At 68.4% G+C, this 56526-nt stretch carries 55 protein-coding genes (2 of these 55 cut by a window edge); 25 read left to right on the top strand and 30 right to left on the bottom strand.

What is annotated here, in order from left to right:
• Nucleotides 1–587, bottom strand: partial view of an NsdA family TPR-like regulatory protein gene (locus E0H92_RS01400; RefSeq protein WP_131495124.1) — the 5' end (the start) only. Its footprint begins 709 nt before the window's first position; 587 of the gene's 1296 nt are visible here — the first part of the coding sequence; the start codon lies at nucleotides 585–587; the stop codon falls past the left edge of the window.
• A gap of 228 nt (nucleotides 588–815) precedes the next feature.
• Here E0H92_RS01400 and E0H92_RS43990 point away from each other — a divergent pair, with 228 nt between their 5' ends.
• Complete coding sequence (locus E0H92_RS43990; protein WP_165549662.1) at nucleotides 816–989, top strand: hypothetical protein; 174 nt, start codon at nucleotides 816–818, stop codon at nucleotides 987–989.
• A 396-nt stretch (nucleotides 990–1385) separates the two neighbouring features.
• Here the strand turns inward: E0H92_RS43990 and E0H92_RS01395 are convergent, their stop codons facing one another.
• Nucleotides 1386–1775, bottom strand: coding sequence for a MarR family transcriptional regulator (locus E0H92_RS01395; protein ID WP_202873488.1), 390 nt, complete (start codon nucleotides 1773–1775; stop codon nucleotides 1386–1388).
• Between the two features lie 28 nt (nucleotides 1776–1803).
• On the opposite strand from E0H92_RS01395, the gene E0H92_RS01390 reads away from it, so the two are divergent.
• Nucleotides 1804–2235, top strand: coding sequence for a MarR family winged helix-turn-helix transcriptional regulator (locus tag E0H92_RS01390; protein ID WP_131495123.1), 432 nt, complete (start codon nucleotides 1804–1806; stop codon nucleotides 2233–2235).
• A gap of 55 nt (nucleotides 2236–2290) precedes the next feature.
• On the opposite strand, the gene E0H92_RS01385 is transcribed toward E0H92_RS01390, so the two are convergent.
• Together E0H92_RS01385 and E0H92_RS01380 are read right to left on the bottom strand one after the other, a co-directional pair.
• Nucleotides 2291–3721, bottom strand: coding sequence for a GNAT family N-acetyltransferase (locus tag E0H92_RS01385; protein WP_131495122.1), 1431 nt, complete (start codon nucleotides 3719–3721; stop codon nucleotides 2291–2293).
• Nucleotides 3722–3738: 17 nt separating this feature from the next.
• A complete protein-coding gene (locus E0H92_RS01380; RefSeq protein WP_131466935.1) occupies nucleotides 3739–5187 on the bottom strand; it encodes an MDR family MFS transporter in 1449 nt (482 codons plus the stop codon).
• A gap of 68 nt (nucleotides 5188–5255) precedes the next feature.
• Here E0H92_RS01380 and E0H92_RS01375 point away from each other — a divergent pair, with 68 nt between their 5' ends.
• Both E0H92_RS01375 and E0H92_RS01370 read left to right on the top strand, forming a co-directional pair.
• Nucleotides 5256–5621 carry a 5-carboxymethyl-2-hydroxymuconate Delta-isomerase gene (locus E0H92_RS01375; protein ID WP_131495121.1) on the top strand — a complete coding sequence of 122 codons (366 nt, stop codon included), beginning with the start codon at nucleotides 5256–5258 and terminating at the stop codon, nucleotides 5619–5621.
• 60 nt (nucleotides 5622–5681) lie between these two features.
• Nucleotides 5682–7910, top strand: coding sequence for an NACHT domain-containing protein (locus E0H92_RS01370; RefSeq protein WP_238173400.1), 2229 nt, complete (start codon nucleotides 5682–5684; stop codon nucleotides 7908–7910).
• A gap of 6 nt (nucleotides 7911–7916) precedes the next feature.
• Here E0H92_RS01370 and E0H92_RS01365 read toward each other — a convergent pair whose 3' ends face one another.
• A complete protein-coding gene (locus E0H92_RS01365; RefSeq protein WP_238173263.1) occupies nucleotides 7917–9041 on the bottom strand; it encodes an MFS transporter in 1125 nt (374 codons plus the stop codon).
• A gap of 54 nt (nucleotides 9042–9095) precedes the next feature.
• Between E0H92_RS01365 and E0H92_RS01360 the strand changes: the two genes are divergently transcribed.
• Entirely contained in the window at nucleotides 9096–9827 is a 732-nt protein-coding gene (locus tag E0H92_RS01360) for an AraC family transcriptional regulator (RefSeq protein WP_131495120.1), read from the top strand.
• On the opposite strand, the gene E0H92_RS01355 is transcribed toward E0H92_RS01360, so the two are convergent.
• The 8 genes from E0H92_RS01355 to E0H92_RS01320 are packed head-to-tail and all read right to left on the bottom strand — an operon-like array spanning nucleotide 9800 to nucleotide 20246.
• Entirely contained in the window at nucleotides 9800–10411 is a 612-nt protein-coding gene (locus E0H92_RS01355; protein WP_131495119.1) for a TetR/AcrR family transcriptional regulator, read from the bottom strand. The two genes, E0H92_RS01360 and E0H92_RS01355, sit on opposite strands and share 28 nt — an antisense overlap.
• Nucleotides 10404–11960, bottom strand: a complete 1557-nt coding sequence (locus E0H92_RS01350; RefSeq protein WP_131466931.1) for an AMP-binding protein — start codon at nucleotides 11958–11960, stop codon at nucleotides 10404–10406. Before E0H92_RS01350 ends, E0H92_RS01355 begins: the two co-directional genes overlap by 8 nt.
• Nucleotides 11961–11972: 12 nt before the next feature.
• Entirely contained in the window at nucleotides 11973–13130 is a 1158-nt protein-coding gene (locus tag E0H92_RS01345) for an acyl-CoA dehydrogenase family protein (RefSeq protein ID WP_131495118.1), read from the bottom strand.
• Nucleotides 13127–15028, bottom strand: coding sequence for an acetyl/propionyl/methylcrotonyl-CoA carboxylase subunit alpha (locus tag E0H92_RS01340; protein WP_131495117.1), 1902 nt, complete (start codon nucleotides 15026–15028; stop codon nucleotides 13127–13129). The genes E0H92_RS01345 and E0H92_RS01340 overlap by 4 nt, the downstream gene beginning before the upstream one ends.
• Nucleotides 15029–15033: 5 nt before the next feature.
• Nucleotides 15034–16608: an acyl-CoA carboxylase subunit beta gene (locus E0H92_RS01335; RefSeq protein ID WP_131495116.1), complete on the bottom strand. Its 1575-nt coding sequence runs from the start codon at nucleotides 16606–16608 to the stop codon at nucleotides 15034–15036.
• 32 nt (nucleotides 16609–16640) lie between these two features.
• Nucleotides 16641–17759 carry an acyl-CoA dehydrogenase family protein gene (locus E0H92_RS01330; RefSeq protein ID WP_131495115.1) on the bottom strand — a complete coding sequence of 373 codons (1119 nt, stop codon included), beginning with the start codon at nucleotides 17757–17759 and terminating at the stop codon, nucleotides 16641–16643.
• Nucleotides 17756–19465, bottom strand: a complete 1710-nt coding sequence (locus E0H92_RS01325) for an acyclic terpene utilization AtuA family protein (RefSeq protein ID WP_131495114.1) — start codon at nucleotides 19463–19465, stop codon at nucleotides 17756–17758. The genes E0H92_RS01330 and E0H92_RS01325 overlap by 4 nt, the downstream gene beginning before the upstream one ends.
• Nucleotides 19458–20246, bottom strand: coding sequence for a TIGR03084 family metal-binding protein (locus E0H92_RS01320; protein WP_131495113.1), 789 nt, complete (start codon nucleotides 20244–20246; stop codon nucleotides 19458–19460). The genes E0H92_RS01325 and E0H92_RS01320 overlap by 8 nt, the downstream gene beginning before the upstream one ends.
• A 289-nt stretch (nucleotides 20247–20535) precedes the next feature.
• Here E0H92_RS01320 and E0H92_RS01315 point away from each other — a divergent pair, with 289 nt between their 5' ends.
• The 4 genes from E0H92_RS01315 (at nucleotide 20536) to E0H92_RS01300 (ending at nucleotide 24865) form a co-directional block, all read left to right on the top strand.
• Entirely contained in the window at nucleotides 20536–21174 is a 639-nt protein-coding gene (locus E0H92_RS01315) for a hypothetical protein (RefSeq protein WP_131495112.1), read from the top strand.
• Between the two features lie 61 nt (nucleotides 21175–21235).
• Nucleotides 21236–22135, top strand: a complete 900-nt coding sequence (locus E0H92_RS01310) for an N-acetylglucosamine kinase (protein ID WP_131495111.1) — start codon at nucleotides 21236–21238, stop codon at nucleotides 22133–22135.
• A 70-nt stretch (nucleotides 22136–22205) separates the two neighbouring features.
• Entirely contained in the window at nucleotides 22206–23465 is a 1260-nt protein-coding gene (locus E0H92_RS01305; RefSeq protein ID WP_131495110.1) for a hypothetical protein, read from the top strand.
• 197 nt (nucleotides 23466–23662) lie between these two features.
• Nucleotides 23663–24865, top strand: coding sequence for an MFS transporter (locus tag E0H92_RS01300; RefSeq protein ID WP_131495109.1), 1203 nt, complete (start codon nucleotides 23663–23665; stop codon nucleotides 24863–24865).
• Nucleotides 24866–24872: 7 nt separating this feature from the next.
• Here the strand turns inward: E0H92_RS01300 and E0H92_RS01295 are convergent, their stop codons facing one another.
• Together E0H92_RS01295 and E0H92_RS01290 are read right to left on the bottom strand one after the other, a co-directional pair.
• A complete protein-coding gene (locus E0H92_RS01295; RefSeq protein WP_131495108.1) occupies nucleotides 24873–26936 on the bottom strand; it encodes a YhgE/Pip domain-containing protein in 2064 nt (687 codons plus the stop codon).
• The gene (locus E0H92_RS01290; RefSeq protein WP_131495107.1) at nucleotides 26933–27631 is read right to left on the bottom strand and encodes a P-loop NTPase family protein; all 699 of its coding nucleotides are present in this window, start codon (nucleotides 27629–27631) and stop codon (nucleotides 26933–26935) included. Before E0H92_RS01290 ends, E0H92_RS01295 begins: the two co-directional genes overlap by 4 nt.
• 56 nt (nucleotides 27632–27687) lie before the next feature.
• Here E0H92_RS01290 and E0H92_RS01285 point away from each other — a divergent pair, with 56 nt between their 5' ends.
• Complete coding sequence (locus E0H92_RS01285) at nucleotides 27688–28299, top strand: TetR/AcrR family transcriptional regulator (RefSeq protein WP_131495106.1); 612 nt, start codon at nucleotides 27688–27690, stop codon at nucleotides 28297–28299.
• Here the strand turns inward: E0H92_RS01285 and E0H92_RS01280 are convergent.
• Together E0H92_RS01280 and E0H92_RS01275 are read right to left on the bottom strand one after the other, a co-directional pair.
• Nucleotides 28280–29713, bottom strand: a complete 1434-nt coding sequence (locus E0H92_RS01280) for a molybdopterin-dependent oxidoreductase (protein WP_238173262.1) — start codon at nucleotides 29711–29713, stop codon at nucleotides 28280–28282. The two genes, E0H92_RS01285 and E0H92_RS01280, sit on opposite strands and share 20 nt — an antisense overlap.
• A gap of 394 nt (nucleotides 29714–30107) precedes the next feature.
• Entirely contained in the window at nucleotides 30108–30659 is a 552-nt protein-coding gene (locus E0H92_RS01275) for a MarR family winged helix-turn-helix transcriptional regulator (protein ID WP_131284734.1), read from the bottom strand.
• Between the two features lie 197 nt (nucleotides 30660–30856).
• Here E0H92_RS01275 and E0H92_RS01270 point away from each other — a divergent pair, with 197 nt between their 5' ends.
• The 6 genes from E0H92_RS01270 to E0H92_RS01245 all read left to right on the top strand — a co-directional run bounded on the left by E0H92_RS01270 (nucleotide 30857) and on the right by E0H92_RS01245 (nucleotide 36539).
• On the top strand, nucleotides 30857–31873 hold the full coding sequence (locus E0H92_RS01270) for an ABC transporter ATP-binding protein (RefSeq protein ID WP_131466919.1): 1017 nt from the start codon (nucleotides 30857–30859) through the stop codon (nucleotides 31871–31873).
• Nucleotides 31870–32676, top strand: a complete 807-nt coding sequence (locus E0H92_RS01265) for an ABC transporter permease (protein ID WP_131495105.1) — start codon at nucleotides 31870–31872, stop codon at nucleotides 32674–32676. Before E0H92_RS01270 ends, E0H92_RS01265 begins: the two co-directional genes overlap by 4 nt.
• Entirely contained in the window at nucleotides 32669–33478 is an 810-nt protein-coding gene (locus tag E0H92_RS01260) for an ABC transporter permease (RefSeq protein ID WP_131495104.1), read from the top strand. The genes E0H92_RS01265 and E0H92_RS01260 overlap by 8 nt, the downstream gene beginning before the upstream one ends.
• A 92-nt stretch (nucleotides 33479–33570) precedes the next feature.
• Complete coding sequence (locus E0H92_RS01255) at nucleotides 33571–34347, top strand: DUF8175 domain-containg protein (RefSeq protein ID WP_131466916.1); 777 nt, start codon at nucleotides 33571–33573, stop codon at nucleotides 34345–34347.
• Between the two features lie 11 nt (nucleotides 34348–34358).
• Nucleotides 34359–35696, top strand: a complete 1338-nt coding sequence (locus E0H92_RS45435; RefSeq protein WP_165549661.1) for a TrbL/VirB6 family protein — start codon at nucleotides 34359–34361, stop codon at nucleotides 35694–35696.
• Between the two features lie 57 nt (nucleotides 35697–35753).
• Nucleotides 35754–36539 carry a metallophosphoesterase family protein gene (locus E0H92_RS01245; RefSeq protein WP_131495102.1) on the top strand — a complete coding sequence of 262 codons (786 nt, stop codon included), beginning with the start codon at nucleotides 35754–35756 and terminating at the stop codon, nucleotides 36537–36539.
• Nucleotides 36540–37158: 619 nt separating this feature from the next.
• Here the strand turns inward: E0H92_RS01245 and E0H92_RS01240 are convergent.
• Nucleotides 37159–37803 carry a GNAT family N-acetyltransferase gene (locus E0H92_RS01240; protein WP_131466914.1) on the bottom strand — a complete coding sequence of 215 codons (645 nt, stop codon included), beginning with the start codon at nucleotides 37801–37803 and terminating at the stop codon, nucleotides 37159–37161.
• Between the two features lie 52 nt (nucleotides 37804–37855).
• Between E0H92_RS01240 and E0H92_RS01235 the strand changes: the two genes are divergently transcribed.
• Nucleotides 37856–38782, top strand: coding sequence for a hydroxymethylglutaryl-CoA lyase (locus E0H92_RS01235; RefSeq protein ID WP_131495101.1), 927 nt, complete (start codon nucleotides 37856–37858; stop codon nucleotides 38780–38782).
• Between the two features lie 42 nt (nucleotides 38783–38824).
• Nucleotides 38825–39658 carry a helix-turn-helix transcriptional regulator gene (locus E0H92_RS01230; RefSeq protein ID WP_131466912.1) on the top strand — a complete coding sequence of 278 codons (834 nt, stop codon included), beginning with the start codon at nucleotides 38825–38827 and terminating at the stop codon, nucleotides 39656–39658.
• Here E0H92_RS01230 and E0H92_RS01225 read toward each other — a convergent pair.
• Nucleotides 39645–40340, bottom strand: a complete 696-nt coding sequence (locus E0H92_RS01225) for an EcsC family protein (RefSeq protein WP_131495100.1) — start codon at nucleotides 40338–40340, stop codon at nucleotides 39645–39647. The two genes, E0H92_RS01230 and E0H92_RS01225, sit on opposite strands and share 14 nt — an antisense overlap.
• Nucleotides 40341–40460: 120 nt before the next feature.
• On the opposite strand from E0H92_RS01225, the gene aat reads away from it, so the two are divergent.
• Complete coding sequence (gene aat, locus E0H92_RS01220; protein ID WP_131495099.1) at nucleotides 40461–41126, top strand: leucyl/phenylalanyl-tRNA--protein transferase; 666 nt, start codon at nucleotides 40461–40463, stop codon at nucleotides 41124–41126.
• Here the strand turns inward: aat and E0H92_RS01215 are convergent.
• On the bottom strand, nucleotides 41119–41805 hold the full coding sequence (locus tag E0H92_RS01215; protein ID WP_131466909.1) for a TetR/AcrR family transcriptional regulator: 687 nt from the start codon (nucleotides 41803–41805) through the stop codon (nucleotides 41119–41121). The two genes, aat and E0H92_RS01215, sit on opposite strands and share 8 nt — an antisense overlap.
• A 111-nt stretch (nucleotides 41806–41916) precedes the next feature.
• Here E0H92_RS01215 and E0H92_RS01210 point away from each other — a divergent pair, with 111 nt between their 5' ends.
• Entirely contained in the window at nucleotides 41917–42384 is a 468-nt protein-coding gene (locus E0H92_RS01210) for a nitroreductase/quinone reductase family protein (protein ID WP_238173260.1), read from the top strand.
• Here the strand turns inward: E0H92_RS01210 and E0H92_RS01205 are convergent.
• Both E0H92_RS01205 and E0H92_RS01200 read right to left on the bottom strand, forming a co-directional pair.
• Complete coding sequence (locus E0H92_RS01205) at nucleotides 42381–44168, bottom strand: ABC transporter ATP-binding protein (RefSeq protein ID WP_131466908.1); 1788 nt, start codon at nucleotides 44166–44168, stop codon at nucleotides 42381–42383. The two genes, E0H92_RS01210 and E0H92_RS01205, sit on opposite strands and share 4 nt — an antisense overlap.
• Nucleotides 44155–45951, bottom strand: coding sequence for an ABC transporter ATP-binding protein (locus tag E0H92_RS01200; RefSeq protein ID WP_131495098.1), 1797 nt, complete (start codon nucleotides 45949–45951; stop codon nucleotides 44155–44157). The genes E0H92_RS01205 and E0H92_RS01200 overlap by 14 nt, the downstream gene beginning before the upstream one ends.
• A gap of 742 nt (nucleotides 45952–46693) precedes the next feature.
• Here E0H92_RS01200 and E0H92_RS01195 point away from each other — a divergent pair.
• On the top strand, nucleotides 46694–47758 hold the full coding sequence (locus E0H92_RS01195) for an adenosine deaminase (protein WP_131466906.1): 1065 nt from the start codon (nucleotides 46694–46696) through the stop codon (nucleotides 47756–47758).
• On the opposite strand, the gene E0H92_RS01190 is transcribed toward E0H92_RS01195, so the two are convergent.
• The 6 genes from E0H92_RS01190 to E0H92_RS01165 form a co-directional block, all read right to left on the bottom strand.
• A complete protein-coding gene (locus tag E0H92_RS01190; RefSeq protein ID WP_131466905.1) occupies nucleotides 47750–48517 on the bottom strand; it encodes an ABC transporter permease in 768 nt (255 codons plus the stop codon). The genes E0H92_RS01195 and E0H92_RS01190 overlap by 9 nt on opposite strands.
• Nucleotides 48514–49494 (bottom strand): ATP-binding cassette domain-containing protein, encoded by a 981-nt coding sequence (locus tag E0H92_RS01185; protein ID WP_131495097.1) that lies wholly within the window; start codon nucleotides 49492–49494, stop codon nucleotides 48514–48516. The genes E0H92_RS01190 and E0H92_RS01185 overlap by 4 nt, the downstream gene beginning before the upstream one ends.
• A 141-nt stretch (nucleotides 49495–49635) precedes the next feature.
• Nucleotides 49636–50331, bottom strand: a complete 696-nt coding sequence (locus tag E0H92_RS01180; protein WP_131466903.1) for a PadR family transcriptional regulator — start codon at nucleotides 50329–50331, stop codon at nucleotides 49636–49638.
• 57 nt (nucleotides 50332–50388) lie between these two features.
• On the bottom strand, nucleotides 50389–51438 hold the full coding sequence (locus tag E0H92_RS01175; RefSeq protein WP_165549660.1) for an acyltransferase family protein: 1050 nt from the start codon (nucleotides 51436–51438) through the stop codon (nucleotides 50389–50391).
• Between the two features lie 92 nt (nucleotides 51439–51530).
• Nucleotides 51531–51947, bottom strand: a complete 417-nt coding sequence (locus E0H92_RS01170) for a GNAT family N-acetyltransferase (RefSeq protein ID WP_131495095.1) — start codon at nucleotides 51945–51947, stop codon at nucleotides 51531–51533.
• A complete protein-coding gene (locus E0H92_RS01165) occupies nucleotides 51947–52900 on the bottom strand; it encodes a GlxA family transcriptional regulator (protein ID WP_131284776.1) in 954 nt (317 codons plus the stop codon). The genes E0H92_RS01170 and E0H92_RS01165 overlap by 1 nt, the downstream gene beginning before the upstream one ends.
• A gap of 82 nt (nucleotides 52901–52982) precedes the next feature.
• Here E0H92_RS01165 and E0H92_RS01160 point away from each other — a divergent pair, with 82 nt between their 5' ends.
• On the top strand, nucleotides 52983–53246 hold the full coding sequence (locus E0H92_RS01160; RefSeq protein ID WP_131495094.1) for a hypothetical protein: 264 nt from the start codon (nucleotides 52983–52985) through the stop codon (nucleotides 53244–53246).
• On the opposite strand, the gene E0H92_RS01155 is transcribed toward E0H92_RS01160, so the two are convergent.
• A complete protein-coding gene (locus E0H92_RS01155; RefSeq protein ID WP_131495093.1) occupies nucleotides 53234–54409 on the bottom strand; it encodes a DUF418 domain-containing protein in 1176 nt (391 codons plus the stop codon). The two genes, E0H92_RS01160 and E0H92_RS01155, sit on opposite strands and share 13 nt — an antisense overlap.
• A gap of 84 nt (nucleotides 54410–54493) precedes the next feature.
• Here E0H92_RS01155 and E0H92_RS01150 point away from each other — a divergent pair, with 84 nt between their 5' ends.
• The gene (locus tag E0H92_RS01150; protein ID WP_131495092.1) at nucleotides 54494–55318 is read left to right on the top strand and encodes a class I SAM-dependent methyltransferase; all 825 of its coding nucleotides are present in this window, start codon (nucleotides 54494–54496) and stop codon (nucleotides 55316–55318) included.
• On the opposite strand, the gene E0H92_RS43985 is transcribed toward E0H92_RS01150, so the two are convergent.
• The gene (locus tag E0H92_RS43985) at nucleotides 55312–55452 is read right to left on the bottom strand and encodes a hypothetical protein (RefSeq protein ID WP_165546414.1); all 141 of its coding nucleotides are present in this window, start codon (nucleotides 55450–55452) and stop codon (nucleotides 55312–55314) included. The two genes, E0H92_RS01150 and E0H92_RS43985, sit on opposite strands and share 7 nt — an antisense overlap.
• 102 nt (nucleotides 55453–55554) lie before the next feature.
• Between E0H92_RS43985 and E0H92_RS01145 the strand changes: the two genes are divergently transcribed.
• A complete protein-coding gene (locus tag E0H92_RS01145) occupies nucleotides 55555–56412 on the top strand; it encodes a DNA-formamidopyrimidine glycosylase family protein (RefSeq protein WP_131495091.1) in 858 nt (285 codons plus the stop codon).
• 13 nt (nucleotides 56413–56425) lie between these two features.
• A protein-coding gene (locus E0H92_RS01140; protein ID WP_131495090.1) for a DUF2871 domain-containing protein crosses the window boundary here: on the top strand, nucleotides 56426–56526 show its beginning. The gene runs 328 nt beyond the window's last position; only the first 101 of its 429 coding nucleotides appear in the window; the start codon lies at nucleotides 56426–56428; its stop codon lies off the right edge, out of view.

Genomic DNA, 56526 nt, shown 5'->3' with positions numbered 1-56526 from the left:
TGCGGGTTGCCGAGGTCGTGGGAGGCCTTCGCGAGCAGGCCGCCGGTGACGCCGGCCAGGAAGTACAGCTGGCGGTGGGTCTCCGGGCGCTGGCGACTCTCCAGCAGTCCGAACACCAGGTCCTGGGTCTCGACCAGCTGGCCGAGGATCTCCGGGAGGGGGCGCTGCGGGTACGCCTGGGCGGCGTGACGTACGTCGTCGTACACCTGTTCCATGGCCTCGCTTCCGAGACCGGACTGGGCCGCGAGGGCAAATGCCCTCGCGCGGCTGGCAGCCATGTCGAGAACCTCCATCTCATTACCTGTCGTGATCCGTCCACTCGCGGCAGGTGCCGGCACCACCTGGGCGGTCTGTTCCGGCAGGTACGGCGCGAGGAGTTCCTCGACCGGTTTGCCGAACAGACGTTGCAGGGTGCGCCGGGTCTGAGGAGTGGTCCCTGCGCGCTCGCCCGATGCGAGGCGACGCAGGTGCCGCTCGGTGATGGTTCCACCCAGCTCGACGAACTCGGCGACGATCTCGGAGTAGGTCTGGTTCCGGCGCTGGATCAGGTGCGCCAGGACCGTCTTTGGCGCGTACCTACCCGCCATCGTTCCTCCCGTTCACGTCAGTCAGACGTTGTCTCGACTTGTGCCCCACGACAAGGTGCTGTCCCCCAGATGTCCGCGAGAGGACCGGAAGAGGTCCGGCAAAGGTCCGGTCCAGGTCCTAGAGCGGTCACGTTGGGCTCGTGCACCATTACTGCCATGACAACCAGTAAGTCCAACTGGTTGCAAGGCCTGAGAGTTACGGGGTGAGAGGTTGTGACCATCGCGGAAATGACGTCGAGACAGCACCGGCGCAGAGTCCGGGTCTGGTTCGGCGAGCACGTGATCGCGCAGTACGTCGCGGAGGCGCCCCTGGCGGCCCGCTACGAACAGGCGATGCGGCGCCGTTTCGCCGGTCTCAAAGTGACGAACGACCTGCTCGGGCCGCTCGACTCAACCGACTGAAACACCCGTCCGCTTCCGGGTCCTCCTCAGACCCGGTCTGCTGACCCTGGAGTCTCCTCACGTTCAGGGTCGGCGCTTGGAAGGTCCGTGGCACTCCTCAGTCCCGGACGAAACCCAAAGGTGCGGTCTGGAGCACTCCTCAGCTCCGGACCGCACCGCCCACCCGACCCGGCTGGGCCTGGCGGCTGAGTCCCTGTATCGCCGCCGCCCAGCCGTTCCAACCCCACCTCCTGGCCGACACCTCGGGCCAGGCAGGGCCGAGTGTCCTGGGCGGTAGGACACCGGAGGCTCCCGACACCTCACCGGGAACCTCCCCCTTGAGGTGGCCGGCTCCGAGTGTGACCGCCGCGCCTGGGCGGTCACACTCGGAGCCTTTTCATGCCCGATTCGGCGCCGTCACGCCAGGTTGGCGGCCATTCGGCGCAGTACGTCGATCGTCGCCAGGTACTCCGAGTCCGAGACCCCGGCCGTGACCCGCCGCCGCTGCGCCTGCACCTTCCCGGTCAGCGCCCGCAGCCCTCGCTCACCGTCAGCCGTGAGCGTCTCGCCGTCCAGCCAGCCACGCTCAACCAGCGGCCCGGTCACCGCGGCGACCTCTTCGGCGCCGGACAGGAACGGCGACAGCGCCTTGGCGATCGTCTCCTGTCCGGCCGCAGCATTCAGCGCCTGCCACTGGCGGCGGGTGAGCCCGTCGTCGGCGAGAACCCGCTCGAACGACTCCTCGAGCAGCCGGTCGACCTCCTTCAGCCACCAGCCGATAGGCTTGTTGTCATCTGACATATACATGTCAACGAGCATATAGTTGGAGTCAGGTATGGACAAGACCGACCCGGTCGCCGAGGTCGAGGCGGCGATGATCGCGATCCGCCGGCGCCAGACCCGCCGTACGTTCGCGGTCGAGTCCGGCGGACCCGACCCGGTCCAGGAGGTCCTGGACGCCATCGAAGCCGCCGGTCCCACCCCGGTCGGCGTCAACGGCATCGCCACCGCCCTAGGCGTGGACCAGCCCCGCGCAAGCAAACTCGTCGCCGCCGCAGTAGCCGCCGGCCTGATCCGCCGAGAAGCCGACCAGGCAGACGGCCGCCGCACCAACCTGGCCCTCACCCCCGCAGGCAGAGCCCAACTAGAAGCAGTCCACACCCACCGCCGCACCCACTTCGCCACCGCCATGGCCGACTGGACAGCCGACGACCGCGCAACCTTCGCAACCCTCCTGACCCGCTTCGTGACCGCCCTGGACCGCTGAGCCGCCTTTGCGGAACATTTCTGGCACCCCGCGGCGATTTCTCACCGGAGAGCGCTCAGATGTCCGCTTCTGGTCCGCCACAGGCCCGGACCAGGGCGGCGAGGAGCTGTTCGGGGTCGTGCAGCACGCGGACGCCGTCCGTCACCACTCGGCGCGTCCCCGGATCGACCGGTTCGGTTGCGGCCCAGGCCGTCGCGGTGATACCGATCTCGACCTCCAGCCCGGATGCCCGCTGAATGCGGATCTCGGTGAGGTGCGGGCCCCACTGCTGCCGGCGTACGACGGCGACAGCGCCGAATGCGGCGAGCCAGTCGTCGTTCTCGAGGTAGGTCCGCGGCGAGTCGGTCAGCACGACGAGGTCGACGTCCGATGTCATCCGAGCGGCACCACGCGCCCACGAGCCGACCATCGCCAGCCCGCGGAGGTCCGGCCGGTCCTCGGCCCAGCGCACCGCGTTGTCCACAACCTCGTCGACCTCCTGTGCACGGACCGCCGGGTTCATCACGTAGACGGCGAAGGGGGCGGTTGGTTGTACGTCGGGGGTGTCGGCAGCCCAGCCTTCCGCGCGGATTTCGCCGGCGTACTGCATGCCTAGGCGCTTCATGACCGCCTGGGATGCGGTGTTGACCTGTTCGGTGAAGGCGATGACCGAGGTGGCGTTCAGCGTGGTGAAGGCGTAGTCGAGGCCGGCCCGCCCGAGCTCGGTGGCGAGGCCTCGTCCGCGGGCGGACTCCACCAGGGCCCAGCCGAGTTCGAGGCCGGCCCAATTCGGTCCGACGAGCGCGGCGATCGCCTCGGCCGTCGGCGTGCCGGCGGGAATCCGGGAGAGTCCGCCACGTCCGGCCAACTCACCGGTCGAGCGGTCGTAGGCGATCCACTTGCCGGCTCCGTCACGGTCCCAGCCGGCCTGGAGTTCGGGGACCTGGTCGGCGGCCTGAGCTGGGGTCATGTCGTACCAGCGGGCCACCCACGGGTCCGCGTACAGCTGCATCAGGTCCGGTCCGTGTCCGGGCAGTACGCCGTTCGGGCCAGTGATCGGCTCCAGTCGGAGGCGGTCGGTGAAGCGCGTCCGGACCACATGCGCCACCAGGTCCCGCAGCCGCCGGTCGCCGTCGGTCCGGTTCTCCATCAGCAGGTCGAGGTCGCCCGGTCCAGCCCAGGCGGACGCGTCGTGCTTACCGGCTTCGAGGCGCGGCCGGGTGAGGTCTCCGTCGACGGCGACGAGGTAGTCGACCTCACGCCGTACCCGGCCCTCCCACTCCCATTCCCAGTCCGCGACGGTCCGGACGATGTCGCGGACCTTCCAGCCGGTCTCCTCCTCGACCTCCCGCGCCAGCGCCTGCTCAGGCGTCTCGCCGGCCTCCAGGTGCCCACCGACGATGTCCCAGATCCCCGGCAGCAACCGCCGGTCCGCCGTACGCCGCTGCAGATAGACGCGATGCTCCGCGTCCTGGATCAGTGCCCCGACACAGTCGACCGCGCGCATGGACCCAACCTACTGAGCTAGCGGACGGGGTGCTCGGTAATTCGGTTGGGCATGAAGAGAACGGCTACGACGAGGAGGAGGGCGGCTGCGGCGGCACCGTAGTAGACGTCGTGGATGGCGGGGGCCAGGACCCCGGCGGGAACCTTCTCCAGGTCCGCGTGGTCGTCTCCCAGGCGAGCTGCGACGACCCCGTTCGCCACCGCGCCGAAGACCGCGACCCCGACCGCACTGCCGACCGAGCGCGCGAACATGTTCGCCCCGGTCACGACGCCGCGTGTCTGCCACTCGACGGACGACTGCGCCGCGACGACCGAAGGGGACGCGGAGAACCCGAGCCCGATGCCGATGATGAAGCAGGCCGCGGCGAGGTGCAGTACGGCGCTCGTGGCGTTGACCGTGAGCAGTACGCCGGATCCGAGGACGACGATCAGTGCGCCCATCGACATCGTCGTACGGAAGCCGACGCGCAGGTAGATCCGCCCGGCGAGGGACGCCGCGATCGGCCAGCCCAGCGTCATCGCGGCGAGCGTGAACCCGGCGACGAGGGCCGACGTACCGAGGACGCTCTGGGCGAACAGCGGCACGTACGTCGACAGCCCGATCATCAGCAACCCGATCAGCAACGCGGCCGAGTTCGCCGAGTTCAGGACCCGCTGGCCGAGTACCCACAGCGGCAGGATCGGTTCGGCCGCGCGCCGCTCGACCAGCACGAACGCGGTCAGCAGGACGACGGCCGCGGCCAGGATCACGATGCTCGCCGCCGAATCCCAGTCCCACATCACGCCGCCCTCGAGCAACCCGAGCAGCAGCAGCGAACCGCCGACCGCGAGCAGGATCGCGCCGGCGTAGTCGATCCGGTGACTGGTCTTGTCCGCCACCTTCTCGTCGAACCGGCGGACCAGCACCCAGGCGGCCGCCATCCCGAGCGGGATGTTCACGAAGAAGATCCACCGCCAGGAGATGAAGTCCGAGAACACGCCGCCGAGCGTCGGGCCGACGAACGACGAGATCCCCCAGACGCTGGCGATGTAGCCCTGCACCTTGGCCCGCTCCGCGACCGTGTAGATGTCGCCGACGATCGTCATCCCGATCGGCTGGATCGCGCCGGCGCCGAGTCCCTGGATCAGCCGGAACGCGATCAGCGCGGGCATGCTCCAGGCGAACCCGCACAGCACCGACCCGAGCAGGAACAACCCGACGCCGAGCAGCATGATCGGCTTCCGGCCGCGCTGGTCAGCGAGTTTGCCGTAGATCGGCACCGACACGGCCTGCGCGAGCAGGTAGATCGAGAACAGCCACGGGAACTGGGTGAATCCGCCGAGGTCGGCGACGACGGACGGTACGGCGGTGGCGAGGATCGTCGCGTCGATCGCGACCAGCCCGACGCTCAGCATCACCGCGAGCAGAATCGGCCCTCGCTCCGAGCGAAGTCCCACACCTGTCCGGTCGATCCGCTCAGTAGTCATATCACTGACCAATGTATGTGACGCGACGAGGTTAGGGTGCTGCTGTCCACCGTAGAACAGGAGCACCCATGCCGCAGATCACCATCGACTACTCGCACCCGGTGGAGGACGCCTTCGACGTCGACGGGTTCACCCGCGCGCTGCACGAGGGGGTCGTGGAGATCGCGGCCGCCAAGCCCGAGGCGTGCAAGACGATGATCAGGTACGACAACCTGTCCGCCTACGGGTACGACGATCGCGCGGACGCACGGCACGCTCTGGTGCAGGTGACGATCGGGCTCCTTCCCGGCCGCACCGAGGAGATCAAGGCACGGCTGACGGAGGCGACGCTGGAGCTGCTGCGCAAGTACATCGCGCCGCAGGACGGCGTCACGCTGCACGCCTCCGCCGAGGTCCGCGAGCTGGACGCCTCCTACCGGAAGTTCGACGAGTAGCCGAGCGCCACGCGCGGCGGCGACGGTGGGCTCACGGGCCGTTACGCTCCGAGGGTGAGGATGCGGGCACTGCTGCGTGGCGTCGTGCTCGTGGTGACTGTCTCGCTCGGTCTGGTCCTGCTGCCGATCGCGATCAACGTCGGCACCGGCGGCACCGCGCCCGCGTTCCTCGAGCCGTACGTCGATTGGGTGTGGCCGGCGATCGGGGTGCTCTGGGTGGTCGCGGTCCTGACCGCACTGTTCGAACTCCGCGACCGCCGTCTGCCGACCGTTTCGAGCAGGGCCGCCGACCAGCCGCGCAACCGCACGAACGCGATCGCCCGCATCGACCGGTACTACTCCGAACGCCGGACCAGCTCACTCGCCTGGCGCACTCGCGTCGCCCTGGCGCTGGACGAGCACCCGGGCGTGGTGGTCCGCCCGTACGATCTGTTCGTCCAGCCGCTCGACAGCGCGCCGCGGCAGGTCCCGAACGAGGCAGACATCGCCGGTGTCTTCGACGAGTTGCAGGACTCGATGCTGATCCTCGGCGCACCCGGTGCCGGCAAGACCACTCTGCTCCTCGACCTCGCCCAGAACCTCGCAGAGCAAGCACAGGTCGACAAGGACCAGCCCATGCCAGTCGTGGTCGACCTGGCCGGCTGGACAGCCGAGACATCGCACAGCAACGGCGACGACCCCAACGACAGCTCACTGCTCGCAGGCTTCGTCCGCTGGCTGCTCTACGAACTGGACGACCGCTACGGCATCCCGCCTGCTGTGGGACGCACCTGGTTGTGTGACGGGCACCTGACCCTCCTGCTGGACGGACTGGACGAGATCGCCGAGCCGAGTCGCGCCAAGCTCGCACCGGTCCTCGAAGAGCTCCGCCACAACTACCGGATCGCTCAGCTCGCCGTCACCTGCAGAACGAACGACTACGAACGGCTCCCACACCAGCTGAAGCTGTTCGGCGCTGTGCACATCAGACCGCTCACCAAAGAACAGGTCCTCGACTACTTCGCCACCGTCGGACCAGCACTCGACGGTGCCCGGGCCGCGATCGAGCAGGACGACGCGCTCTGGGAGCTGGTCAACTCACCACTGATGCTGAACGTCATGGTCCTGGCGTACCGGAACCGCGCGCCGGAGGACGTCATCGCCCGAGGCGTGGCCGACCTCCGCCGGGAACTCTTCGACACCTACATCTGCGAAGTCCTCGCCCGGGACCGCCAGACCGCGAGACAGTACGACGCCAAGACCGCCGTACGCCGCCTGTGGTGTCTGGCCTGGTGGACCCGCAAACGTGCCGGTGACCGTACCGCCGTACCGCGGTGGATGATGCCTGACGGTTGGTACGGGTTGTCGCTGCCGGGGGTGGACTACCTCGCGCATGCGGTGTGCTTGCCCGCACTGTTCGCCGCACTGACTGCCGGCGTGACCCTGGTGATGGTCGCGCAGTACGGCGCGCTGGCGGGACTCGCCGCGGCCGGCTCTGCCCTGTTGCTCGTGCATCTGCTGCCGCATCCCTGGCAGAAACGCGAAGGGAGCGGACCGGACCGCGTACTGCTGTTTCTGCTCATCCTGTTCGGCGGTACGGCGATCACTGTCGTCGTGATCGTCGCCGCCCTCGGACTGGTCGAGCTGCTCACGGCCAAGCCGGCGCTCCTTGTCGAAGCTGCTCTCATCGCGGGGGCCTATGGCGTCGAGCTGATCGTGAACCACAACAACCGGAGGCGGCTGCTCCTCGGCGTACGGGTGGCTGTGGTCGTGGTGGCCAGCTGGATCACCCTGAGCCTCGGTGACCCGACCGCCTTCGCGAGTGGGGTAGCGGTCGGGCTGCTGGTTGCGCAAGGCATCCGCATGGTGAAGTCGCTGCCGACCGACCACGTCCCCACGACAGCCGACAAGGGGTGGCGGATGGACCCGTGGGTCGCCGGCGGAGCTGTTGCCGCCTTCCTGGTCGCAGTGCTCCTCGGAGCGGACCTGGCGTCGCCGCAACTGGAGGCGGTCGCGGGCATCGTGGTTGGCACGGTCGCTGCGAAGGCCTGGCGTCGCCGACCGCCTGTCCTCGCCGGTCCGCTGTCCCGGCTGCTGCATGACTCGCTGCTGCGCTGGTCCGGGTACCTGCCGTGGCACCGTCGCGCCTTCCTGCAGTACGCCGCGGACCGCTACGTGCTGGCCCGCACCGGACATGCGCAGTACTCGTTCATCCACCTCCTGGTCCGCGACCACCTGGCCGAGTGCTCACCGGACCTGCTCGCCGCCAAGGTAGACCTCCGCATCGCCGAACGCGCCGCTCGCCGTTAGGCCCTGTCACTCCGTGGCGGGTTCGGTGAGGGCGTAGCCGATCAAGGTGCTGCACAGGACCAAGGCGATGAGGGTGCTGAGGGCGAGGCGTAGTGAGGTGTGTTCGGCGATCGTGCCGAGGAGTGGGGTGGCGACGCCGCCGATGCTGACAGCGAGGCCGAGGGTCATGCCGCCGGCGGTGCCGACCCGGCCGGGGAGGAAGTCTTGGCCCAGCGTCACGTGCAGCGAGAACGGAATCGACATCGCGATCGCGGTCGCCGCGAGGAAGCCGAAGAACGCCGGTCCGGGAACGAAGACCAGGCAGGCGATCGCGGGGACGGCGACCGCGTACGACGTCCGTAGGGTGCGGACTCGTCCGTAGCGTGTGGCGAGGCGGCCGCCGAGGAGGGTGCCGAGTGCGCCGGCGGCGAACAGGACGAACAGGGCGATCCCGCCGGTTGTCGTACCGCCGCCGACGCGTTGGCCGGCGTACAGCGCGATGAAGGTGCCGAGGCCGACGAACACGATCGACCGGCAGACCATGATCAACGACAACCGCAGGAACGACGGCCAGTCGTCCGTCCCTTCACCACCGCCGCGGGTGACGGCGACTGCGGTGCGCGAGCGGACCGCCCAGGTGGTGATCGTGGCGCCGACCAGCGCCGGTACGACGAGCAGTGGTGTCAGCGACAGCCCGCCCACGGCGATGATCGGGGTGACGAGGACCGGCGCCAGCGCGAACCCGACGTTCCCGCCGACCGAGAACCAGCTCATCCCGACATGGCTGCCGCCGCTGACGACGCGGGCCATACGGGCGGCCTCCGGGTGGTACGCCGCGACGCCGAGCCCGGACAGCGCGGCCGCCAGCCACATGAGCCAGTAGGTCTGCCCGACGCCGATGAGGGCGATGCCGAGTCCGGCGGTGGTCATCGCGACCGGGATCAGCCAGGTGAGCGGGCGGCGATCGGTCAGTACGCCGAACACGGGCTGGACGACCGAGGAGAGCAGGGTCGCGGCGAGGGTGATGCCGGAGACCGCGACGTACCCGAGGCCGCGCTCGGCGACCAGGAACGGTACGAGCGCCGGCACGCAGCCCTGGTAGATGTCCACGCACGCGTGGCCGGTGGCCATCAGCCCGATCGATCTCTTCACCTGTCGATCGTCACTGCCGGGTGGCCTGTCCGGCTTCCGATAAAATGCCAAGTGATGCCGGAAACCCGCCAACGTCCCGCGACGACCGGCCACCGGCCGATCCAGGCCGGTGGCGGGATCGAGCCGCACTGGCACGACCGGAACCAGATCGTGTACGCCGGGCGCGGCGTCCTCTCCGTCACCACCGACGCCGGCAGTTGGGTAGCCCCCGCCACCAGAGCGATCTGGATACCGGCAGGCACCCTCCACCAACACCGCGCGTACGGCGAGACCACCCTCCACACCATCGGCCTGGAGGAGAACCCCCTCGCACTCGAGGCCCCATCAGCTCTCGTAGTCAGTCCACTCCTCCGCGAACTGATCCTCACGTACACAGGTCCTGCAGATAGCCACCCAGATGAGTTACAGCGCCTGCGCGCAGTACTACTGGACCAGCTGCGGCGGTCGCCTCAGCGGCCCAGCTATCTGCCTGCACCCCGTGATGCCCGGCTCGCAGCCGTCTGCGACCTGTTGCGGGACAACCCAGCTGAGGCCAGGACTCTGACGGAGCTCGGGCGGGAGGTAGGTGCGAGTGAACGAACTCTCAGCCGGCTGTGCAGAACCGACCTGGGGATGACCTTCCCGCAGTGGCGAACCCAACTGCGGCTGCACGAGGCTCTCCGGCTGCTAGCGGAAGGAGAGTCGGTGACTCGCGTGGCGCACCGCTGTGGTTGGGCGTCGACCAGTGCGTTCATCGACACGTTCAAGAGCGCCTTCGGTCACACACCAGGGTCACGCAGGGCCTGATCGAGGATGCGGCTCCACTGCCGCACGATGCCTCTCCGCCGCGCGCTGTCGTCCGTCAGCAGGTCAGCCAGCCCCAAACCGCGCGCCATGTCCAGCACGCCCTGCACGGTCTCCCGCACACCAGGCGTCCGTTCGTTCACCTCGAGTACGTCGAGCAGCGCCCGGTGCGCCTGCCGCCCCACATGTGACTCCAGCCGAACGATCTGCTTCCGTAACGCCTCCTCTGTCGACGCCGCCACCCACAGGTGCAGTGCAGCGCGGAACAGCGGACCGGTGTACACATCCGCCAGCATCCCGACGATCGCCTCGGTACGCCCCGCCCCGCTCGGCAACGCAGCAGCCTGCGCGCGGATCTCGGCGAGCCGCACCTCGGTCATGTACTCGACCGCGGCCGCGAACAGGTCCGCCCGGGTCGGGAAATGATGCTGCGCCGCGCCTCGCGACACCCCGGCCCGCGCCGCGACGACCGAGACCGTCGTCGCGGCGTACCCGACCTCGGCCAGCGACTCGACCGAGGCCTCCAGCAACCGCTGCCGCGTCGCCCGCGACCGGTCCTGCTGGGGTGCCTTGAGCACCTCACTCACGGGCAGCCTCGCGAGCCCGCAACTCCCGCCGCAGAATCTTCCCGGACGCAGCCTTCGGTACGGCGTCGATGAACTCCACCTGCCGGACCTTCTTGTACGGCGCCACCCGCGCAGCGACGTACTCCATGACGTCCTCCGAGGTCAGCGTCACCCCCGGCATCGGCACCACGAACGCCTTGGGTACTTCGTTCCCGTCCGCGCTGACCCCGATGACGGCCGCGTCCGCGATCCGGTCGTCGGTGAGCAGCACGGCCTCCAGTTCCGCGGGCGGTACCTGGTACCCGTGGTACTTGATCAGCTCCTTCACCCGGTCCACGACGTACAGGTAGCCTCGCGCGTCCACCCGTCCGATGTCGCCGGTGTGCAGCCAGCCGTCCGGGTCGATCGTGGCGTCCGTCTCCGCCTGCCGCCCGAGGTACCCCTTCATCACCTGCGGCCCGCGGATCCAGATCTCGCCCTCGTCCGCGTCGTTGCCGTCGGCCCCGACCAGCCGCATCTCGGTGGACGGGAACAGCTTGCCGACCGCGCCCGGCGGCGGCTCCGGGTCGTCCTGCGGTACGGCGTGCGTACCGGGCGACAGCTCGGTCATCCCGTAGGCCTGCGTCACCGCATGCAGACCGAGCCGCTTCGCGCAGGCCTCGGCCAACTCGCCGTCCAACGGCGCCGCGGCCGACATCACGTGCTGCAGCGCGGACAGGTCGAACGAGTCGACGGCCGGGTGCTTCGCCAGCGCCAGAACCACCGGCGGGGCGACGAACGCCCGCGTGATCCGCTGGTCCTGGAGCGTGGTCAGGAACTGCTCCAGGTCGAACTTCGGCAGGACCACCACCGTGATGCCGAGCCGCAGCGGCAGGTTCATCAGGACGGTCAGCCCGTAGATGTGGAAGAACGGCAGGATCGCGATGACCCGCTCGTTCTCGCCCAGCTTGATCGTGGCCTCGGCCTGCGCGATGTTCGTCGCGATGTTCCGGTGCGTCAGCATCACGCCCTTGGCCGCGCCGGTGGTCCCACTGGAGTATGGGAGTACGGCGACATCCTCCGCCGGGTCGATCTGCACCGACGGCTCCGGACCTGTCGACGCGAACAACTCCTGCACCGACCGGTACCCCTCGGCCTGATCGCAGACGAAGATCTCCGAGACGCCGGTCCCCTCGATCGCCGCGGTCGCGACCGGCAGGAACAGCGAAATCGTCACCAGCAACTTCGCCTTCGAGTCGATCAACTGCTTGTGCAATTCGTCCGCGGTGTAGAGCGCGTTCACCGTGGTCACGGTCGCGCCGGCGCGGGTAGCGCCGTAGAACACCACGGGATAAAGGATCGTGTTCGGGCTGTACAGCGCGATCACGTCACCGTGCCGGATGCCGAGCTCCGCCAGACCGGCCGCGACCCGACGGGTCAGGTGGTCCAGTTGGGCGTAGCTCAGCTCCTTGCCCGTGACGCCGTCGACCATCGCGGGCCGGTCGCCGTACTCCTGGGCTCTGCCGAGAACGGCGTCGTGGATCGGTACGTCGAGCACCTCGACGGGCGGGAACTCACTGGTGATGATCATTGCCCCACTCCTTCAGTACGACTTGGGCAGTCCCAGGCTGTGTTGTGCCACGAAGTTCAGGATCATCTCCCGGCTGACCGGCGCGATCCGGGTCGCGCGGGCGGCCGCGACGAGCGACGCGACGCCGTACTCGACTGTCATACCGTTCCCGCCGAGCGATTGCACGGCCTGATCAGTAGCCCGTACGGCGACCTCACCGGCGGCGTACTTCGCCATGTTCGCGGCCTCGCCCGCGCCCATGTCGTCGCCCGCGTCGTACAGCGCGGCCGCCTTCTGCATCATCAGCCGCGCCAGTTCGAGCTCGATCTTGATCTGGGCGAGCGGGTGCGAGAGGCCTTGGTGCGCACCGATCGGGGCCTTCCAGACCTGCCGTTCCTTCACGTACGCCGTCGCCTTGCCCAGCGCGTGCCGCGCGATGCCGATGGCGAACGCGGACGCCATGATCCGCTCCGGGTTGAGCCCCGCGAACAACTGCATCAGCGCCGCGTCCTCGGACCCGACGAGCGCTTCCCGCGGCAGCTGTACGTCGTCCAGGAACAACGCGTACTGCTTGTCCGGGCTGATCAGATCCATCTCGATCTGCTGGAACTCCACACCGGGCGCGTCGATCGGGACGATGAAGAGCGCCGGTTTGAGCTTCCCGGTCTTCGCGTCCTCTGTGCGGCCGACGACGAGGACCGCCTTCGCGACGTCGAGTCCGGAGATGAACACCTTGCGCCCGGTCAGCGACCAGCCGTCGTCGGTCCGGCGGGCCGTGGTGGTGATCTGGTGCGAGTTCGAGCCGGCGTCTGGTTCGGTGATCGCGAACGCCATGATCGTCGTACCGTCGGCGAGTCCTGGGAGCCACTGCCGTTTCTGGTCGTCGGTGCCGAACCGGGAGATCACGGTGCCGCAGATCGACGGGGACACGACCATCATCAGCAGCGGGCAGCCGGCCGCGCCGAGCTCCTCGAGCACGATCGACAGGTCGGCCATACCGCCGCCTCCGCCGCCGTACTGCTCGGGCAGGTTCACGCCGAGGAACCCCAGCTTGCCGGCCTCCAGCCACAGCTCGGTGGTGTGCCCGCCAGTACGGGCCTGCTGGTTGAACCACTCGTAGCCGTACTTCTTGCCGAGCTCGCTGACGACCTTCCGCAGCTCCCGACGCTCTTCGGACTCGGTGAAGCTCATGCATCCTCCCCAACCACGGCCAATACGGCGCCGACCTCGACCTGTTGTCCTGCTTCCACCGTCAACTCGCCGACGACGCCGTCCGCCGGGGCGGCGATCGTGTGCTCCATCTTCATCGCCTCCAGCCACAGCAGCGGCTGTCCTTGTTTCACCACGTCACCGACCGCGACGCCGACCCGGATCACGGTCCCCGGCATGGGCGCCACCAACGACCCGGCGGCCACCTGATCGGCCGGATCCACGAACCGCTCCACCGGTGTCAGACTCACATTCCCGAGCGACGAGTCCACACACACGAGCCCGGCGTACGCCGCGACGCCGAACACCCGGCGTACGCCGTCGACCTCCAGCACCACTCGCTCCGGGCCGCTGTCCAGGAGCGTGATGTTGCCGTCCACAACCAACCCGTCCCGCGTCAGCCGGTACTCGACCTCATGCACCGCATCGCCGACCCGGTAGCTCTTGCGTTGCGGCTGCGACGGCAGGTTCCGCCACCCACTCGGCACCCGCACCGGCACCTCCCGACCGGCCGCGTCCGCGAGCGCAGCCGCCAGCGCCGACACCCGCACCACCGCGTCATCGGTCCCCGGCCCCACCCCGTACTTGTCGAAGAACGCGGTGTCTGTGTCCCCCGCGAGGAACGCCGGGTGCCGGAGGATCCACGCCAGCAACTCGCGGTTCGTCCCGACCCCGTGGATCGTCGCGCGTTCCAGTACGCCGGCGAGCCGGCGCGCGACCGCCGTACGATCCGGCCCGGACACGATGACCTTCGCCAGCATCGCGTCGTAGTACGGCGAAACCTCCGACCCGTCCTCCACCCCGGAGTCGACCCGAATCTCTCGCTCCAGCCTGAAGCGGTGGAGCGTTCCCGTCTGCGGTTGCCAGTCGTGCAGCGGATCCTCGGCGTACAGCCGGACCTCGATCGCGTGGCCGACCGTGGGCGGCGGTTCGGGTGGGAGGTGCTCGCCCGCGGCGACGGCGAACTGGAGTTCGACCAGGTCCAGCCCGGTCGTCTCCTCGGTCACCGGATGCTCCACCTGCAGGCGCGTGTTCATCTCGAGGAAGTAGAAGTTGCCGCTCTCGTCCGCGAGGAACTCGACCGTCCCGGCGCCCACATAGCCGATCGCCGCGGCCGCCTTCCGGGCCGCGTCGAACAGTTCCGCTCGCATCGACGGAATCCGTTCGACCAGCGGCGACGGCGCCTCCTCGACCACCTTCTGATGGCGGCGCTGGATCGAGCACTCGCGTTCGCCGACCGCCCAGATGGTGCCGTGCCGGTCGGCCATCACCTGCACCTCGATGTGCCGCCCGGTCGCCAGGTACCGCTCGCAGAAGACAGTCCCGTCCCCGAACGCCGACAACGCCTCCGCCGACGCCGCGTCGATCTCGGCGGCAAGGTCCTCGAGCCGCGAAACCACCCGCATCCCGCGCCCGCCGCCACCGGCCGACGCCTTCACCAGCACGGGCAGATCGGACGCCGCCACCGCGGCCGGGGTCAGCTCGGCGAGGACCGGTACCCCGGCCGCCGCCATCAGCTTCTTCGCCTCGATCTTCGACCCCATCGACGAGATCGCATCCACCGGCGGCCCGATCCACGTCAGCCCCGCGTCGATCACCGCCTGCGCGAACGCCGCGTTCTCCGACAGGAACCCGTACCCGGGATGTACGGCGTCCGCGCCCGCCCGCCGGGCCGCGTCGATGATGAGATCGGCCCGCAGATACGTGTCACCCGGGGCGTTCCCGGGGAGATGCACCGCGGCGTCCGCCTCGTCCACGAACGGCATCCCGGCGTCCGCGGTCGAGTAGACGGCGACCGTGGACAGACCGAGCGATCGGGCGGTGCGGAAGATGCGCCGAGCGATCTCGCCCCGATTGGCCACGAGTACAGAGGTGATCATCGGGCTCACATCCTGAAGACGCCGAAGGACGACGTACCTTCGACCGGGGCGGAGTGGATGGCGGACAGGCAGATGCCCAGAACCGTTCGGGTGTCGCGCGGATCGATCACGCCGTCGTCGTACAACCGGCCGGACAGGAACATCGGCAGCGACTCCGCCTCGATCTGACCCTCGACGTACGCGCGCATCTGCCGGTCGCCGTCCTCGTCGTACGGCATCCCCTTGGCCTCCGCGGCCGCCCGCGCGACGATCGACAGCACGCCGGCGAGCTGCTGCGGACCCATCACCGCCGACTTCGCCGACGGCCACGCGAACAGGAACCGCGGATCGAACGCCCGCCCGCACATCCCGTAGTGCCCGGCGCCGTACGACGCCCCCATCAGGATCGAGAGGTGCGGGACCTTCGAGTTCGACACCGCGTTGATCATCTGCGCGCCGTGCTTGATGATCCCGCCCTGCTCGTACTCCTGCCCGACCATGTACCCGGTCGTATTGTGCAGGAAGATCAGCGGTGTATCGGACCGGTTCGCGAGCTGGATGAACTGGGCCGCCTTCTGCGACTCCTCGCTGAACAGCACCCCGCGCGCGTTCGCGAGAATCCCCACCGGGTACCCGTGCACCGACGCCCATCCGGTCGCCAGCGACGACCCGTACAGCGGCTTGAACTCGTCGAACACCGACCCGTCCACCACGCGAGCGACCACGTCCCGCGGATCGAACGGAACTTTCAGATCGCCCGGCACGATGTCGAGCAGGTCGTCGGCGTCATACAGAGGTTCGTCGTACGACGGCTTCGGCGCAGGACCCTGTTTGCGCCAGTTCAGCCGCGAGACGATCTGCCGCCCGATCCGGATCGCGTCCGGCTCGTCCACCGCGAAGTAGTCGGCCAGGCCGGAGGTCCGCGCGTGCATCGCCGCGCCGCCGAGCGACTCGTCGTCCGCGTCCTCGCCGGTCGCCATCTTCACCAGCGGCGGCCCGGCCAGGAACACCTTCGCTCCGCCGTCGACCATCACCACGTAGTCGCTCATGCCGGGGATGTACGCACCGCCCGCGGTCGAGTTGCCGAACACCAGCGCGATCGTCGGGATCCCTTCGGCCGACAGCCGGGTCAGGTTCCGGAACATCGCCCCGCCGGGGATGAAGATCTCCTTCTGGGTCGGAAGATCCGCGCCGCCGGACTCGACCAGGCTGATCACCGGGAGTCGGTTGGCCCGCGCGATCTCGTCGGCCCTGAGCGCCTTGCGAAGCGTCCACGGGTTGCTCGCACCGCCCTTGACGGTCGGATCGTTCGCGGTGATCAGGCACTCGACGCCCTCGACCACGCCGATCCCCGTCACCAGGCTGGCGCCGACCGTGAAGTCCGAACCCCAGCCGGCCAGCGGCGACAGTTCGAGGAAGTACGAGTCCGGGTCGATCAGCAGCTCGATCCGCTCCCTGGCGAGCAGCTTCCCGCGCTTGTGATGCCGCTCGACGTACTTCGCCCCGCCACCCGCCAGCGCCTTCTGATGCTCAACGTCAAGCGCAGCGAGCTTCTCCTCCATCGCCCGCCGATTGCTTGCGTCCGAAGAACTGAGGTCCATAGCACTCGAATCTTCGGACGTAACGGAGTTGTTCATGCGAACCCCAGTCGTTTCGCAGCCAGTGTGGTCAGGATTTCCGTGGTGCCGCCACCGATGGCCAGGATCTTCTGGTCGCGGTACTGGCGTTCCACCTCGGCTTCCCGCATGTACCCGAGCCCGCCGTGCAACTGCAGCGCCTGGTCGCACACCCATTGCCCGGCCTCGACCGAGGTGTTCTTCGCGAAGCACGTCTCCGCGATCACGTCCTCGCCCGCGCCCGCCCGCCGCGCCACCTCGTGCACATAGACCCGCGCCACGGAGATCCGCCGAGCCATCTCGGTCAGCGTGTGCTGCACCGTCTGCCGCGAAATCAACGGCCGCCCGAACGTCTCGCGAGCACGACACCACTCGACCGTCAGATCGAGCGCCCGCTGCGCACCGGCGTACGCCTGCACAGCCAGCGTGAGCCGCTCCGCCACGAAGTTCACCGCCAGCTGCACGAACCCGGAGTCCTCAACCCCCACCAGATTCTCAACCGGCACCCGAACATCCGTGAACGAAAGCTCAGCCGTGTCCGAGCACAACCACCCCATCTTCTCCAGCTTCCGCGACACCGCGAACCCCGGCGTACCGCGCTCGATCACCAGCAAACTGATCCCGTGCGCTCCAGGCCCACCGGTCCGTACGGCGGTGGTCACGAAGTCCGCGCGCCAACCTGATGTGATGTAGGTCTTCGCGCCGTTCACCACGAACACATCACCCTCGCGCCGCGCCGTCGTACGGATGGATGCGACATCCGACCCGCCGCCAGGCTCCGTGATCGCCAGCGCCCCGATCAGCTCGCCGTCCAACGTGGGGCGCACCCACCGCTCGACGTGCTGTTGATTGCTGCCAGCAACGATGTGGGGAAGTGCGATACCGCAGGTCAGGAGCGAGGCGACGAGTCCACCGGACCCGCCCGCGTAATGCATCTCCTCGACGACGGCGATCGCGTCGAGGAGCGACCCGCCCCCGCCACCGACCTCCTCCGGGAACCCGACGCCCAGCAACCCCAGTGCGCCGGCCTTCTTGTGCAACTCCCGCGGCAGCTCGCCGTCCCGCTCCCACTGATCCAGATGCGGCAACACCTCCGCGGCCATGAACCGCCGCACCGACTCCCGGAAGTCGTTCACAACAGCACCTCCGGTACGTCGACGTACCGCGACCGCAGCCACTCACCCAGCGCCTTCGCCTGCGGATCGAACCGTGCCTGTGCCGCGACGCCCTCGCCCAGCAGACCCTCGACGACGAAGTTCATCGCCCACAGGTTCGGCAGCAGGTACCGCGTGACGATCAGCGGCTGCGTCTCCGGGAGAAGCTCGGTGAAGAGCTCGACCGTGAGGGTGTGCGCGAGCCAGCGCCACGACTTCTCGTCGCGGGCCCACACACCCACGTTCGCGTCGCCGCCCTTGTCGCCCGAGCGCGCGCCGACGATCCGGCCGAGCGGAACCTCGCGGGTGCGCGGCGGTCCGCTCGAGAGCTGCAGCAACGGCATCGGCGCCTCGATGTCGTCGACCGGCTGCAGCGGTCGAGTCTCAGCGGCCGGTTCGATCGGGTGCCGCGAGCCGTCCGGCAGTACGACGACGTGCTGCACCTCGTGGATGTCGACGTACCCAGCGCGGAAGACGCCGTACGGCGAACCGTCGCCGGGCGGCGCGGTGACGTGGAATCCCGGGTAGCTCGCGAGCGCCAGCTCGACCGCGGCGTTGCTGAACGCGCGGCCGACCACCTTCGGATCCGGATCCTTGACCGCGCAGCGCAGGAAGACGCTCGCCTCCTCCTCGGACTCGGCGTTCGGCTTCTCGGTCCAGGCCAGCGTCCACGTCAGCTCGGCAGGCCGCTTCGGCAACGCCTGCTCGAGTTGCTGCTGCACCAGCTCGGCCTTCTGCTCCAGCTGCAGTCCGGTGAGCACGAAGTCGACCTCGTTGCGGAACCCGCCGACGCTGTTCAGCGAGACCTTGTACGTCGGCGGCGGGGCCTCACCGCGCACGCCCGAGATCTTGATCCGGTCGGGACCGTCCTCGTCCAGCTCGATCGCATCGAGGCGCGTCGTGACGTCCGGACCCGCGTACCGGGCGCCGGTGATCTCGTACAGCAGTTGCGCCTTGACCGTGTCGATCGTGACCGCGCCGCCGGTGTTGTCGTGTTTGGTGATCACGCTGCTGCCGTCCGCGTGGATCTCCGCGATCGGGAAGCCCGGGCGCCCGAAGTCCCGGATCTCGGTGAAGAACGCGTAGTTCCCGCCAGTGGCCTGGCAGCCGCACTCGATCACGTGCCCGGCGACGACGGCCCCGGCGAGTTCGTCGTACTGCGTCCGCTTCCAGCCGTGATGCGCCGCGGCCGGTCCGACGATCACGGACGCATCGGTGACCCGACCGGTCACCACCACATCCGCCCCGGCCTGCAACGCCTCCGCGATCCCCCAAGCGCCGAGGTAGGCGTTGGCGGTCAGCGGCTGGTTGAACCCTAGTTCGGCGGCGCGGCGCAGCAGATCGTCGCCCTCGACGTACGCGACCTTCGGCTGCAGCCCGAGCCGATCGGCCAGCTCGGTGATCGCCTCCGCGAGACCGGCCGGGTTCAGCCCGCCCGCGTTGCTGACGATCTTCACACCTCGATCGAGCGCCTCACCCAGACCCGTCTCGAGCTGCTTGAGAAACGTTCTCGCGTACCCGAGTCCCGGGTCCTTCAGCCGGTCCCGGCCGAGGATGAGCATCGTCAACTCGGCCAGGTAATCCCCGGTCAGCACATCCAGCGGCCCACCGGTCAGCATCTCCTGCACCGCGCTGAACCGGTCCCCGTAGAAGCCGGACGCGTTCCCGATCCGGATCGGCTCAGTCATGCTGTCCTGCCTTACGGCCCTTTCCGGGCAGACCGGCGAAGGCCTGGATGATTCCCATCCACTCCTCGGCGTCCGCGCCCTCGGCCCGCACCGCCAGGTCGTCCCGGTGGCGGCGTTGTGTGGCGAGCAGACAGAAGTCGACCGCCGGTGCGGTCACCCGCTGGCCGGCGTCCTCCGGACCCCAGGTCCACAGGTCGCCGTCCGGTCCGGTCAGCTCCACGCGGAACTGTTCGGCGGGCGGCGTGCGGTTGTTGAGCAGGTACGCGAAGTCACGCGTGCGGACCGCCAGGTGGGCGACGTGCCGCAGCCGGTTACTCGGCTGCCGCTGTACGCCGAGGGCGTCGAACACGTCCTGCCCGTGCGCCCACGTCTCCATCAGCCGCGCGGTCGCCATCGACGTCGGGCTCATCGGCGGCCCGTACCACAGCACCTTCTCGCCGGCCGGCACCTTCTTCAGCGCCTCGGCAACCTCGGCCCGGGTCTCACGCCAGTACGTCAGCAGCTGGTCCGGCGGCAGCGCGGCAGTCTCCGCGGCACCGTCATCGACGTACGTCGTGGGGCTCGCGGCCGCGACCTGCAGCGACTCCTTGAATGCCTCGGGATCCGTCGCGGCCAGATGCGTCGCCTCGTCGGTCCAGGCCAGGTGAGCGATCTGATGCGCGATCGTCCACCCCTCGGCCGGCGTCGGCGTCGCCCACTCACCAGCGGCCAACCCACCCACCAGCCGATCCAGCTCCGCACTCTCGGCCCAAAGATCCGCCAGCACTTCGTCCAGTCGCACGCTGCACTCCCTCGCAAGGGGCTCGTCCAGCCGAGCGTCCCACGGGTGAGAAAAAGAATCAAGCGTGCTTGTTTTCGCGCGACACGCAGGAAGTGGGTCAAGAGCAGGTTCACGCAGGAGGCGGGGTTGGGGAGGATTTTCTACCCGATTCGGCACACAATCCTCCCCAGGTCCGATCCAGCTGGACGGCAGACCGGCACCGCATGACCCCGGCCCAGCAGGTGGTACCCGGGTAGCTGACTTGTCACGGTGATTACTGGTGGGGTCGGGTGGTCACTAGGGTCGGGGCATGGATCTGAACAGTCCGATCAGCACCGTCGTGCCGTCGTTGGACGGGCCGGTTTTGCGGGTGCTGGCCCAGGCCGAGGACGGCCTGTCGGGGCGGCAGATCCACAAGCTCGCGGGCTCCGGAAGCGTCGCGGGTGTGCGGCTCGTACTGCAGCGGCTGGCGGCGACCGGACTCGTGCACGTCGACGACCTGGGCAACTCGTTGCTCTATCGCCTCAACCGCAAGCACCTGGTCGCCCCGATCGTCGAGCAGCTCGCGAACCTCCGCAGTACGTTGATCGCCCGGCTCGCCGACGAGATCAGTGCCTGGCGGATCGCGCCGGTGCACACCAGCGTGTACGGCGCGGTCGCGCGTGGTGACGGTGATCTCGACAGCGACGTCGACCTGCTGCTGATCCGTCCGGACCGGCACGAGTTCGAGGACGCGCTGTGGGAGGACCAGGTCGGCCGGCTGATGCAGACGGTCGTCGACCTCACCGGCAATCCCGCCCACGTGTTCGAACTGAGCCAGACCGAGTTCTCGGACCACCTGGCCACCGAGGACCCGATTCTCAACGACTGGATGCAGCCGAGCGTCCAACTCACCGGCGTACCGCTGGACGTGTTGCTGAACGACCTCGAGGCAGCCCTTCCCCGCTAACCGGAGCCTGTGGGTACGCTGCCTTTCAGCATTGTCAGGACTATCCACCTGGGACCACTCAATGACCCGCATCGCCATCGACGGCGGCCAGTCGGCTCTCCGTCTTCGTGTCCTCCCGTCCCGACGCTCCGGCAACGGCCCCGGCTACACGCACGGACCGGACGCCGTGTCCAATCTCCTCGAGGCCATTCGGGCTGCCGCGTCCGAGGCCGAGCTGACCGATCCGGTCGAGGTCGTCGCACTGGGCCTCACTGGGTATCCCCAGGCGCACGGCGCCGCGGAACGGTTCGCGGCCGATGTCGGTGAGGTGCTGAACGCCGACGAAGTGCGCCTCACCCAGGACATGGTCACGGCCCACGCCGGCGCGTTGCCGGACGGGTACGGCGTCGTAGTTGCCGCGGGCACTGGGCTCGTCTGTCTCGCCGTGGATCGGGACGGTACGTGGCGCAAGCTCGACGGGCACGGGTACCTGTTCGGCGACGCGGGCAGTGCCTTCGCGATCGGCCGCGCCGGACTGGTCGCCGTACAGCGTGCACGGGACGGCCGTGGTCCGGTGACGAAGCTCGCGGACACCGCGCTCGATCCGGTCGCGCTGTACCGGTCGTCCACGCTGGTCGACGACGTGGCCCGCTTCGCCCCCGAAGTACTGCGGTGTGCGGCCGAAGGCGATCCGGTCGCGCTCGACCTCCTGGTCGCCGCGGCCGGTGACATCGCCGAGACGATCGGCGCCGCGGTCGACCAGCTGGCCGGTGAAGGGCCTGTGCCGGTCGCGTGTGTCGGCGGTCTGTTCGACGGCGCCGGTGAGCAGTTGCTGACACCTGTCCGCGAGGCGCTGCCGTCGCGGGCCAAGCTGACACCGGCGGCGGGCAACTCGCTCGACGGCGCGGAACGCCTCGCCGAGGGACCGGCCGGAACGTATGCCGACCTGATCATCACGCACCGTCGAGCGCGACCTCGATAATTACGGTGTAGGCCGTTATCTTGGCCATGCATCGTCCGATCAGTCCCGGTACGACAGCTGGAGACTTCACGTGACCGAACTCCTCCTGGCCGCGACGTCCCTGGACGTCACCCCGCCGCCCGGCCACCGGCTCGATGGGTACGCCGCCCGCGCCGGGCTCTCGACCGGTGCAGCGGACCCGCTCCGAGCCACCCTGATCTGGTTGTCCACCGGGGACGATCCGGGCGTGCTGTGGCTCACGCTGGACGCGATCGCGGTCGGGAGCGCGCTCTCATCGGAGCTCGCCACGGCCGCCGGTGCCGCCGCCGGCATCCCGCCGTCGCACGTCGTGGTGTCCGCATCGCACACCCACTCCGGTCCGTCCGGATGGACCGGTGAGATTCACCCCGTCATTCCGGCCGAGCGGGAACGTCCGCTGGTCGACTCGCTGGTCGGCGCGGTCCGGTCGGCCGTGCTCGAGCGGCAGCCGGTGACGGCGAGCTGGCACTCGATCGAGGTCATCGGCGTCGGCACGAACCGGCACCGCAAGAACGGTCCGCACGACAACACCGCCGGCGTCCTCGCGTTGCACGGGCTGGGCGGTTCCCTCGAGGCGGTGCTGCTGGACTTCGCGTGCCATCCGACGACGTACGGCCCGGAGAACCTGCAGTACTCGGCCGACTGGCCCGGAGCCGCACGCGCAGCTCTCGCTCCCGCCGTGGTCGGCTTCCTGCAAGGGGCCGCGGGGGACGTCAGCCCCCGCTTCACCCGCCAGGGTCGCGGTGCCGCCGAGGTCGCGCGTCTGGGCGGTCTGCTGGCTTCCCGGGTCCGTGAGGCCCTCGCGACACCCGGTCTCGAGCTACCTCAGTCCGCGCCGAGCATCCGTCGTACCACTCTGACTCTGCCGGTCCGGTCCGTACCGCCCGTCGACGAGTCCGAGAAGCTCGCGTCCGTCGTGGAGAGCCGCGTCGACGCCGAGTCCCGTACCAACGGCGCCGGCGACCCGTCCGGCCGCATCTCCCAGACCCGCCTGGAGGGAGCCCGCGGCCAGGCCCTGATGGCCGCCGCCGACCTCCCACCCGCCCTGGACCTCCCGGTCAGCACTGTGACGATGGGCGACGTGTGCTGGATCAACCTCCCGGTAGAACTCTTCGCCGTCCACGGCGTCTGCCTCCAGGCCGACAGCACCCACCCCATCACCCGAGTCATCGGCTACACCGACGGCTACTACGGCTACGTAGTAGACCCCTCAGCCGCCGAAGCCGGCACCTACGAAGCCCTCATCACCTTCTTCGACCAACCCACCACCAACACCCTCCTCACCGAAACCGCCACCTTCGTGAACAGCTGAAGCCTGGGATATGGTCGTTCACGTTGCACCTAGGGTTCCGCTCTCGCTCGCAAGACCTGCTGATCAGGCTTGAGTTGCGAGAGGGCCGCGACCGAGCGGTGCCAGCGCCGAGGAGCTCGGCGTCGCAACTGACGGGACAAAAGCCCTGAGGTCATGGGTGGTCGCAGCCGCGACCGCCGGACCTTTGGAGGGTTTTGGTGGCGTCAGGCAAGCTGCAGGTCTTCGCTGTCTACTATCAGGTTCTTCGGACGCCGCAGGTGCCTCGCCTGGTGGCGTCGATGTTCGTCGGCCGCCTGCCCAACGGCATGTTCTCGCTGGGCATCGTTCTCTTCCTGCATGACACCACCGGCTCCTATTCGGCATCGGGGGCGGCGCTCGCGGCGTTGATGCTCGGGACGACCTGCAGCGCGCCGTTCCGCGGACGAGCCGTGGATCGTTGGGGTCAGCTCTCGGTGCTGATTCCGCTGGTGGTGGTGCAAACCGTGACGATGACAGGTTTCCTGCTCCTGACGGCGCACCGGAATCTGGTGCTGTCGATCCTGCTCGCCGCGATGGTCGGCGCGACGAGTTCCACGCTCGGCGGTTCGATGCGACGACTGTGGCCGGCCCTGGTGCGATCCCCGAACGACCTTCCGGCGGCGTACGCGCTGCAGGCGCTGCTGGAAGACCTCATCGCGTTGACCGGCCCGCTGGCCGCCTCCGCGCTGCTCGTGATCGCCTCGCCGGCGGCCATCCTGATCGCCGCCCAAGCCTGCGCCCTCTCCGGTACGACGCTCTTCGCCACCGCACGAACCGCACGGTCGATCGGGGGACGGGTAGGACGGCGCGCGAGCGTCCTGGGCGCGCTGAGCACCCCTGGCATGCGGACTCTCGTGACGACGCTGCTCGCCGCTGGAAGTGTGATCGGGATGCTGTACGTCGCCGTACCCGCGCTGACCCAGCATCGCAACGGAAGCTCGAGCGCCGGGCCCGTGCTGGCTGCGATGGCCGCCAGCAGTATGGCCAGCGCAGTCTGGTACGGCGGCCGCACCTGGCGAAGCGCTGCGGGCAGGCGGTACGTGTGCCTCGCAGGCATATTCGCAGCTGTCACGACTCCACTCGTCATCGCGCAAACCGCGGTACAGCTCGGCGTGCTGCTGTCGTTCGTGGGCATCGCCTACGCACCACGCATGATCTCGGCGTACCTGCTGCTCGACGAGCTCGCCCCGAACGATTCGCTGGCCGAGGCCTACACCTGGCTGGTGAGCGCCAACGCCGGCGGAGTCGCGCTAGGTTCGGCGATCGCCGGCCCCGTCGTACAGCACGCCGGCGTCCGCTGGGCCCTCGCTGCCGCCACCGGTTGCGCCGTCGCGGGCTATCTCATCGCACAGGTCCGGCATCGCAGCCTGTCCGGCCATTAGCAGGGCTCTACAACGCCAGCTCAGGTTGGAGTTTCTTTGCTGGCCAGACGCGTTGTTTGCGGGCGGCCAGGGTTGAGGCGGCCAGGGCTACGGCGAACCAGGCTGCCAGGGCGAGGAGGTCTCGGCCGAGGGAGGTGCCGGGGCCGCCGTACATGAGGTGGCGGACGCCGTCGATGGCGTAGCTCATCGGGAGGGCGTGGTGGAAGAAGTACAGGGGTTCCGGGATGGTCTGCCACGGGAAGGTGCCGCCGGCGCTGACCAGCTGGACGACCATCAGGACCAGGCCGAGGAACTTGCCGACGGCGCCGAACCAGGCGGACAGTGCATGCAGGATCGCGACGAAGGTGAACGACGTCAGGATCAGGAAGCCGACGGTCAGCCACGGGTGCGCGGCGTGGATGCCCAGCCCCAGGACGACCGCGACGAAGACGAGCGTGGCCTGGATCGCGCCGAAGAGCGCCGGCGGCAGCCACCCGCCGAGCGCGACACGGAACGGCGACTGCAGCGCGGCCAGCGCGCGCGGTGACAACGGTCGGACCAGCAGGAACAGGACGTACGCCCCGATCCAGCACGCCAGGCTGAGGAAGAACGGGGCCAGACCGGCACCGTAGCTGTCAGCCGTGGCCTGCGAGACGTTCTGCAGCGTGACCGGCGCACCCAGTGTCTCGGCGACCGCCTTGCGCTGGTCGGCGGACGGGTTCGGGATCTGCTTTACGCCGCTCTGCAGACCGGTGTTCAGCTGCGTCGCTCCGGTCTTCAGTCGACCCACACCGGTCGCCAGGCTGTTCACACCGGTCAGCAACTGCGCCTGCCCAGTGACAGCCTGCTTCTCACCCGCAGCAAGCTTCTGCGCACCAGTCTGCAGCGTGCCCAGCCCGGTCTTCAGCTGCCCAGCACCTGTATTGAGCTGATGCGCCCCACTGGACGCAGTACTGATTCCACTCGTCAGAGCCGGCGTCGCCTTGGCCAGCGCTGACGCGCCGTTCGACACCTTCCGTGCACCGCTCGCGAGCTGGTTGAGCTGTTTGGACGTCGACTGGATCTTCGTGTTCGCTCGTACGACGGGAGCTCGCAACTTCGCCGTCTCGAGCAGAATCACCCTGATCTGGTGCTGGCTCAGCCCCTGCTCCTTCAACCGCGCAGCCAGCTGTGTGTCGAACGTCTTGAGGTCCTTCACCAACGTGCTGGACGCGGTCGCAACCTGCCGGCCCGTGCCGGCGATCTTCTCGTTGCCATCGGCAACCTGGTCCGCTCCGGCTGCCAGCTGCTTCGTCTGGTTCGGCAGTGCCGCAGTCTTGTCCTCCAACGTCTCCAGACCGTTGTCCAGCTTCGCGGCACCGGTCGCCAACGACGACGCACCCTGCGACGCCTGCGCAGCGCCGGCGGCCAACTGTGTCGCTCCTGCTGACAACTGCTTCTGCGCGGTGTTGAGTTGCGTAGCGCCGGACTGCAGCTTCGCGACACCTGTGGACGCCGACGTCAGCCCGGTCTGGAGCTGGGCAGCACCGGCAGCCGCAGAACTCACCTGCTTGTGGATGGTGTTGTAGCCGGCCAGCAGCTGCGACGCCGCGGTCTCACTCACCTGCGACGCGACGGTCTTCGTCACCTGCGCCACGACCTGGTTGGCGATCGTGTGCGCGATGTAGTTGTTGGCGTCGTTCGTCAGGAGCTCCAGCTCCGCCTGCCGCGGCGTGAAGTCCGCACTCGACGCCAGGTCGGACGAGAACGATTTCGGCAGCACCAGCGCGAACTCGTACTTCCCGTCCGACACCCCTTTCGTCGCGTCCGCGCGGTTCACCTGATGCCAGTCGAAGCTCTTCGACTTCACCAGTTCGTCCGCGACCTGCGGTCCGACGTTGAGCTTCTCGCCGGTCGCGAGCGTCGTACCCTCGTCCTCGACGACGACCGCGGTCGGAATCTTGTTCAGTCGCCCGTACGGGTCGTGGTTCGCATAGAGGTACAGGCCGCCGTACAGCACCGGCACCAGCAGCAGCGCGACCACCGCCAGCTTGGGCAGCCGCCCGGCCGTCAGGCGACGCAACTCACTCAGGGCCATCCGCAGCGCGGTCACGCCTCTGTCTCCTCTTCGTGCTCAATTGCAGTAACTGGCTCAACAGGGGCTATCGGTGCGACCTGCACCGGGTCGGGCTGATCTGTCTCGCCCATCCGAGCGGCCTTCACATCCAGCAGCCGTGCAGACGCATCAGCACACGTGATGATCACGCCGTACCCCTGCGCCGCCAGCCCGCGTCCGAGCTCGTACCACTCATGCGGATCGCCCCCGTGCCGATCCGGCATGGTCAGAATGACCACCTGTACGTCGGGACGCGCCACGGTGAGCTCCGTGAGCAGCCTGGTCCGTACGGCGACCGGCAGGTGCTCGAACCGCTTGTCGGCATGCTCTGCCGCGTCATGCTCGTTCAGCCACTCCAGCACGGCCTTACGTCCCGCCTTGCGACCGGCGATCGCCAACTCCTCGCCCACCACCGTCTGAACAGGCAGTGCGTCATCAGGCTCGGTGATGCCGGGTGCGTCGACCACGGCGACGCGGCGACGCAACAAAGCGGGGTCGGGCTTGCCGTCGAACCGAACTCTCCCGGTGTCGGGCTTCAGCCGCCCGGACAGACCGAGCGCCGCGGCGACGTGCCCTGCGCCCGGATACCCGGTCAGAAGCACCACCTGATGATCCGCGACCGACACCGACGTGGCGTGCAGCATCGGTGCGTGCGGTCCACGCACGCTGATCCCGGCGGCCTCGAGCTCCATCCTGCATCCCCGTTCAATACGGTTGTGTATTCAATACAGAACTGTATCCTACTCGTATGGAACCGCCCAAGCGCCGCCGCTCCAACACCCGGGCCCGACTTCTCGAGGGGGCGCTGGAGGTGTTCGCCGAGCGCGGGTTCCACGGCGCGTCGGTCGAGGACATCTGCGAGCGGGCCGGGTTCACCCGCGGCGCGTTCTACTCGAACTTCGGCACCAAGGACGAGTTGGTCCTCACCCTCTTCCAGGCCACCACCGACCGGCTCCTGGAGCAGATCGAGGCGCTGCTCCCCGAACTCGCCAATCAGCCCGGCTCACTCCTGGACGCCGTCCTCGGGCTGCTCGACGAGACCGCGCCGGACCAGCGGCAATGGCACCTGATCTCGGCCGAGTTCACGCTGCACGCGCTGCGCGACCCGGACGCCGCGAAGGCTCTGAACGAGCAACGGGCGATGTTCCGCGAGAGCCTGACCCGGCTGGTCGAGCAGATCGCCGAGACCGGCGGGCTGGAGCTCACCGTGCCTGCGGAGCAGTTCGTGCGGATGGTGATGGCGCTGCACGAGGGCGCGCGCTCCCAGAGCCTGCTCGAGCCGCGGGAGGTCCCGGCCGGGTCGCTCGAGCACACGTTCCTGCCGATGGTGCTGGAAGCGGTCAGCCGACCTTCACGCTGACCGTGTGCAGGCCGGTCGCGCCGTCCGGGGCGGGCGGTGTCGAGGACTCGACCTGTGGGTTGCCCTTCGCGTCGAACGCCCGTACCTGCAGCACATGCGTGCCGCGCGACGCGTCCCACGTCCAGTGCCACTGCCGCCAGGTGTCGATCGACGGGTCCGCGGCCAGGGTCGCTTGTTGCCAAGGGCCCCCATCGACACGGACCTCGACCTTCGACACCCCGACATGCTGGTCCCAGGCCACGCCGGCGACGGTCACGCGCCCAGGTTCGACCTTCTTCCCCAGCGGAGTGTCGATCCGCGACGACAGCTTGATCGGGCCGAGCGCCGACCATCCGCGCGGCGTCCAGTACCCCTCGAACTGGTCGAACCGCGTCACCTCGATGTCCACCAGCCACTTCGTCGCCGACACGTAGCCGTACAGCCCGGGTACGACGATGCGCACCGGGAACCCGTGCTCCACCGGCAACGGCTCCCCGTTCATCGCGAACGCGAGCATCGCCTGCCGGTCGTCCAGGAGCGTCGGAAGCGGCGTACCGGCGGTGAATCCGTCCTTCGACGTCGACTTGATCGCGTCGGCGTTCTTGGCCGGGCCGGCTTCCTCGAGGAGGTCCTTGAGCAGTACGCCGGACCACAACGCGTTCCCGATCAGGTCGCCGCCGACCTCGTTGCTCACACAGGTGAGCGTGACCCACTTGTGGATGACCTCGCGTTTCAGCAGATCGTCGAAGGACAGGTTGATCTCGCGGTCGACCATGCCGTGAACGCGGAGCTTCCAGTCCGCGGGCACGATCTGCGGCACCGAGAGCGCGGTGTCGATGCGGTAGAAGTCCTCGTTCGCCGTCGCCCACGGTACGGCGCCGGCGGCCTGGACGCCGGCGGGCGGGGCGAGGGTCGGGGGCTGCGGAAGGTTGAGCTTGTCGCGGGCATCCGCCACTGCGGCGCGGTTCCCGCCGACGACCTTGCCCAGTGCGCCGATTGCGGCCGAGCCGATGGCGACACCGGCCGACAACTGCAGGAAGCCGCGGCGGCTGACTCCGTCGTCGGCGAAGTCAAGCAGCGGTTCGAGCCGGCGGCTGAACAGTCTCAGGATGATGAGCGCGGTGACTCCCGCGAGGGCCGACGGGAGGAAGCCGGTCTGGCCGGAGTCGGCGCGTGTCATCGCGGCGGCGACGGCGACGCCGGCCAGGGCGATCGTGATCAGTGCGCCTGCCCAATAGCGTCGTACGGCGAGGATGCCGCCGACTGCGGCGAGGGCCGCGACGACGATCACGATGCCTACTCGGAGCGCGTCCTTGTCGTGGGTCCCGAACCAGGAGATGGCCAGGTCCTTCAGCCACGGGGGCACACGGTCGATGAACGCGGACCCGATCGCGACAACAGGCGTCTGCGGCGTACCGAGAATCCCAGCCGCCACACTCCCAACCGCCAGCCCCGCGAGTGCAGCCAGTACGCCACCCGCCGCCCCACGCCACCGGATCGCCCGACCCGCCGAGCCCGGTCCCGCCGAGCCCGGTCCCTCGGCTGCCGGTCCCCCGGGTGCCGGTCCGTCACCGCCGGATCCACCCGGCCGCGCACTAGAGCCACCATCGAGCCCGCGCGTGCTACCGCCCGAGGCGGTCTCCGAAGCCGGGGAGGTTGTGCTCCGGGCAGCGTAGGTGGGCCACTCGTCGGAGGTGCTCGTCGTGCCGGGGTTCGGCTGGTCCGAGGGTTGTTTCACTTCTCAACCATTGCGCGATGGGGCGCCCGACACCAGTCGGGCGCCCCATCCGTTAGTCGCGGGTAATGCTCTTGTGTAGTTGTGAGGTTGGTCAGATCCGGTCGGGTGTGATGGGCCCGAGCCCCGGGCGGCCGTTCGGCCAGCGGCGGGCGTTGTCCCGCACTCGACGGAGCTTGCCGAGAACGACGTCCTGCTCGTCGGCCAACTGGGACATCCAGAGGCTGTCGATCTCGAGCAGGTGGTCCGGCAGTGCGTCGCGCAGCCGCCGCTTTCCCTCCTCGGTCAGGACCGCGAACGAGCCGCGGGCGTCGTCGGGACAAGGCTCCCGGCGGACCAGTCCGAGATTCTCGGCGCGGTCGACCAGCCGGGTGATGCCGCCGGTGGTGACGGTCAACTCCCGGGCGAGGGAGGTAAGACGCTGCTTCTCCCCGGTGCTGCGGGCCAGCCGCAGCAACAGTTCGAACATTGCCATTTGCAGTCCACTGCGCTTCAGGGAATGACGCATCAGGTGATCCAACTCGGCTGCTGCTTCTCGCAGCAGGCCGTAGGCCGTCAGTACGTCGCTTTCCCAGGGTTCGGCAGCGCGGGTGGGTTCTGCATCGGCGAGCGCTAGGGGCGAGCAAAGCGAAGGCGCGATGGTCATGCGCGGACTCTATTAGCTGACTAGGTCACTTCGCTACACGGGGTGACCTTTCGGCTACAGATCGACCCAGAACCGCAAGACCCTGAGCCTAACCGGCCGACTGCGGACAGATCCGGTCTAGAACGGTGAATTTCAGACTGCGGTGTCGCCGGATCGGTGGGAGGATGACCATTCTGCGCTCGCTGGGGAGGGTACGCATGGCGGTGATCGAGGCGGCTGAGCTGGTCAAGGAATTCAGCCGGCCGGCCGTACTGGAGGGCCGGCTGCCACGACTGCGGGGGCTGTTCAGCACCAAACGCGACATCACCCGCGCGGTGAACGGGGTGAACTTCGAGGTCGAGCCCGGTGAGCTCGTCGGGTACCTCGGCCCGAACGGCGCCGGCAAGTCGACCACGATCAAGATGCTGACCGGGATCCTCACCCCGACGTCCGGGGTCTGCCGGGTCGCCGGGCTGGAGCCGTCCCGGGACCGCGCCCGCAACGCCCGCAACATCGGCGTCGTCTTCGGCCAGCGGACCCAGCTCTGGTACGACCTCCCGCTCCGCGACTCGTTCGAGGTCCTCTCAGACCTCTACAACCTCGACCGCACGACGTACCGCAAGCGCGTCGGTCTGTTCACCGAGTTGCTCGACCTGTCCGACTTCCTGGACACGCCGGTCCGCTCGCTGTCGCTCGGCCAGCGGATGCGGGGCGATCTCGTGGCCGCGATGCTGCACGAACCGTCGATCCTCTTCCTGGACGAGCCGACCGTCGGCCTGGACGTGGTCGCGAAGGCCCGGCTGACCGAGTTCATCGCCGAGACCAACAGGTCCGACGGGACGACGGTGGTGCTGACGACGCACGACATGGAAGACGTCGAGCGGCTCTGCCAGCGCATCATCGTGATCGACTCGGGCACCGTCCTGTACGACGGCGACCTGTCGCGGTTGAAGGAACGCTTCATGCCGTACCGGTTCCTCGTCCTCACCCTGGCCGAGCGCAGCATCCGCCGCGTCGCGGACATCCCCTCCGCGACCGAGGTGGAGACCAGCGCGGTCGGAACCGTCCTGCCTTACCCGGACCGCAGCGTCGTCCTGCGTTTCGACCCGCGGGAGGTCACCACGCCCGAGCTCATCGCGCGGGCGTCGCAGGTGTACCAGGTCGACGAGCTGTCGATCGTCGATCCCCGGCTGACCGACGTGATCTCCCAGCTGTACGACGGATTGCTGACGTGAGCACGGCGGACCAGGTCAGGGCGTTCCGCGGGATGACCCGTGCCGGAACCCGATCCGTCCTCATCTACCGAGGCGATCTGATCACCGGCGCGGTGACACTGGTGATCCAGGTCGTCCTGGCGATCGCGGTCTGGCGGATCGTGTACTCCGGACGCGGGCCGGTCGACGGCGTGGACGCCCAGACGGCGGTGGCGTACGCGGCGATCGCAGCGTGTCTCCAATCGGTTCTCCTTCCGTGGCAGTTCTCGACGTTGCCGATGCGGATCCGCAACGGGCAGATCGCGACCGACCTGACCCGGCCGCTCGGTCTGATCTGGCAGGTTTTCGGCCAGAACCTCGGCGTACTGCTCGGCCGGCTCCCGCTCGGCGCGATCGGGCTCGCGGCCGCGGCGGTCCTCGGCGCGCTGACGCTGCCGCCGGGATGGGCTGCGGGTCTCCTCTCGCTGGTGGCGACGGTCGGCGGCGTACTCGTCGCGATGCTGTGCAACCTGATCGTTTCGATGGTGACGTTCTGGACGTTCGAGGTCAGCGGGCCGTTGATCGTGTACCGGTTCGGGAGCGCGTTCCTCTCCGGATCGTTGATCCCGTTGTGGTTCATGCCGGGATGGTTGCGGGGCTCGGTCGAGTGGCTGCCGTTCCAGGCGCAGGTGTACACACCCGTGTCGATCTATCTCGGGCAGACCCGGGGCGGTCAGGCTCTCGCGCTGGTCGGCGTACAGCTGGTGTGGGTGGTCCTGCTGACGGTCCTCCTCGAACTGGTCTGGCGACGGGCGCGGTACCGGGTGGTGGTGCAGGGTGGCTGAGCAGACGTGGCTGCGTCAGTACGTCGTCCTCGAACGCGCGGCGTTGCGGGCGCAGTTGCAGTACCGCGTGAACTTCTGGACCACTCTGATGGGCGGGGTCGCGTACCAGGGCACGCAGTTGCTGTTCCTCGGCGTACTCCTCGGGAAGTTCGGCCTGATCGGCGGCTGGGGGTTCTCTGAGGTCGCGTTCGTGTTCGCGATGCGGCTGGCGTCGCACGCGCTGTACGTCGTCCCGTTCGGGGCGTTGCGGTTGACCGACGAGATGGTCCGCGACGGTGAGTTCGACCGGGTCTTGTTGCGACCGGTGAACCCGTTCCTGCAACTGGTCACGCGGATGTTCCCGCTGATGTCGCTCGGGGACGCGCTGCTCGGCTTCGGCGCGCTGGTCGTCTTCGGCTGGCAGGCGCCCGTCGACTGGACCCCGGCGAAGATCGGCTACCTGATCCTCGCGGTCGTCGGCGGCGGCCTGGTCGAGACCGGCATCCAGACGTTCTTCTGCGGACTGTCCTTCGTCGCCACATCCACGTTCTCCCTTCGCATCTTCGCCGACAGCTCGATCACCCAGTTCTCCGGCTACCCGCTGACCATGTTCGGCCGGGCGACCTTCTACGCGTTCTGCACGCTGTTCCCGATGGCGTTCATCTCCTTCCTGCCGGCGACAGTTCTGCTCGACCGCACCTCCGACGTCCCGCTCCCCACCTGGCTGACCACCCTCTCCCCGCTCGCCGGCGTCATCGTCTTCGTCCTCGGCTACACCTTCTTCACCAAGATGATGCCGAGATACACGAGCCCCGGGAGCTGAGCTTTCGGGCCTGTGGATAACTTCCGCGGCGGTCCGGCGATTTTTGCGAGCCTTGATCCGTGAGGTTGCCAACCTTCGGATCGGGGAGTCGGATGAGCAAGGACAAGGACGAGAAGTCGCCGTACGGCGCTGGATTCATCGCGGCCTGCATCGTCGTCGGTGCGGTCCTGATCTGCGGGATCGTCATCATCTTCGCGGGCGGGGACCGCTCGGCCCACGCGATCGCCCCGGCCCAGCAGCCGGTCGAGGCCGCCTCGGTTCAGCCCACGGACGAGCCCGCGTCCGCACCTGCCAGTGGCCCGGCACAGACATCCAGGCCCGAGCGGCGGTCGGGTTCGTGCGGCCTTCCTGCCGGTGACCAGACCGTTCCCGCCGAGGCACCGACCGCCGACGGGTGGGATGTCAGCCGGAAGGTCGTCGTACCGCGCTCCTCGACGTACGGACCGGGCACGACCGACTCCGACGGGTTCCGGCACTGCTTCGCGCATTCGCCGACCGGCGCGGTGTACGCGGCGTACAGCGCGATCGCGGCGATCGCTGACCAGAGCAAGCTCGTGCCGACGGTCAAGAAGCTCATGGTTCCCGGGCCGGCGACCGACAGCCTGCTCCGCCAGGCCGCTACGGGCGGGTCGTCGAGTGACGCCTCGACGGTCCAGGTCGTCGGCTACCGGGTCATCGCCGCCGCTCCGGATCAGGTGACCCTGATGCTCGCCATGCCCGTCGAGTCCGTGTACATGAGCGCCAACCTGACCCTGGTCTGGCACCAGGGGGACTGGCGAGTCCAGCCGCCACCTCCCGGCGAGGCCGTCGGAGCCCCCTTCTCCCAGCACCGCGACCTGAGTGACTTCGTGAAATGGAGTGGTATCTGATGTGCTCGCCCATGGACATGAAGTGCCAGGTCGTCGAAGGCGTCCAGTCCGCCGCCAGCAACTGGATCGGCTACGTCAATCAGGTCTCGACGGACTTCTTCTCGACGATCCTCAACTCACTGGCGACCTTCTGGGTCAAGCCGGAAACCCCGGTCTCGCTCGCGACCAGCATCGACGACGGCCACACCTGGACCGACAGCAAGACGGTCGCGTTCGTCCAGGGGCAGACCCTCAAGCTGACCCTCACGATCCTTGCCCTCGCGATCGTCATCGCCGGCCTGCGGATGGCATGGGAGCAACGCGCGAAGCCGGTCCAGGACCTGCTCAAGGCGCTGCTGACCTTCATCGTCGTCACCGGGGCCGGGACAGCCACGGTGCAGCTATTGATCGCCTGGTCGGACGCCTTTTCCCTGCAGGTGATTCAGGCCGCCATCGGAGGCGAGGGCTTCGAGTCGACCATGAAGAACCTGCTGACCAATCCGACCGAGCACGGCAGCGGTGCGGGGATGACCTCGGTCCTGATGCTGATCCTGATCGGCCAGGTCGCGGCGTGGGCGTCACTCATCCAGATCGTGCTGATGCTGATTCGATCGGCGATGCTCGTGCTGCTCGGTTCGACGCTGCCGCTCGCGGCCGCGGCGACCAACACCGAGGTCGGCAAGGCGTGGTTCAAGAAGTACTGCGCATGGACCCTGGGGTTCATCGCCTACAAACCCGCGGCGGCGCTCATCTACGCGGCCGCGATCAAGCTGAAGGACGACAAGATGCTCGGGACGAGCACCGGGCTGATGCAGTCGCTCACCGCCTTGATGATGATGTTGCTCGCTGTTCTGGCCATGCCGGCGTTGCTGCGCCTCGCGGTGCCGATCACCGCGGCTGTCGGGGGCGGGTCGGCCGGGATGGGTAGCACCGGCCCCGACACGGGTTCGCTGGCGTCGGGTGCGGTCAACGTCGGTTCGTCCAGTGGTGCTCGCGGGGGCAGTCTCAGCGCGGCCTCGTCGGGTGGTGGCGCCGGGGCGTCGGGGGCTGGGGCCGGCGGGGCTGGGGCTAGTGGGGCTGTGACGGCTGGGGGGAAGGCGGCGGGTGGGGCTGGGCTTGGGCCGGCGGGGGTTGCTGCGGCTGCGGGGAAGAAGGCTGCGGGGGCGTTCGCCGGGGCGGCGGCGCATTCGGCGGGTGAGGCTGGTGGTGGTAGTTCGGGGGCGTCAATGCCTCGGTCGAGCGGCAGCCGGTCGGGCGGCGGCCGCGCGAACAGCCGAAGCGCAGGCGGACGGACCGGCCCGAGTCCAAGCCCCAAGGTTCCGGCCGGTTCCACGACCGGCGGAGACACCGGCCCCTCTGGCAACTGGTAGTCAGCTGCCCGGGACCTGGTAGTCAGTTCGCGGACCGGCGGGTGAAAGCATGCCGGGATGGGGCTGGATCGGATCGCGTTGATTTCGGATGTGCACGGGAATCTGACGGCGTTGGAGGCGGTGCTCGCGGATATCGAAGGGCGCGGGATCGAGCGGGTGTTCAATCTCGGGGACTACGCGGGGAAAGGGCCGCGAGGGCAGGCGGTCGTGGACCGTTGCCAGGAGGTCTGCGAGGTGAACATCCTCGGGAACTGGGACGACTTCCTGCCCGATCCCGAGCGTGTTGAGGACAGCGAAGGTCTGCGGTGGTGGCGGAACGAGCTCCGCGAGGACCAGTGGGCGTGGTTGCGGGGACTGCCGTTCTGCCACGACTTCCTGCTGAGCGGCCGGCAGGTGCGGCTGTTCCACGCCTCGTCGGCGGATGTTCATCACCGGATCGTGTTCGATCATGATGAAAAGCAGTACGCGAGCTTTTTCGAGAACACCCCGGCGACCGGGGACGGGCCGGTGCCGTCGATCGTTGGGTACGCCGACATTCACGACCCGTTCTACGAGGAGGACCGCGGGCGGACGCTCTTCAACACGGGCTCGGTCGGCAACAGCCTCGGTGATCCGACGCCTGGGTACGTGATCCTCGAAGGGGTGCTGGACTCACCCGATCCGGCGCCGCACTCGATCCAGTTCGTCCATGTCCCGTACGACGCGCACGCCGAGCTGGCGATCGCCCGGGAACTCGGGATGCCGGAACTCGACGGCTACGAAGCCGAGATCATCCGCGGCGTCTACCGCACGACGTTCTACGCCGGCCGGAATCCCCGGTACCACCGCCCCGCACTCAGGTGATTGCCCCTCTTGCGAAGCGTATGTGGGTTGGCCGGAGTGAGCCTGAGCGGGCGTGGCGTGAATCGGAGAGGCGGTGTGGGGAGGCTTTTCTACCCGATCCGGGAAGAAATCCTCCCCATATCCGCGACCTTCGAGCCGGGTGCCCCTGGAGAAGTCGTGGGTGGGCAGTGTGGGTTTGGTCTGCTGTCGGTCCAAGGGGCGAACCCTGAACAGCGGGGAAACAAAGTTGCAGATCGCGACAGTTTCTTTCCCAACAAGACAGCTCACCCGCTCCAACGACACCACACGCCGTCGCGGGGCACCGCCGAAACCCACGACTCGATGCACTCGACCGATACCGGCAACCGGGAACACGCACTGGGGACCGGGAACAGGCAATGGTGACTGGCGACAGGCAATACCAGGTGCCCACCCGCCATCGCCTGTTCCCTGATCCCAGACCGGTTGGTCACCACCCACACATCGGACAGGAGAGTCGCAATGTCCTGTTCGAGCATCCTGCGGCTGCCTCACGTTCCAGGTTGGGGACTGCACCGCCAGGGCTCTGAGCAGCGATGTCCCCAGGGTTATCCACAGCTGTGCATTGGGTGCTGTCGGCAACAATCTGTTCACTTGCCGGTCACTTGACGAGCAGGGCCTCGGACCCGATCGGCTTGTAGCCGACCGCCAGGAAGGTGCGCAGCGAGGCCGCGTTCCCCGGCGTGACCTGCGCCCAGATCGAGGCGTCCGGCGGGATCAGCGCCCGCGCCGCCAAGGCCAGCCGGCGGCCGTTCCCGTGACCGCGGGCCTCCGGTGGCACCTCGATCGCGCATTCCAGCCGCCCGGCGAGTCCGCGGCCGATCACCACGAGCCCGCCGTGCGCGTCGCCGTACACCCGGACGTCGTCGCGGTACCGCAACGCGCGTTCGACCCGTGGATGCTCGTGGTCGGTGAGTTCGGTCAGGCCTGCCAGCGCGGCGTCGCGCGGTGCCGGGGCGGTGAGGGCCGGGGCGAGCAGCATCGCATCGATCGAGATGACCTCGCGGCCGGTGAACTCCTCGAGAGCGGCGAGGAACGGCGGGTTCGTCGGCGCGCACAGGTCGCCGTCCGGGACCCGCTCCGCGACCCACGCCGGATCGACGTCCGCGGCGATCACGATGTGGCCGGTGAACGCGACCACGCCCGACTCCCGCTCCGACGGCGCGGGGACGACGGTGAGCCCGAGATCCGGGGGCGGGAAAACGCCGCGTTCGACGCCCCGCAGAATGGCAGTAAGAGATGTCATCACGAGCATTGTCGCGGAGACCCCGTGTCATGCTCGCAGAGGAGGCGACAGGATGCGCGAACCGCAGCTGGTGAAGGCCGACGGACTGCCCGACCGGGTCACGATCTACGAGGTCGGGCCCCGTGACGGGCTGCAGAACGAGTCGGCGATCGTCGACCTCGCGGTCAAGGCCGAGTTCATTCGGCGACTGTTCGACGCGGGTCTGACGACGGTCGAGACGACGAGCTTCGTGCACCCGAAATGGGTCCCGCAGCTCGCCGATGCGGCCGAGCTGCTCGACCAGCTGGAACTGCCGGACGGCGTCCGTGCCCCTGTCCTGGTCCCGAACGAGCGCGGCCTCGACCGTGCGCTCGCCGCCGGTGTGAAGGAAATCGCGATCTTCGCGAGCGCGACCGAGACGTTCGCGGCGAAGAACCTCAACTCCACGCTCGACGACCAGTTCGCGATGTTCACGCCGACGATCCAGCGTGCGCTCGCCGAGGGTCTGTCGGTGCGTGGGTACGTGTCGATGTGTTACGGCGACCCCTGGGAGGGCGACGTACCGATCGACCAGGTGGTCAAGGTCGGTGCGCGGCTGGTCGACCTCGGGTGCCACGAACTGTCCCTCGGCGACACGATCGGTGTCGCGACGCCGGGCCAGGTGGGTGCGCTGATCGCCGCGTTCGGTGCGGCCGGGGTGGATGTGGACAAGCTGGCGGTGCATTTCCACGACACCTACGGGCAGGCGCTCGCCAATACGCTCACTGCGCTGCGCGACGGTGTGACCACGGTCGACAGCTCCGCCGGCGGGCTGGGCGGATGCCCGTACGCCGAGAGCGCGACCGGCAACCTCGCCACCGAGGACCTCTTGTGGCAACTCAACGGCCTCGGTATCGAAACCGGCGTCGACCTGGAGAAGCTCGTCACCACCAGCACCTGGATGGCCGAACAACTCGGCAAACCGTCGCCGAGCCGAGTGGTCCAGGCCCTCGCGGGCTGAAAACTGGCTGAAACTGTCAGTGGCGCCTGCCATTCTGGCTAGGTGAGTGCGCAGCGAGCTGAGCTCGGCGAGTTCTTGAAGGCTCGGAGGGCGCGGGTGACGCCGGAGGACGTCGGCCTGCCCAGCGGCGGGCGGCGGCGGACGCCTGGGTTGCGGCGTGAGGAGCTGGCGCTGCTCGCCGGTGTCGGCGTGACTTGGTACACGTGGCTCGAGCAGGGACGGCCGATCAACGCCAGCGGGCAGGTGCTGGACGCTGTCGCGTCGACGCTGCAGTTGACGCCGGTCGAGCGCGAGCATCTGTACCGGTTGGCCGAGGCGACGCCGATGCGGTTGCCGCGGACGACGGACTGCGCGAGCGAGAGCGTGTTCGAGGAGATCGTGGAGGCGCTCGACCCGCTGCCCGCGGTGATCACGAACACCCGCTTCGACATCGTCCGCGCGAACCAGGCGTACCACGACCTGTTCCACGACTGGCACCAACTGCCCTGTATCCACAAGAACCTGCTCTGGTGCATCATCACCGAGCCGTCCGCCCGCGAGCAGCTGCTGAACTACGACACCGAGGTCCCGTATCTCGTCGGCCGCCTGCGCTCGGCGTACGGCGAACACGTCGGCGACCCGGACTGGGAGACCGACCTCGAGCGGCTGCGGTCGATCTGTCCCGAGTTCGCCCAACTGTGGTCACGCCACGAGGTCGCCGCCTGTACGCCGCGCCTCCGCCGCATCCGCAACCCGATCGCCGGCGAACTCCACCTGACCGTCACCGAACTGGCCGTGACGGCCCACCCTGACCTGGTCCTCTACGTCGAGACCCCGGCCGACGACGAAACCCGGGCCAAACTCCAACTCACCCGCGGGACGGCTACGGCTCGATAGGCCGGCGGATGCGCCGGACCAGGCTCTGGTCCGCGAACTGACCGACGCGGTACGTCGTCCAGCCGTCGACGCCGGCGCCCACGGCGCCACCGAGCAGCGGGATCCGGCGGGTGACGGTCAACGCCATCCGCTTGCCGCTGATCCGCCCGATCAGCTCCGCGACGACCTCGCCGGAGATCTGGCGATCCAGCTCCGGGTCGAACACCGGCGCGGTCGCGATCGCGAGCGGGGACGAGACCAGGCTCGACTTCCGCAGCCGCGCCGTCACGCCGTCCTCACCGAGCAGGCAGGTGATGACCGCCGTACGGACCCGTGGGTCGTCGAGGTCGTACCCGCGCAGGTGCGCGATCGCCGCGACCATCCGGCACTGGACGACCGCGAGACCGGTCAGGTTGGCGGGCAGAGCGACGGGCAAGGTGACGAGACCGCCGATGCTTGTGACGAATCCCTGCACGCCGGCGAGCCGGATGTGCTGGTCGATCACGGCCTCGATCGCGTCCGTGACGTCGCCGTCGCACCGTTCGAGCTTGTTGTCCGCGATCCGCTCCGCGCCCGGGAACCGCTGGTACCCGTCGATCGCGATCTCGAGGATCTGACGCAACACACCGCCCGCTGCCGTCGGGGCGAACCGCTGGGCGGCGGGCGCGAGACTACTGGCGACGAACCTGGCTACTCCGGCCACGGTGCTCCTTCCCGCCCGGCCCCACGCGTCAGAACCCGGACGTGCCTCAACTGTACGTGGCTCCCCAGCCCGCGGCACTCGGGACAAACCCTAGGTGTGCCCTGGTGCAAGGATGGTGTTGTGGCGATCGAACCTGCTCCGTCCCACTGGGACTTCCCGCCGGCTGGCGTGGCCGGGGCGAGTGATGTGGTTGCGGGCGGCGCTGACCTGGAGCCGGGGACGGTACTCGCGGCGTACCGGCGGGGCCTGTTTCCGATGCCGGATCATCGCGGTTCGGTGCTGTGGTGGTCCCCGGTCGACCGGGGTGTGATCGAGGTCGCCGGGTACCGGCCGACCCGCTCGCTGCGGCGGGCTCGCGGGAAGTTCGAGATCCGGGTCGACACCGCGTTCGACCGGGTCATTCGCGCGTGCGCGGATCCGCGCCGGCCGGGGTCGTGGATCGACTCCGGCATCATCGCGTCGTACACCGAACTGCACCGGCTCGGCTGGGTGCACTCGGTCGAGGCGTGGGACGGCGACGAGCTGGCCGGCGGACTGTACGGCGTCGCGGTCGGCGGACTGTTCGCGGGCGAGTCGATGTTCCACCACAAGACCGACGGCTCGAAGGCGGCCGTCGCGGGCGCGATCGAGCTGCTGAACGACGAGTACGCCGCCGACCGGGTCTTCGACATCCAGTGGGTCACCGATCACCTGGCCACGCTCGGCGCGGTCTCGATCCCGCGCGAGACCTACGTACGCCGCGTCTCGAAGGCGCTCGAAGTCCCGCTGCCGAAGGCGTTCAGCTGAGCCCGACGAACGCCGCCATCTGCCGCGAGGCCGACGCGAAGAACTCGTCCGCCGGGTCCATCGACCCGACCAGCTGACCGAACAGCTCGAAGCTGAGCATCCCGAACAACTGGGTCCACACGATCACGGTCCGCACCAGCACCGCCGGCGGTACGCCTGGCGCCAACGCGACCAGCACCTCCGTCTGCTGAGCCAGCGCTCCGGACGGCGTGGGCGCGTCCGGAGGCGTCACCAGTCGCCCGGACTCCTGAGCGCGCTGCAACAACCCCAGCAGCAGCAACGGCACCCTCGACGCCGGCTGCACCGTGGTCTGCGGCGCCTGGTAGCCGCTGATCGGGGAGCCGTAGATCAGCGCGTACTCCTGCGGATTGGCCCGCGCCCAATCGCGTACGGCGGCATAGATCGCGATCCAGTCGTCGACCGGATCGCCACCGGCCGGCGCCGCCTCGGCCGCCGCGCCGAGCGCGTCGTACGCGTCGATGATGAGCGCGGTCAGCAGCTCGTCGCGGCTCGCGAAGTACCGGTACAGCGCCGACGACACCATCCCGAGTTCGCGGGAGATCGCCCGGAGCGACAGCGCCTCGGCGCCGACGGTCGCCAGCTGCTGCCGGGCAGCGGTCTTGATCTCCTCGGTCAGCTCGGCCCGGGCTCGTTCACGGGCGGTACGTCCGGCGTTCATGGAGCCAGTGTGCCACAGAAACGAGAGCAGTGCTCTTGACAGGGAGCGGCGATCTAATGTTCACTGATCACAACAGAGAGCACCGCTCTCGCAGAACAGTGAGGAAGCACCGTGACCGAGTACAAGCAGACCTACGACAGCAAGCGCGTGATCACCGCCAACGAGGGCAGCATGCGGGTCTTCAACCGGATCGTCGCGCGGCTGACGAAGCTCGGTCTCAGCCTGATGGGCAGCCGGGTGCTCTCGGTCCAGGGCCGCAAGTCCGGCGAATGGCGCAGTACGCCGGTGAACCTGCTGGTGATCGACGGGCAGCGCTACCTGGTCGCACCGCGCGGCCACACCCAGTGGGTGAAGAACCTCCGGGTGAGCGGCGAGGGCCGGCTGCAGCTCGGCGGAAAGATCGAGACGTTCCGCGCCGAGGAGCTCGCCGACGCCGACAAGTTGCCCGCACTCCGGCTGTACCTGAAGAAGTGGGCCTGGGAGGTCGGCGCGTTCTTCGAGGGCGATGTCACGAAGAACTCACCCGACGAGGTCCTCCGCCACGTCGCCCCCGGCGTCCCGGTCTTCAAGATCAGCTAGTGGTAGGCGGCCGCCTGGATCCGGTACAGGTCTGCGTAGTGACCGTCGCGTGCCATCAGCTCCTCGTGGGTTCCGGTCTCGACGACGTGAGCTCCGTCCAGTACGACGATGAGGTCGGCCATCCGCACCGTCGAGAACCGATGTGAGACGAGGATCGTGATCCGCCCGTCAGAGCTGTCCTTCGCCGCAGCTGCGTACCGCTCGAACAGTGCGTGCTCGGTCTCGGCGTCCAACGCGGCGGTCGGCTCGTCGAGGACCAGCAGCAGCGGCCGGTCCCGCATGAACCCGCGGGCCAGCGCGAGCTTCTGCCACTGCCCGAAGCTGATCTCCGCACCGTCCGGCCAGGTCGCACCGAGCTGGGTGTTCAACCCCGACTCGAGCCGCTCCAGCACGTCCTCCGCACCGGCCCGACCGACAGCGGTGGTGACGGCCGGTACGTCGTCCAGTCGCGGCAGGTCGCCGAGTCCGACGCTGTGCGCCGCGCGGAACTCGAACCGGAAGAAGTCCTGGAACGCACCCGCGATCTTCTCCCGCCACGCCTCCGCCGGGATCCGGTCGAGCGGCCGGTCGTCGACCAGGACCCTTCCGCCCGAGGGCTCGTACAGCTTGCAGATCAGCTTCACCAACGTGGACTTGCCCGCACCGTTCTCGCCGACAACCGCGATCACCTTGCCGGCAGGGAGCGTGAGGTCGACGTCCTCCAGTGCGGGACGCGACGCTCCGGCGTACGAGAATGACACGTGCTCCAGGCGGATGCCGTCGACGATCCGTTCTGGCGCGGGCTGATCCGCTGCGCTGTCGAACGAGGCCGCGTACTTCTCCAGCCAGACCAGCCGCCGTGACCCGTCCAGCCAGATGCCGCGCAGGAACCCGATCTCGCCGACCGTCGCTCCGACGTACGCCGACAACCGCGCGCCGGCGGCCAGGATCAGCAACACCGCGCCGACCGACCCGTTCAGCCCCGAAGCGACGAACAGCACAGCACCGACGTACGCCGCACCGAACACCGCCCACGCGATCCCGTGCCACACCGCACTGATCCAGCGCGCGGCCGCGATCGGTCCGTACCACTGCTCCCACTCGCGGCGCCGTCCCGTGACGAGATCGGGGCCGATGCCGATGACCCGGACCTCCTTGCCGGGAGCAGCTGTCGTCGCGGTCCTGAAGAGGTGATCGGCCAGCCGGCTGTGCGGAGCCTGGCGCTCCTCCACCTCACGCTCGACGCCCGGTCGCCAGCTGGAGCTGAGGACCGTCGGTAGTGCGAACAGCAGCAGCAGCGCCAGCGCCGGATGGATCGACACGAGCAGAGCGACCGTCACGCCGAGCCGCAGGATCCAGCCGCACGTGGAGAACAACGACATGTACATGTGGTCGAGCACGAAGACCTGTTTGCGCAGGACGGACAGCCGGTCCAGGTAGTCACGGCGTTCGTGATGCTCGATGGTGGCGACGGACGCCTGCAGCCGGGCGACATGCGCCTCCAGCATGATCGTCACGCGGTCCCGGAAACGGCGCGAGATCCGCGTCGACAACGTCCGCAGGAACCAGGTCGCCGTCACCGACAACGCCAGGCCGCCGGCGGCCAGCAGCGCGGCCCGCCGGTCGCCGTCCAGTACGCCGTCGGCGAGGATCTTCAGCCACAGCGCGAGCAATGCGTCCGGTACCGCGGCCAGCAGCGTCATCAGGAACGCGGCGACGAGCAGCCAGGGCTCGTGCTGGTACCCGAGCTTGCACAGGCGCCACATCGCCGGCAGTGCGCGGGGCAGGTCGTCAGAGCGTGTCATAGCTGAGCCCTTCCTCGTCGACCTCGGCCGTGAAGCGCTGTGCCTGCAGGTCGAACATCGTCCGGTACCGCCCGCCGAGCGCCATCAGCTCGTCGTGACTGCCGAGCTCGACGACACGGCCGTGTTCCAGGACGCAGATGCGGTCGGCGTGCCGGACCGTGGAGAACCGGTGCGAGATGAGGATCGTGGTGACGTCACGGGTCGCGGTCAGGATCCGGTCGAAGATCGCCGCCTCACCGCGAACATCCAGCTGGGCGGTCGGTTCGTCGAGCAGTACGAGGCCCGCGCCCTGCCGGACAGCGCAGAGCGCCCGCGCCAGCGCGACGCGTTGCCACTGGCCACCCGAGAGGTCGGTGCCATCGCCGTACCCCGTTGCCAACCTGGTGTCGAGATCCGCCAGGTCGTCGGCGCCCGCGTCCGCCAGTGCGGCGCGGATGTCCGCCTCCGGCGCACCGGCCGGCGCGACGTTGTCCCGCAACGGCAGCTCGAGCTTGAGGAAGTCCTGGAAGACCGCCGCGACGCGCGTCCGCCAGGCGTCGACGTCGAGGTCCCGCAGATCGTTGCCGTCGACCCGGATCGTCCCGGAACCGGGGTCGTACAGCCGGCACAACAGCTTGGCCAGCGTGGTCTTGCCCGCGCCGTTCTGACCGACGACCGCGAGCGACGAACCGGCCGGGATCGTCAGGTCCAGGCCGTCGAAGACCTGCCGATCGGCCTGTGGATAACTGAATCTCAGCCCGCGGAGCTCGATCTCCACCGGGCCCGCACCGGCCGGACCGTGCCCGGTGCTCAACGCGCCGGCCGGCGCCATCGCGGGCTCCAGCCGCTGTACGGCGGCGACCGGGGCGGCTGCTCCGTCCAGCGCCCAGTTCAGCCCGCCGAACGCGATCATCCCGACCCCGATCGCGACCTGGGCGAACACCACCAGCCGGTCGAGCGGCAGCTGTCCGTCGATCGCCGCCGACCCGAGCGCCCAGAACACGAGACCGTTGGCCACCACCACGATCAGCAGACTCCAGACCATCGGGCGTTCGCGCAGGCGCGTCGCGGCGTACTGCAGCTCGAACAGGCGTCGGCGGCGCTCGGTGAAGCGCCGTACGGTCCAGTCGGCGAGGCCGAACAGGCGCAGCTCCTTCGCCGCGTCGGGCTCGACGGCTAACTCGTACGCGTAGTTCGCGTGCCGCTGCGCCGCACGGACCTCGGCCGTGTTGCGGTCCTTCCAGACACCGCTCTCCCGGAGCAGCCAGTGCGTCGCGGACCACGCGGCGACGAGCACCAGCGGCGCCCACCAGGTGAATCCGAACAGCACGACCGCGGACGCGATCCCGCCGACCAGCTCGACCAGACTCCCCGCGACGAAGTCGACGTTCAGGTACATCGGCGGCCCGGTCTGCCCCTGGTCGAACTCCCGCGCCACCGTCAGGTCCTCACTCAGCTCCGGATCCTCGAGATGCCCGATCCCCGGCGGCCCGACACAAGCCTTCGCCAGCGCGTCGTTCAGGTACGCCGACACGCGACTCCCCAGGTTGGCGCTGACCGCCTGGTGCACCGGAGTCAGCACCTGCAGCAGGACAAACGTCGTACCCATCAACCCCAACGGCGCCCCCAACCCCTCGCCACGCTGCACCGCCCCCACCAGCCACCCCATGGCCACCGCAAACACCGCCGGCAACGCCCCCCGCACCACCAGCAACCCCCACCAGGCCAGACCCAGCCGGCGATCCGCCCGCAACAACACCCCAAAGAACCGCCACTCAGCCCGCCCACTCAACCGCCTCATCATCCCCTCACGATGACACCCCCAACCGACACAAGTCTTGAACGTTTGCCGGATGGATTGTGCAAGCGTCGCTTGCACAATCGGCCGCACCGACCGCTGCCGCGAGACGATGCCAGGGCGTTGGTGCAACGCTGCGTTGCACAAATGCCGAGCCCATCGAGCGGAGGCGGATACACGAGTAGATATCCGGTTCTTGTGACTGATGTGTGGGTGGTTGGCGCGGCCCGGCGGCCGAGTGTGCATTCTCGACAGGACGTGTCGACTGGCTGGGTAGTGCACTTGAGCGTGATCGCGCCCGCGTGTACGGCGTCTCGCCGGTGCTCTATCTGTCGAGCCGCCGGTACCCCCGCGATCCCCGTGGCTGCTCGGGGCTCCCCAAACCAGTTCGGGGAGCCCCGCATCCCGAAAACGGCAGGTGATCGTCCCCAAACCGGTTTGGGGAGCCTTGCGTGCCGCTGGAGAGAGTGGTGGGTGCGGGCGTGTGGTTGTGCTCTGGTGCCTGGTCCGGGAGTGGACCCTGGACAGCGGGGAAACAAAGGTGCAGATCGCGACGGTTTCTTTCCCGACAAGCTAGGTGGTCCGCTTTGGCGACACCACTCGCTGTCGCGGGGCGTCGCCGAACTCACCGCTTGACGCGCCCCCGGCCGATAGTGGCGCCCGTACCGCACACGCAGGTGGATGGGATTGGGGTGGAACGCCGGGGCAGATGGGGACGGATTTGTGGGCTGGCTGGGAAGATGGCTGGATGATCACTCCTGAGCAGTTGGTTGCGGCGCCGAAGGTGTTGTTGCACGACCATCTGGATGGTGGGTTGCGGCCGGAGACGGTGGTGGAGTTGGCTCGGGAGATTGGGCATGGGTTGCCTCGGGGGGATGCGGGGGAGCTGGGGGCCTGGTTTGTGGAGTCGGCGGATTCGGGGTCGTTGGAGCGGTATCTGGAGACGTTCGATCACACGGTTGCGGTGATGCAGACCGCTGAGGCGATCAAGCGGGTGGCCAGTGAGTGTGTGCAGGATCTTGCGGCGGACGGGGTGGTGTACGCCGAGGTTCGGTACGCGCCGGAGCAGCATCTGAACAAAGGGCTCACGCTCGAGCAGGTCGTGGATGCGGTGCGGGAGGGGTTCGAGCACGGGATGGCGGTTGCCGAGCGGCCGATCGTGGCGCGGCAGTTGCTGACTGCGATGCGGCACAAGGCGCGCTCGATGGAGATCGCCGAGTTGTCGGTCGCGTACCGCGACGCCGGCGTGGTCGGGTTCGACATCGCCGGCGCCGAGGCGGGTTTCCCGCCCACCCGGCACCTGGACGCGTTCGAGTACCTGCAGCGCGAGAACGCGCACTTCACCATTCACGCCGGCGAGGCGTTCGGGTTGCCGTCGATCTGGCAGGCGATCCAGTGGTGCGGCGCGGATCGGCTCGGTCACGGCGTACGGATCATCGACGACATCACGTACGACGAGGCGGGTGAGAAGGCGGAGCTCGGGCGGCTCGCGGCGTACGTGCGGGACCGGCGGATCCCGCTGGAGATGTGCCCGAGCTCCAACCTGCAGACCGGTGCGGCCGACTCGATCGCGAACCACCCGATCGGTCTGCTCGCCAAGCTCCGCTTCCGGGTCACCGTCAACACCGACAACCGATTGATGAGCGGTACGTCGATGAGCCGCGAGCTCGCCCTGCTCTCGGAGGCGTTCGGCTACGGTCTCCCCGACCTCCGCTGGTTCGCGATCAACGCGATGAAGTCCGCCTTCATCCCCTTCGACGAACGACTCGCGCTGATCGACAACGTGATCAAGCCTTGGTACGCCTCACACTGACCGCTGGTAGGTGCGGAAGGCACGGGTGGAAAGCCAACCCACGATCAGGGTGAACGCCAGCAGATACCCGCAGTGCCGCCAGACCGATGACCAGTCCGGTGTGGCGGCGAGGGATTGGCGGGCGGCGATGGTGGCCCAGTCGACCGGGTTGAAGCGGGCGGCGACGTTCACCCAGTGCGGTGCGACCGTCGGGTCGATCATGATCGACGACATGAATGTCAGCGGCAGCGACACGAACTGCGAGATCCCGATCAGGGCCTCCTGCTGACGCGTGAGCAGCGCGACCGCGTTCGAGAGCGACCCGAACGCCGTACCGACCAGCATCGACGCGACGACCGTGACCAGGTAGCCGACGAGCCCGCCGTCGTACCGCGCGCCCGCGGCGATTCCGATCGCGAACACCAGGATCGTCTGGATCACCGTGGTCGTCGCGTTGCTGAGCAGCTGTCCCGCCATCAGCCCGCCGCGGCTGACCGGTGACGCGAGCATCCGGTCCATCACGCCGCGTTCCATGTCCTGCACGAACGACGTACCGCTCCATCCGCTCGTCATCAGAGCCGTCATCATCACGATCCCCGGCGTCAGGAACGCGATGTACGACGAGTCGCCGAAGCCCGGGAGCCGTACGACGCCTTGGAACAGCTGGCCGAACAACAGCAACCAGATCGCCGGCTGCACCAACGTGAACGCGATCAACGCCGGCTGCCGGTACGACGCCCGCATCCACCGTCCGAGGACGAGACCCGTGTGCGCGATCATGCCGCCTCCTCCGCCACGCGGAACGAGCGACCGGTGTGCTGCAGGTACACGTCGTCCAGCGACGGCCGCGACACCGTGACTGCGACCACCGGAATCGCCTTGTCCTCAAGGGCTCCCAGCACAGCGGGTACGGCGGTTGCGCCGCGATCGACCCGCGCGCGCAAAGTGTTGCCTTCGGCAACGATCTCGCCGATGCCGGCCAACTGCCCGAGCAACGCCCGGACCGTACCGTCGGTGTCCGGATCGACGAGTTCGACATGCACCGAGTCGCCATGCAACGAAGCCTTCAAGGACTCGGGTGTGCCCTCGGCAACGATCCGGCCGTGGTCGACGATCGCGAGCTGCCCGGCCAGACGATCGGCTTCTTCGAGGTAGTGCGTGGTCAACAGCACGGTCAGACCTTCTTGCCCCGATAGCCGGACTACCTCGTTCCACAGGTCGGCGCGCGCCTCGGGGTCGAGTCCGGTGGTGGGCTCGTCGAGGAACAGCACCTTCGGCCGGTGGACCAGGCCGAGCGCGACGTCCAGCTTGCGCTGCATGCCGCCCGAGTACGTCTTCACCGGGCGACCACCGTGCTCGGCCAGCCCGAAACGATCCAGCAGCTCACGAGCCCGTTGCACGGACTCCTGGCGGGACAGACCGAAGATGCGCCCGCTCAGCACCAGGTTCTCGATCCCGGTCGCCATCGGGTCCGAGCTGGACTTCTGCGGTACGTACCCGATCGAGCGCCGTACCTGATCCGGCGCGCGATTGACGTCGTACCCGGCGACCAGGGCGCTGCCGGAGTCGGCGCGGGACAGGGTGGTGAGGATCTTGACGGTGGTGGACTTGCCGGCGCCGTTCGGCCCGAGCAGGCCGAGTACGACGCCCTCTCCGACGCTGACGGTCAGGCCGTCGAGTGCGCGGAGCGGTGGGTTCTTGCGGCCGGCCGGGTACGTCTTGACCAGGTCGACCGCTTCGACGGCATGCGTAGCCATCACATGACTCCCTACGGGATTGGGAGCCGGTCCGAGCTGGCTATCCTGATGGTGTGCCCTTGGGTGCCAGGTCTTCGGACCGACTCGAGGAACAGGGCCTTGACCTTTGGTGTTGCCGCACCCTGGGTCAGGGCCCCTCTTCTACTGCGCTTCCGGCGGGATCGCCTGCATCCAGGCGAACTCCTGCCCGAAGTACTTGACGGGATCCTTCAACTGCTCGGCGGGACTGATGCCCTCCTCCAGATAGAGCTTCCAGGCCTGCCGCCAGAACCCGGAGCCGCTGAGTGTGTCCGTGCGGATCTCCTCCACGAGCCGGTGGACGTACGCCGATTCCGCCTGCAGCAGCGCCAGCCGGAACTCCGACTCGACCCAGAAGATCCGCGGGAAGTCCAGCGAGGCCATGTGCTCGTGCGCCGCGGTGATCGACGCGATCTCCGTGTCGATCGCCTTGAGCCGCTGCTCGAGCAGCTCGACGGCGCGGTCGGGCGACAGGCCGGGGAGGTAGGCGAGACCTGCCTCCAGCGGGTGGAACTCGCGTGCCGGCGTACCGACGAGCTCTGCGAGCCAGTCGCCGAACTCGGCCGAGCCGGACTCGGTGATCTGGTAGACGGTGCGCTCCGGCCGGTTGCCGTCGCGGATCGTCTCCAGCGCCTCGACGAAGCCGTGCTTCTCCAGCGCCGCGACGACCGAGTAGAGCGAGCCGTAGTTCACCTTGATGCTCTGGTCCTTGCCGCGGGCCCGGAGCATCGTCGAGATCTCGTACGGGTGCATCGGCCGCTCGCTCAGACTCCCGAGCACCGCGAACGCGAGCGGGTTCGCCACCTTGCGCCGCGCCATGCGCCCTCCTCGATCTCGATTACTCGAAATCGAGTATTAGTTCACGAGTATCCGATGTCAAGTATTCAGCCAGGCGAACGCCCGGGCGCCCAGGCCGCGGACGCGGAGGCCCGCCAGAGCGCGGTACGCCGGCTCCTCGACGTACTTCGTCAGCAGCCAGGCGAGCCCGATGACGCCGATCACCGCGCCGGCGATCTGCACCAGGCGGCCGGCGCCGAGCTCCATCAGGCGGTACGCGATCAGGTAGCCGACGACCTGGTTGAGCAGGTACAGCCCGAACGAGATCCGTGCGAGGAACTGGATCGGCCGCCGTACCCGGGCGAGCACCGTCCAGTCCGGGCCGCGCGCGGCGAGCGCGACGATCACGAGGAGCGCCCCGATGCCAAGCGACGACGGCAGGTCCGCGGTGTGCGCGTGCTGTGCGAAGACAGTCGCCGTGAGCAGGGCGGCCAGATGCACCACGCCGATGCGTCGCTGTGCCCAGAGCCAGATCGCGATGCCGATCGCGAACAGCTGCAGGCGGTGTAGTCCGAGGCCGTTCCACGCCTGCTGCACCCAGAACGGGCTGTGGCCGATGCGGTCGTTCCACTGCAGGACGACCGGCGCGATGATCATGATCCAGAGCAGTGTGGTGATCCGCTGCCCGAGGCCGCGCGGCCAGAGCAGTGCCGCGGCGCCGAACGCCATCAGCTGGAGCGGCAGCGTCCAGTACGAGCCGTCGATGAGCTGGACGCCCGGGTCGAACGAGGCGGCCAGCGTGAGGTTGGCCCACAGGTCGCGCTGCGTCGGCAGGATCCAGTTGCCAGGCGCGAAGAGCACCACGACCAGGTACGTGAACACGACGGCGATCAGGTACGGTGGGAGCACGCGGCACACCCGTCGCCACAACCAGCGGTACGTCGAGCCCTTCCGGACCGTCACGCAGACGAAGTACGCGCTGATCACCAGCAGGACGCTGGCGCCGACCTGGAACGGGTACGGCCCGAGCGGTGCGCCCAGCTCAGGGTGCAGGAACGGGCCTATGTACGTCGTGTGCGTGAAAATCACTGCCAGTACCGCCAGGACACGCACCACGTCCCAGCTCAGCCGGCGGTCCGGCTTCGTCACAACCACTCCATCTACATCGCTGTTACCCCCTCGTGACCTTAGCCAGACCGTGGGGTGGCGATGCAAATCCGCTGGGTGACGCCTTCCTCACATCAGAGTGGCTTGACCCACCGGGACCACTCGGGCTGCGGCGCGTAGCCGGCCGTGGACCAGACGCGGTGCGCGGGAGCGTTCTCGTCGAGCACCATCGCGTCGGCGCGGGTTCCGCCGTACGTCGTGAAGCGGGCCTCGGCGCGGGTGACGAGTTCGCGGCCGATGCCCTGGCGGCGATGGGTCGGTGCGACCGCGAGGCGGTACAGGTGGCAGCGCCAACCGTCCCAGCCGACGATGATCGAGCCGACGACCGTGTCGCCGTCGACGGCGAGGATCAGCGCCTCCGGATCACGGCCGATCAGCCGGCGGACGGCGTCGGCCGAGTCCGGTGGTCGGTGCGAGTCCTCGGCGGCAGTCGCCCAGAACCTCAGTACTGCGTCGATATCGGCTTCGGCAGCGTTGCGGTAGGCAACCATCAGCCGGCGGTCCGGAACGTGCGGCGGTAGTCCTGTGGTGGCACGCCCACCACCCTACGGAAGTGGTGCCGCAGCAGCGCGGCCGTCCCGAATCCTGATTCGGCGGCGATCTGCTCGATCCCCATCCGGGTCTGTTCGAGCAGCGTGCGGGCGCGCAGGACGCGCTGGGTGGTGACCCATTTGAGCGGCGTCGTACCGGTCTCGGCGACGAAGCGACGGGCGAACGTGCGCTCGGACATCTGCGCGCGCCGGGCCAGTGCGGGCACGGTGTGGTCGACGGTCAGATTGTCGACCATCCAGTCGAGGACCGGCTGCAGGCTCTCCCCGGACGACTCCGGGACCGGTACGTCGACGTACTGCCGCTGGCCGCCGTCGCGCTGCGGCGGGACCACCATCCGGCGGGCGATCCGGGTCGCGACCGCGCTGCCGAGCTCGCGGCGCACCAGATGCAGGGCGGCGTCGATCCCGGCTGCGGTGCCGGCGCTGGTGATGATGTTGCCGTCGTCGACGAACAGCACGTCCGGGTCGAGCTTCGCCGCCGGGAACTGGTCGTGGAACTTGTCGATGTAGCGCCAGTGCGTGGTGCAGGCGCGGTCCTCGAGCAGGCCGGCGGCGCCGAGCACGAACGCGCCCGAGCAGACCGTGAGCAGGATCGCGCCACGCGCCTCGGCCCGCCGCAGTGCGTCCAGGATCCGGTCGTCGTACGCGTGCCGCCAGGTGGTGGCCGGGATGCCGATCAGGTCGGCGTCCTCGAGCTCCTCCAGCCCGTACGGCGCGACTACCTGGGAGTGGCTGCTCGTCTCCATCGGCACTCCCGGCGTGGTCGAGCACACCTTGAAGTCGAAAGGCGGCACGCCGTCGTCGGTGCGGTCGATTCCGAAGACCTCGGCCAGGACGCCGAACTCAAACAGGGCGACGTCCTCCATCAGGACGACGGCGATCTTCTGCAGCATCTGGCCAGTATGGCAGTAATTTGTCGGACTATGTCAATAGTGCCACTGGTGGCAGGATCTGATAGATAGAATCATTACTGCCATGACCGGATACATCGTTCTCGTAGTCATCGTGCTGGCCGTGATCGCGGCTCTGGAGATCAGCAACAGGCGCAACTCGACCGGTCCGGCGACCGGACCGCGGGGCACCTGGATCACCGACGATCGTGACGTGGCCCGGACCAAGCTCGACCTGCTCGCCCTCGGCGCGGCGGCCAAGCCCTTCAACCACAAGCCCGCTTCAACCACCGGAACCGTGCACACCATCCGCACGGCCCGCCTGCACCACGGCCGTCACGCGGCCTGAGTGAGTTTGCGCCAGCTGGGGGCGGTCCCATTGGTGACCGCCCGCAGCGCGCCCTCGACCGGGCCGTAGCGGTAGCTGTTCAGCCACAGGTGGCTCAGGAGCAACTGCAGCGTGAAGATGCCGACTGCGAAGCCCACCGTCTCCAGCGGAGACACCTGACCCGCCAGTCCGAAGCCGACGCCAGTGAAGATCAGCATGGTCGCCACTGACTGCCCCAGGTAGTTCGACAGCGCCATCCGTCCGGCCGGTGCGAGGAGTCGGCGGATGTCCTCTCCGCGGTCTGAGTGCATGATCCGCAGCAGCGAAGCGACGTACGCCGCCGTCAGGAACGGTGCTGTCATCACACTCATCAGCACTGCCCTGGTGTCGCCGTTACCGCCGGCGGCGTAGACCAGCCCGCCGGTGATACCGATCGCGAAGCCGACCAGCTGGATGAGCCGCAGCAACGCATCGGCATCGTGAGTGTTCTGCAGCAGCCGTCGTCGACCGGCGACCATGCCGATCAGGAACGCGGCCAGTGTGGTCGGGCCCTGCACTGTCAGCAGCGACAGGCCGTACGTCGGGAGCGCCCGGACGTGCTCGCCGATGACGTCGCTGAACGACCCTGCCAAGTTCGCAGTCGTCTCCTGTGCGGCTGCTACTGCCGTGGTGGGGTCCATGAACTGAGTGCTGTCGACGAACAGCGCAGCGACCGCCAGGGTGATGAACAGGTACACGTAGATGCCTCCCGCGACCAGGAGCGCCGTACGGTCCTTCACTCGCCGCATGGAGAGCAGGACGAGGCCGATGATCGCGTAGACGCTCAGGATGTCGCCCGTGATCAGGAAGACGCCGTGCAGGGCGCCGAGTACGAACAGGCCCCCGAGCCGCCGCAGCATCCGCGGTCTGAACGCCGCACCGGCCCGCTGCGCCGCCTCCATCTGCAGCTGGAAGCTGTACCCGAACAGGAACGAGAACAGCAGGTAGAACTTCATGTCCACGAACGCCGACGACACCCAGTGCACCGAATGGTCGAGCCAGGAGTCGTACGCCGGGTTCTGGGCCAAATGGATCGGGAAGCCGGAGGCGGCGAAGGTGATGTTCACGACCAAGATGCCCAGCAGGGCGAAACCACGCAGCGCGTCGATGTCCTGAATACGCGTTCGATCGAGTACCTGGCTCATGCACTCCAGCACATCAGGGCAACCCTGAGTGCACAGTCGCGCTGAATCCTCCTCGAGGGTGGAGCTACCTCTACCCTCGACCGTGTGAGCGACTACCGCGAGGTGAACCGGGCCAACTGGGACGAGCGGGTCCCGGCGCATGTGGCGTCACCCAGCTACCACGTCGACGACTTCCTGTCCGACCCGTCGTACCTCAGTGAGGTGGTCCGGTTCGACCGCCCGCGGCTCGGTGATGTCACTGGGCTGCGCGGCGTCCACCTGCAGTGCCACATCGGGACCGACACCGTGTCGCTGGCGCGGCTCGGAGCACAGATGACCGCGCTGGACTTCTCGGAGCCGGCCATCGAGCAGGCTCGGTCGCTTGCAGCACGGCTCGGGTTGTCGGTCGACTTCCACGTGGCTGATGCGTACGACGCGGTGCGGGTGCTGGGCGCGTCGGCGTACGACTTCGTCTACACCGGGATCGGGGCGCTGTGCTGGCTGCCGGACATCGGCAGGTGGGCGCAGGTCGTCGCCGGGTTGCTGAAGCCGGGCGGGCGACTGTTCGTCCGCGAGGGCCATCCGATGCTGTGGGCGCTGGACGCCGGACCGGAGGTCCCCGAGGTGCGGTTCCCGTACTTCGAGACCGCGGCGCCGATCGTGTGGGACGAGGGCGGGACCTACGTCGAGACGGAGGTCGAGTTCTCCACCACGCTCACGCACGAGTGGAACCACGGCCTCGGCGAGACCATCACCGCCGTACAGCAGGCCGGTCTGGTGTTCGACTCACTGACCGACCACGACAGCGCACCGTGGAACGCCCTCCCCGGCCTCATGACCGAGGACGCGGAAGGTGAGTGGCGCCTGACGGACAACCCGCACCATCTGGCCGCCACCTACACCCTGCAGGCGCACAAGCCCGCTCAGTGAGCCCTGCGCTGCTGCACCTTCTGAACGGCCTGCTTGATCTTCTGCTGGTTCTCCGGCTTGCTCAGCTCGCGCTGGGCAACCTGCACCAGCTTGGCGACCACAGCGCCCTTGAGCATTGTCTTCACGAACCCCATCAGGGCCTCCCTCGTCTGTTGTCACCGAAACTACCGGCCGTCACAACCCTCCTCCATAGGTGATCCTCCGGAACTGTCCCTGGCGTCAGGCACACTAGGACCATGCCGGAGTTGCCGGAGGTGGAGTCGCTGGCCGTGTTCCTGCGGGAGCGCGCGGTCGGTCACGCCTTTGTGCGGGCCGACATCACGGCCATCAGTGCGCTGAAGACCTACGATCCGCCGATCTCGGCGATGGTCGGGTTGCTGATCGACGACGTGCAGCGGCACGGGAAGTTCCTGGACATCTCCGCGCAGGGCGTGCACCTGGTGATCCATCTGGCGCGGGCCGGCTGGCTGCGCTGGAAAGAGGAGCAGAACACCGGCCTCGTGCGCCCGGGGAAGGGGCCGATCGCGCTCCGCACCGTGCTGGACGACGGCGGCGGGTTCGACCTGACCGAGGCCGGCACGCAGAAGAAGCTCGCGGTGTACGTCGTGCGCGATGTCAACGAGGTCCCCGGGGTCGCACGGCTCGGGCCGGACCCGTTCACGCTGTCGCTCGAGGACTTCGGCGAGATCCTGAAACGCCAGGGCCGGGTCCAGCTGAAGGGCGTCCTGCGGAGCCAGTCCGTGATCGCCGGTATCGGCAACGCGTACTCCGACGAGATCCTGCACGTCGCGAAGATGAGCCCGTTCAAACCGGCGTCGAACCTGTCCGACGAGGAGCTCGAGACGCTGTACGCCGCGATGCGCGACACCCTCAAGGACGCGGTCGACCGCTCCGCGGGCCTCGCCGTGCAGGACCTGAAGTCGGAGAAGAAGTCCGGTCTGCGCGTGCACGGCCGCAAGGGTGAGAAGTGCCCGGTCTGCGGCGACATCGTCCGCGAGGTGAGCTTCGCCGACTCCTCCCTGCAGTACTGCGCGACCTGCCAGACCGGCGGCAAACCGCTGGCCGACCGGAGGCTGTCGAAGCTGCTCAAGTAGTAGGTTCCCGCCCATGCGGAAACTCTTCGTGGCAGCAGACGTGTACATGATCCTGGGGCTGATCAGCGGGCTGTACTACCGCGAGCTCACCAAGGCGAACGACTTCACCGGCGA

It is taken from the genome of Kribbella speibonae (genome assembly GCF_004331375.1).
Lineage (GTDB): Bacteria > Actinomycetota > Actinomycetes > Propionibacteriales > Kribbellaceae > Kribbella > Kribbella sindirgiensis.
This window is presented reverse-complemented; position numbering and strand designations above follow the sequence as displayed.

Bases quoted from the DNA above. Each gene is read 5' to 3' on its own strand.
- E0H92_RS01350 (WP_131466931.1), bottom strand. From the start codon at position 11,960: ATGATCATCACCAGTGAGTTCCCGCCCGTCGAGGTGCTCGACGTACCG.
- E0H92_RS01335 (WP_131495116.1), bottom strand. From the start codon at position 16,608: ATGGACCTCAGTTCTTCGGACGCAAGCAATCGGCGGGCGATGGAGGAG.
- E0H92_RS01290 (WP_131495107.1), bottom strand. From the start codon at position 27,631: ATGGAGCTCGAGGCCGCCGGGATCAGCGTGCGTGGACCGCACGCACCG.
- E0H92_RS01190 (WP_131466905.1), bottom strand. From the start codon at position 48,517: ATGATCGCGCACACGGGTCTCGTCCTCGGACGGTGGATGCGGGCGTCG.
- E0H92_RS01215 (WP_131466909.1), bottom strand. From the start codon at position 41,805: ATGAACGCCGGACGTACCGCCCGTGAACGAGCCCGGGCCGAGCTGACC.
- E0H92_RS01340 (WP_131495117.1), bottom strand. From the start codon at position 15,028: ATGATCACCTCTGTACTCGTGGCCAATCGGGGCGAGATCGCTCGGCGC.
- E0H92_RS01245 (WP_131495102.1), top strand. From the start codon at position 35,754: ATGGGGCTGGATCGGATCGCGTTGATTTCGGATGTGCACGGGAATCTG.
- E0H92_RS01385 (WP_131495122.1), bottom strand. From the start codon at position 3,721: ATGCGCGCGGTCGACTGTGTCGGGGCACTGATCCAGGACGCGGAGCAT.
- E0H92_RS01255 (WP_131466916.1), top strand. From the start codon at position 33,571: ATGAGCAAGGACAAGGACGAGAAGTCGCCGTACGGCGCTGGATTCATC.
- E0H92_RS43985 (WP_165546414.1), bottom strand. From the start codon at position 55,452: ATGGGGTTCGTGAAGACAATGCTCAAGGGCGCTGTGGTCGCCAAGCTG.
- E0H92_RS01275 (WP_131284734.1), bottom strand. From the start codon at position 30,659: ATGACCATCGCGCCTTCGCTTTGCTCGCCCCTAGCGCTCGCCGATGCA.
- E0H92_RS01235 (WP_131495101.1), top strand. From the start codon at position 37,856: ATGCGCGAACCGCAGCTGGTGAAGGCCGACGGACTGCCCGACCGGGTC.
- E0H92_RS01205 (WP_131466908.1), bottom strand. From the start codon at position 44,168: ATGACACGCTCTGACGACCTGCCCCGCGCACTGCCGGCGATGTGGCGC.
- E0H92_RS01200 (WP_131495098.1), bottom strand. From the start codon at position 45,951: ATGATGAGGCGGTTGAGTGGGCGGGCTGAGTGGCGGTTCTTTGGGGTG.
- E0H92_RS01185 (WP_131495097.1), bottom strand. From the start codon at position 49,494: ATGGCTACGCATGCCGTCGAAGCGGTCGACCTGGTCAAGACGTACCCG.
- E0H92_RS01360 (WP_131495120.1), top strand. From the start codon at position 9,096: ATGCCGGAAACCCGCCAACGTCCCGCGACGACCGGCCACCGGCCGATC.
- E0H92_RS01170 (WP_131495095.1), bottom strand. From the start codon at position 51,947: ATGGTTGCCTACCGCAACGCTGCCGAAGCCGATATCGACGCAGTACTG.
- E0H92_RS01390 (WP_131495123.1), top strand. From the start codon at position 1,804: ATGGACAAGACCGACCCGGTCGCCGAGGTCGAGGCGGCGATGATCGCG.
- E0H92_RS01145 (WP_131495091.1), top strand. From the start codon at position 55,555: ATGCCGGAGTTGCCGGAGGTGGAGTCGCTGGCCGTGTTCCTGCGGGAG.
- E0H92_RS01285 (WP_131495106.1), top strand. From the start codon at position 27,688: ATGGAACCGCCCAAGCGCCGCCGCTCCAACACCCGGGCCCGACTTCTC.
- E0H92_RS01240 (WP_131466914.1), bottom strand. From the start codon at position 37,803: ATGACATCTCTTACTGCCATTCTGCGGGGCGTCGAACGCGGCGTTTTC.
- E0H92_RS01195 (WP_131466906.1), top strand. From the start codon at position 46,694: ATGATCACTCCTGAGCAGTTGGTTGCGGCGCCGAAGGTGTTGTTGCAC.
- E0H92_RS01345 (WP_131495118.1), bottom strand. From the start codon at position 13,130: ATGAGCTTCACCGAGTCCGAAGAGCGTCGGGAGCTGCGGAAGGTCGTC.
- E0H92_RS01165 (WP_131284776.1), bottom strand. From the start codon at position 52,900: ATGCTGCAGAAGATCGCCGTCGTCCTGATGGAGGACGTCGCCCTGTTT.
- E0H92_RS43990 (WP_165549662.1), top strand. From the start codon at position 816: ATGACGTCGAGACAGCACCGGCGCAGAGTCCGGGTCTGGTTCGGCGAG.
- E0H92_RS45435 (WP_165549661.1), top strand. From the start codon at position 34,359: ATGGACATGAAGTGCCAGGTCGTCGAAGGCGTCCAGTCCGCCGCCAGC.
- E0H92_RS01370 (WP_238173400.1), top strand. From the start codon at position 5,682: ATGCGGGCACTGCTGCGTGGCGTCGTGCTCGTGGTGACTGTCTCGCTC.
- E0H92_RS01180 (WP_131466903.1), bottom strand. From the start codon at position 50,331: ATGGCGCGGCGCAAGGTGGCGAACCCGCTCGCGTTCGCGGTGCTCGGG.
- E0H92_RS01270 (WP_131466919.1), top strand. From the start codon at position 30,857: ATGGCGGTGATCGAGGCGGCTGAGCTGGTCAAGGAATTCAGCCGGCCG.
- E0H92_RS01315 (WP_131495112.1), top strand. From the start codon at position 20,536: ATGGATCTGAACAGTCCGATCAGCACCGTCGTGCCGTCGTTGGACGGG.
- E0H92_RS01375 (WP_131495121.1), top strand. From the start codon at position 5,256: ATGCCGCAGATCACCATCGACTACTCGCACCCGGTGGAGGACGCCTTC.
- E0H92_RS01160 (WP_131495094.1), top strand. From the start codon at position 52,983: ATGACCGGATACATCGTTCTCGTAGTCATCGTGCTGGCCGTGATCGCG.
- E0H92_RS01310 (WP_131495111.1), top strand. From the start codon at position 21,236: ATGACCCGCATCGCCATCGACGGCGGCCAGTCGGCTCTCCGTCTTCGT.
- E0H92_RS01155 (WP_131495093.1), bottom strand. From the start codon at position 54,409: ATGAGCCAGGTACTCGATCGAACGCGTATTCAGGACATCGACGCGCTG.
- E0H92_RS01395 (WP_202873488.1), bottom strand. From the start codon at position 1,775: ATGTATATGTCAGATGACAACAAGCCTATCGGCTGGTGGCTGAAGGAG.
- E0H92_RS01380 (WP_131466935.1), bottom strand. From the start codon at position 5,187: ATGACTACTGAGCGGATCGACCGGACAGGTGTGGGACTTCGCTCGGAG.
- E0H92_RS01325 (WP_131495114.1), bottom strand. From the start codon at position 19,465: ATGACTGAGCCGATCCGGATCGGGAACGCGTCCGGCTTCTACGGGGAC.